This window comes from Pseudomonas fluorescens (assembly GCF_902497875.1).
GTDB classification, from domain to species: domain Bacteria; phylum Pseudomonadota; class Gammaproteobacteria; order Pseudomonadales; family Pseudomonadaceae; genus Aquipseudomonas; species Aquipseudomonas fluorescens_BR.
In genome coordinates, this window is record NZ_CABVHY010000003.1 from 1 (window position 1) to 56,223 (window position 56,223).

At 59.0% G+C, this 56,223-nt stretch carries 56 protein-coding genes and 1 pseudogene (1 of these 57 only partly in view); 26 read left to right on the forward strand and 31 right to left on the reverse strand.

All coding sequences use genetic code 11. From position 1 onward, the window contains the following. Positions 1–78 precede the first annotated feature (78 nt). Positions 79–441, reverse strand: a complete 363-nt coding sequence (locus F8N85_RS02990; protein ID WP_150802200.1) for a type II toxin-antitoxin system PemK/MazF family toxin — start codon at positions 439–441, stop codon at positions 79–81. Next, on the reverse strand, positions 441–710 hold the full coding sequence (locus F8N85_RS02995; protein ID WP_150802201.1) for an AbrB/MazE/SpoVT family DNA-binding domain-containing protein: 270 nt from the start codon (positions 708–710) through the stop codon (positions 441–443). Before F8N85_RS02995 ends, F8N85_RS02990 begins: the two co-directional genes overlap by 1 nt. A gap of 251 nt (positions 711–961) precedes the next feature. Between F8N85_RS02995 and trxC the strand changes: the two genes are divergently transcribed. Continuing rightward, positions 962–1,396 carry a thioredoxin TrxC gene (trxC, locus tag F8N85_RS03000; RefSeq protein ID WP_150802202.1) on the forward strand — a complete coding sequence of 145 codons (435 nt, stop codon included), beginning with the start codon at positions 962–964 and terminating at the stop codon, positions 1,394–1,396. Positions 1,397–1,598: 202 nt separating this feature from the next. On the opposite strand, the gene F8N85_RS03005 is transcribed toward trxC, so the two are convergent. Next, positions 1,599–2,369, reverse strand: a complete 771-nt coding sequence (locus F8N85_RS03005) for a ParA family protein (protein ID WP_150802203.1) — start codon at positions 2,367–2,369, stop codon at positions 1,599–1,601. Positions 2,370–2,696: 327 nt separating this feature from the next. On the opposite strand from F8N85_RS03005, the gene F8N85_RS03010 reads away from it, so the two are divergent. The 20 genes from F8N85_RS03010 to queC all read left to right on the forward strand — a co-directional run bounded on the left by F8N85_RS03010 (position 2,697) and on the right by queC (position 21,362). Next, a complete protein-coding gene (locus F8N85_RS03010; RefSeq protein WP_150802204.1) occupies positions 2,697–3,425 on the forward strand; it encodes a beta-ketoacyl synthase chain length factor in 729 nt (242 codons plus the stop codon). Then, positions 3,401–4,222, forward strand: coding sequence for a lysophospholipid acyltransferase family protein (locus F8N85_RS03015; RefSeq protein ID WP_150802205.1), 822 nt, complete (start codon positions 3,401–3,403; stop codon positions 4,220–4,222). Before F8N85_RS03010 ends, F8N85_RS03015 begins: the two co-directional genes overlap by 25 nt. Continuing rightward, positions 4,191–4,466 carry a phosphopantetheine-binding protein gene (locus F8N85_RS03020; RefSeq protein WP_150802206.1) on the forward strand — a complete coding sequence of 92 codons (276 nt, stop codon included), beginning with the start codon at positions 4,191–4,193 and terminating at the stop codon, positions 4,464–4,466. The genes F8N85_RS03015 and F8N85_RS03020 overlap by 32 nt, the downstream gene beginning before the upstream one ends. A gap of 9 nt (positions 4,467–4,475) precedes the next feature. Beyond that, the gene (locus tag F8N85_RS03025) at positions 4,476–4,730 is read left to right on the forward strand and encodes an acyl carrier protein (RefSeq protein ID WP_150642358.1); all 255 of its coding nucleotides are present in this window, start codon (positions 4,476–4,478) and stop codon (positions 4,728–4,730) included. Continuing rightward, positions 4,727–5,272: a hypothetical protein gene (locus tag F8N85_RS03030; protein WP_150802207.1), complete on the forward strand. Its 546-nt coding sequence runs from the start codon at positions 4,727–4,729 to the stop codon at positions 5,270–5,272. Before F8N85_RS03025 ends, F8N85_RS03030 begins: the two co-directional genes overlap by 4 nt. Then, the gene (locus F8N85_RS03035; protein ID WP_150802208.1) at positions 5,269–6,948 is read left to right on the forward strand and encodes an AMP-binding protein; all 1,680 of its coding nucleotides are present in this window, start codon (positions 5,269–5,271) and stop codon (positions 6,946–6,948) included. Before F8N85_RS03030 ends, F8N85_RS03035 begins: the two co-directional genes overlap by 4 nt. 167 nt (positions 6,949–7,115) lie before the next feature. After that, entirely contained in the window at positions 7,116–7,850 is a 735-nt protein-coding gene (locus F8N85_RS03045) for a glycosyltransferase family 2 protein (protein WP_150802209.1), read from the forward strand. Then, entirely contained in the window at positions 7,847–8,791 is a 945-nt protein-coding gene (locus F8N85_RS03050; protein WP_150802210.1) for a glycosyl transferase, read from the forward strand. The genes F8N85_RS03045 and F8N85_RS03050 overlap by 4 nt, the downstream gene beginning before the upstream one ends. Then, positions 8,772–10,316 (forward strand): HAL/PAL/TAL family ammonia-lyase, encoded by a 1,545-nt coding sequence (locus F8N85_RS03055; RefSeq protein ID WP_150802211.1) that lies wholly within the window; start codon positions 8,772–8,774, stop codon positions 10,314–10,316. Before F8N85_RS03050 ends, F8N85_RS03055 begins: the two co-directional genes overlap by 20 nt. After that, a complete protein-coding gene (locus F8N85_RS03060) occupies positions 10,309–10,734 on the forward strand; it encodes an acyl-CoA thioesterase (RefSeq protein WP_150802212.1) in 426 nt (141 codons plus the stop codon). Before F8N85_RS03055 ends, F8N85_RS03060 begins: the two co-directional genes overlap by 8 nt. 110 nt (positions 10,735–10,844) lie before the next feature. After that, on the forward strand, positions 10,845–11,480 hold the full coding sequence (locus F8N85_RS03065) for an outer membrane lipoprotein carrier protein LolA (RefSeq protein ID WP_150802473.1): 636 nt from the start codon (positions 10,845–10,847) through the stop codon (positions 11,478–11,480). Beyond that, positions 11,464–13,803, forward strand: coding sequence for an MMPL family transporter (locus tag F8N85_RS03070; protein ID WP_150802213.1), 2,340 nt, complete (start codon positions 11,464–11,466; stop codon positions 13,801–13,803). The genes F8N85_RS03065 and F8N85_RS03070 overlap by 17 nt, the downstream gene beginning before the upstream one ends. Then, positions 13,800–14,960: a sodium:proton antiporter gene (locus tag F8N85_RS03075; protein ID WP_150802214.1), complete on the forward strand. Its 1,161-nt coding sequence runs from the start codon at positions 13,800–13,802 to the stop codon at positions 14,958–14,960. Before F8N85_RS03070 ends, F8N85_RS03075 begins: the two co-directional genes overlap by 4 nt. Further along, complete coding sequence (locus F8N85_RS03080; protein ID WP_150802215.1) at positions 14,947–16,194, forward strand: NAD(P)/FAD-dependent oxidoreductase; 1,248 nt, start codon at positions 14,947–14,949, stop codon at positions 16,192–16,194. The genes F8N85_RS03075 and F8N85_RS03080 overlap by 14 nt, the downstream gene beginning before the upstream one ends. 91 nt (positions 16,195–16,285) lie before the next feature. Continuing rightward, complete coding sequence (locus F8N85_RS03085) at positions 16,286–16,771, forward strand: DUF3261 domain-containing protein (protein ID WP_150802216.1); 486 nt, start codon at positions 16,286–16,288, stop codon at positions 16,769–16,771. Continuing rightward, complete coding sequence (locus F8N85_RS03090; RefSeq protein ID WP_150802217.1) at positions 16,768–17,964, forward strand: beta-ketoacyl-[acyl-carrier-protein] synthase family protein; 1,197 nt, start codon at positions 16,768–16,770, stop codon at positions 17,962–17,964. The genes F8N85_RS03085 and F8N85_RS03090 overlap by 4 nt, the downstream gene beginning before the upstream one ends. Beyond that, positions 17,961–18,425 (forward strand): hotdog family protein, encoded by a 465-nt coding sequence (locus F8N85_RS03095; RefSeq protein ID WP_150802218.1) that lies wholly within the window; start codon positions 17,961–17,963, stop codon positions 18,423–18,425. The genes F8N85_RS03090 and F8N85_RS03095 overlap by 4 nt, the downstream gene beginning before the upstream one ends. After that, positions 18,418–19,146, forward strand: coding sequence for a 3-oxoacyl-ACP reductase FabG (gene fabG / locus F8N85_RS03100; RefSeq protein WP_150802219.1), 729 nt, complete (start codon positions 18,418–18,420; stop codon positions 19,144–19,146). Before F8N85_RS03095 ends, fabG begins: the two co-directional genes overlap by 8 nt. Beyond that, positions 19,146–20,372, forward strand: a complete 1,227-nt coding sequence (locus F8N85_RS03105) for a beta-ketoacyl-ACP synthase (protein ID WP_150802220.1) — start codon at positions 19,146–19,148, stop codon at positions 20,370–20,372. Before fabG ends, F8N85_RS03105 begins: the two co-directional genes overlap by 1 nt. A 291-nt stretch (positions 20,373–20,663) precedes the next feature. Next, entirely contained in the window at positions 20,664–21,362 is a 699-nt protein-coding gene (queC, locus tag F8N85_RS03110; protein ID WP_150802221.1) for a 7-cyano-7-deazaguanine synthase QueC, read from the forward strand. Positions 21,363–21,418: 56 nt separating this feature from the next. On the opposite strand, the gene F8N85_RS03115 is transcribed toward queC, so the two are convergent. Both F8N85_RS03115 and F8N85_RS03120 read right to left on the reverse strand, forming a co-directional pair. Further along, on the reverse strand, positions 21,419–22,297 hold the full coding sequence (locus F8N85_RS03115) for a queuosine precursor transporter (protein ID WP_150802222.1): 879 nt from the start codon (positions 22,295–22,297) through the stop codon (positions 21,419–21,421). Continuing rightward, complete coding sequence (locus tag F8N85_RS03120) at positions 22,287–22,886, reverse strand: helix-turn-helix transcriptional regulator (RefSeq protein ID WP_150802223.1); 600 nt, start codon at positions 22,884–22,886, stop codon at positions 22,287–22,289. The genes F8N85_RS03115 and F8N85_RS03120 overlap by 11 nt, the downstream gene beginning before the upstream one ends. 472 nt (positions 22,887–23,358) lie before the next feature. On the opposite strand from F8N85_RS03120, the gene F8N85_RS03125 reads away from it, so the two are divergent. The 3 genes and pseudogenes from F8N85_RS03125 to F8N85_RS03135 all read left to right on the forward strand — a co-directional run. After that, positions 23,359–23,742 (forward strand): DUF6124 family protein, encoded by a 384-nt coding sequence (locus F8N85_RS03125; RefSeq protein WP_150802224.1) that lies wholly within the window; start codon positions 23,359–23,361, stop codon positions 23,740–23,742. 36 nt (positions 23,743–23,778) lie between these two features. Beyond that, entirely contained in the window at positions 23,779–24,033 is a 255-nt protein-coding gene (locus tag F8N85_RS03130; protein ID WP_150802225.1) for a hypothetical protein, read from the forward strand. Between the two features lie 70 nt (positions 24,034–24,103). Further along, positions 24,104–24,259: pseudogene (locus tag F8N85_RS03135) on the forward strand (beta-ketoacyl-ACP synthase); the annotation flags it as partial. Between the two features lie 366 nt (positions 24,260–24,625). Here F8N85_RS03135 and F8N85_RS03140 read toward each other — a convergent pair. Continuing rightward, the gene (locus tag F8N85_RS03140) at positions 24,626–25,009 is read right to left on the reverse strand and encodes a type II toxin-antitoxin system PemK/MazF family toxin (protein WP_150802226.1); all 384 of its coding nucleotides are present in this window, start codon (positions 25,007–25,009) and stop codon (positions 24,626–24,628) included. 524 nt (positions 25,010–25,533) lie between these two features. Here F8N85_RS03140 and F8N85_RS03145 point away from each other — a divergent pair. Continuing rightward, positions 25,534–25,902, forward strand: coding sequence for a DUF6124 family protein (locus F8N85_RS03145; protein ID WP_150802227.1), 369 nt, complete (start codon positions 25,534–25,536; stop codon positions 25,900–25,902). A gap of 47 nt (positions 25,903–25,949) precedes the next feature. Here the strand turns inward: F8N85_RS03145 and F8N85_RS03150 are convergent, their stop codons facing one another. After that, positions 25,950–26,849, reverse strand: a complete 900-nt coding sequence (locus F8N85_RS03150) for a LysR family transcriptional regulator (RefSeq protein WP_150802228.1) — start codon at positions 26,847–26,849, stop codon at positions 25,950–25,952. A gap of 139 nt (positions 26,850–26,988) precedes the next feature. Between F8N85_RS03150 and F8N85_RS03155 the strand changes: the two genes are divergently transcribed. After that, positions 26,989–28,245 carry an MFS transporter gene (locus F8N85_RS03155; protein ID WP_412072475.1) on the forward strand — a complete coding sequence of 419 codons (1,257 nt, stop codon included), beginning with the start codon at positions 26,989–26,991 and terminating at the stop codon, positions 28,243–28,245. 60 nt (positions 28,246–28,305) lie between these two features. Here F8N85_RS03155 and F8N85_RS03160 read toward each other — a convergent pair whose 3' ends face one another. The 24 genes from F8N85_RS03160 to F8N85_RS03280 form a co-directional block, all read right to left on the reverse strand. Continuing rightward, positions 28,306–28,653, reverse strand: a complete 348-nt coding sequence (locus F8N85_RS03160) for a YgiW/YdeI family stress tolerance OB fold protein (protein ID WP_150802230.1) — start codon at positions 28,651–28,653, stop codon at positions 28,306–28,308. A 94-nt stretch (positions 28,654–28,747) separates the two neighbouring features. Beyond that, positions 28,748–29,221, reverse strand: coding sequence for a type II secretion system protein GspM (gspM, locus tag F8N85_RS03165; RefSeq protein WP_191636104.1), 474 nt, complete (start codon positions 29,219–29,221; stop codon positions 28,748–28,750). Next, the gene (gspL, locus tag F8N85_RS03170) at positions 29,218–30,309 is read right to left on the reverse strand and encodes a type II secretion system protein GspL (protein ID WP_150802231.1); all 1,092 of its coding nucleotides are present in this window, start codon (positions 30,307–30,309) and stop codon (positions 29,218–29,220) included. Before gspL ends, gspM begins: the two co-directional genes overlap by 4 nt. Further along, positions 30,306–31,175, reverse strand: coding sequence for a type II secretion system protein GspK (locus F8N85_RS03175; protein WP_150802232.1), 870 nt, complete (start codon positions 31,173–31,175; stop codon positions 30,306–30,308). Before F8N85_RS03175 ends, gspL begins: the two co-directional genes overlap by 4 nt. Continuing rightward, positions 31,172–31,720 (reverse strand): type II secretion system protein GspJ, encoded by a 549-nt coding sequence (locus F8N85_RS03180; protein ID WP_150802233.1) that lies wholly within the window; start codon positions 31,718–31,720, stop codon positions 31,172–31,174. The genes F8N85_RS03175 and F8N85_RS03180 overlap by 4 nt, the downstream gene beginning before the upstream one ends. Further along, entirely contained in the window at positions 31,713–32,123 is a 411-nt protein-coding gene (gene gspI, locus F8N85_RS03185) for a type II secretion system minor pseudopilin GspI (protein ID WP_150802234.1), read from the reverse strand. The genes F8N85_RS03180 and gspI overlap by 8 nt, the downstream gene beginning before the upstream one ends. Next, complete coding sequence (gene gspH / locus F8N85_RS03190; RefSeq protein WP_150802235.1) at positions 32,116–32,583, reverse strand: type II secretion system minor pseudopilin GspH; 468 nt, start codon at positions 32,581–32,583, stop codon at positions 32,116–32,118. Before gspH ends, gspI begins: the two co-directional genes overlap by 8 nt. 3 nt (positions 32,584–32,586) lie before the next feature. Then, entirely contained in the window at positions 32,587–33,042 is a 456-nt protein-coding gene (gene gspG / locus F8N85_RS03195) for a type II secretion system major pseudopilin GspG (protein WP_150802236.1), read from the reverse strand. 3 nt (positions 33,043–33,045) lie between these two features. After that, complete coding sequence (gene gspF, locus F8N85_RS03200) at positions 33,046–34,257, reverse strand: type II secretion system inner membrane protein GspF (protein WP_150802237.1); 1,212 nt, start codon at positions 34,255–34,257, stop codon at positions 33,046–33,048. Between the two features lie 3 nt (positions 34,258–34,260). Continuing rightward, a complete protein-coding gene (gene gspE / locus F8N85_RS03205; RefSeq protein WP_150802238.1) occupies positions 34,261–35,742 on the reverse strand; it encodes a type II secretion system ATPase GspE in 1,482 nt (493 codons plus the stop codon). Continuing rightward, positions 35,739–37,661: a type II secretion system secretin GspD gene (gene gspD, locus F8N85_RS03210; protein ID WP_150802239.1), complete on the reverse strand. Its 1,923-nt coding sequence runs from the start codon at positions 37,659–37,661 to the stop codon at positions 35,739–35,741. The genes gspE and gspD overlap by 4 nt, the downstream gene beginning before the upstream one ends. Then, on the reverse strand, positions 37,662–38,153 hold the full coding sequence (locus tag F8N85_RS03215) for a type II secretion system protein N (protein WP_224795619.1): 492 nt from the start codon (positions 38,151–38,153) through the stop codon (positions 37,662–37,664). Positions 38,154–38,492: 339 nt separating this feature from the next. After that, positions 38,493–39,971, reverse strand: coding sequence for an N-acetylglucosamine-binding protein GbpA (gbpA, locus tag F8N85_RS03220; RefSeq protein ID WP_412072474.1), 1,479 nt, complete (start codon positions 39,969–39,971; stop codon positions 38,493–38,495). A gap of 465 nt (positions 39,972–40,436) precedes the next feature. Beyond that, the gene (hemE, locus tag F8N85_RS03225; protein WP_150802240.1) at positions 40,437–41,504 is read right to left on the reverse strand and encodes a uroporphyrinogen decarboxylase; all 1,068 of its coding nucleotides are present in this window, start codon (positions 41,502–41,504) and stop codon (positions 40,437–40,439) included. Positions 41,505–41,757: 253 nt separating this feature from the next. Then, positions 41,758–43,176 carry an FAD-dependent oxidoreductase gene (locus F8N85_RS03230; RefSeq protein WP_150802241.1) on the reverse strand — a complete coding sequence of 473 codons (1,419 nt, stop codon included), beginning with the start codon at positions 43,174–43,176 and terminating at the stop codon, positions 41,758–41,760. A 32-nt stretch (positions 43,177–43,208) separates the two neighbouring features. Beyond that, a complete protein-coding gene (gltB, locus tag F8N85_RS03235; protein ID WP_150802242.1) occupies positions 43,209–47,657 on the reverse strand; it encodes a glutamate synthase large subunit in 4,449 nt (1,482 codons plus the stop codon). A gap of 350 nt (positions 47,658–48,007) precedes the next feature. After that, positions 48,008–49,588, reverse strand: coding sequence for an SPOR domain-containing protein (locus tag F8N85_RS03245; RefSeq protein WP_150802243.1), 1,581 nt, complete (start codon positions 49,586–49,588; stop codon positions 48,008–48,010). Positions 49,589–49,598: 10 nt separating this feature from the next. Then, a complete protein-coding gene (gene aroB, locus F8N85_RS03250) occupies positions 49,599–50,699 on the reverse strand; it encodes a 3-dehydroquinate synthase (RefSeq protein ID WP_150802244.1) in 1,101 nt (366 codons plus the stop codon). Between the two features lie 148 nt (positions 50,700–50,847). Further along, positions 50,848–51,366, reverse strand: a complete 519-nt coding sequence (gene aroK, locus F8N85_RS03255) for a shikimate kinase AroK (protein ID WP_150802245.1) — start codon at positions 51,364–51,366, stop codon at positions 50,848–50,850. A gap of 4 nt (positions 51,367–51,370) precedes the next feature. Further along, positions 51,371–53,449: a type IV pilus secretin PilQ gene (gene pilQ, locus F8N85_RS03260; protein WP_150802246.1), complete on the reverse strand. Its 2,079-nt coding sequence runs from the start codon at positions 53,447–53,449 to the stop codon at positions 51,371–51,373. 13 nt (positions 53,450–53,462) lie between these two features. Continuing rightward, positions 53,463–53,990: a pilus assembly protein PilP gene (locus F8N85_RS03265; protein ID WP_150802247.1), complete on the reverse strand. Its 528-nt coding sequence runs from the start codon at positions 53,988–53,990 to the stop codon at positions 53,463–53,465. Further along, complete coding sequence (pilO, locus tag F8N85_RS03270) at positions 53,987–54,610, reverse strand: type 4a pilus biogenesis protein PilO (RefSeq protein WP_150802248.1); 624 nt, start codon at positions 54,608–54,610, stop codon at positions 53,987–53,989. The genes F8N85_RS03265 and pilO overlap by 4 nt, the downstream gene beginning before the upstream one ends. Beyond that, positions 54,607–55,176 carry a PilN domain-containing protein gene (locus F8N85_RS03275; RefSeq protein ID WP_150802249.1) on the reverse strand — a complete coding sequence of 190 codons (570 nt, stop codon included), beginning with the start codon at positions 55,174–55,176 and terminating at the stop codon, positions 54,607–54,609. The genes pilO and F8N85_RS03275 overlap by 4 nt, the downstream gene beginning before the upstream one ends. Next, positions 55,176–56,223 carry the 3' portion of a pilus assembly protein PilM gene (locus F8N85_RS03280; RefSeq protein ID WP_150802250.1) on the reverse strand. It continues 17 nt past the right edge of the window, so 1,048 of the gene's 1,065 nt are visible here — the last part of the coding sequence; its start codon lies beyond the right edge, outside the window — the gene reads right to left on this strand; it ends in the stop codon at positions 55,176–55,178. Before F8N85_RS03280 ends, F8N85_RS03275 begins: the two co-directional genes overlap by 1 nt.

Consider the following 56,223-nt stretch of genomic DNA (forward strand, 5'->3'; position numbering starts at 1 on the left):
ATGCAAGGACATGAGAACCACCAGCTGTTCGAGTGGAGGCAAGCATCTGGAGATCAGCTGTTCGTCGTGATGATACGTTCAGTCCTGGGGGTCAATTGCACTGACAACTCGTGAAATGATGTCCATCATTGTCACGTCGTCGAGACGCTCAATGAACTTGGCGGAGCCCTCTTGGATTCGTTGCTCGATATCGAAGCTGCGCACCTGATTACACACCGCGACGCCATTGGTTTCGTGCCCGGTGACAACCACCGCCAAACCAGAATTGCGGCTAAACGTGCCTCCACTGGTCACCGGGACGGTCATGCTCACACCCAAGGCATTGATCTCTCGTGGTGTTATCACAACAAAACGGTGGCGATTCATCATCTCTCTACCTGCCACCGGATTCGGGTCAATCCAGTAAACATCGCCCCGCTGCGGGGCTTGTCGACGAACCATCAGCCCAACTCCCGACCAACTGGATCGCCTTCACGAGTATCCGCTGTGGCGGCATTCAGTTCGGCAATTGCTTCGGCCCCCTCGAGCAATTCGGCCAGGGTATAGCGCTTGCGCACCGGCTGTACGACGGGGCGAGCGATCAATTCGCCATCGACCACATTGAGCTCCAATTGCGCGCCCACCTCCAGATGCAGGAGTTTCAATAAAGTCGGCGGGATGGTCATCACCGCAGCACCGCCTTGTCGGCGGATTTTGGAAGTCACGGACATGAGAGGACTCCGATCCGAAATAAGGTTGATATCGACGCCTCGATAAGTGCAACAAAAGTAGCACACGGATGGGAGCAAAGCGAATTCCTCACTAGGTCACTTCAAAGTATTTAACGCTATTCCCAGCCTAGACTTGCGGCGTAAGCGACCAGCCTCAAATATGTGAGAGCATGCGACAGCTGCCCACGCCTTGATAATCCCCGCCCGCGACTCCAAATAAGTACCATTACCTTGCCTTCCGGAGCCTGCTCATGTCCGATCCACTGCTGATCCCCTGCCCTCACTGTAACGGCCTCAACCGTATCCCCGCCGAACGCCTGGGCGATCAGCCCAAGTGCGGGCGCTGCAAGGTCGAGGTGTTGCTGAGCAAGCCTTTCGAGCTGAAGCAGGCCGATTACGCCAGCCAGATCAAGGGCGATTTGCCGTTGCTGGTGGATGTCTGGGCGGACTGGTGCGGGCCGTGCAAATCATTTGCACCCGTATTTGAGCAGGCAGCAGCGCAATTGGCAGGCAAGTGTCGGCTGGCCAAGCTGGACAGTGAGGCCAATCAGCAATTGTCGGCGCAGTTGGGCATTCGCTCGATTCCCAGCCTGATACTGTTCAAGAACGGCCGGGAAGTCGCACGCCAGAGCGGTGCCTTCCCGCTACCGCAGTTGTTGAGCTGGTTACGTAGTCAGGGCATCTGACACCGGGCGGCCAAGGTAGATCAGCAGTCTGATGGGCCTTTGTGGCGAGGGAGATTGCTCCCGCCGGCCGGTCCGCGCTCGGGCGCAGCAGTCGTAATTCGGTTGACGCGGCGTATCTGAAATATCTGGGTTGGAGGTTTTGGGGCTGCTTCGCAACCCAGCGGGAGCAAGCTCCCTCGCCACAGGTTTTGCATTCACCCTGTCAGGCTTTTTCCAGCAGGGTGTGCAGGTCGACAAACTGCCGGGTCAGCTTGTGGCGTGGGTCGAGATGAATCAGCGGCATGTTGGCCTGGTGGGATTCACGCATGCGCACCGAGCTGCCCAGGTACACCGGCAGTACCGGCAGACCTTCGTTGATCAGCTCGTCGAGCATCTGCTGCGGCAGACTGGCCCGGGCCTGGAACTGGTTGACCACGATGCCTTCGACTTGCAGGTCTTCGTTGTGGTCCTCCTTGAGCTCTTCGATTTCCGCCAGCAGACCGTAGAGCGCCTGGCGGGAAAAACTGTCGCAGTCGAAGGGAATCAGCACGCGATCGGCGGCGATCAGCGCGGAAACCGCGTAGAAGTTCAAGGCTGGCGGGGTGTCGAGGTAGATCCGGTCGTAATCCTCGGCCAATTCATCCAGCAGTTTGCGCAGTTTGTTGATCTTGTGTTTCGCCTCGAGCTTGGGCTGCAGGTCGGCCAGCTCCGCGGTGGCGGTGACCACATGCAGGTTGTCGAACGGCGTTTCGTAAATATCCACCTGATTTTTCTTCGAGAACGGCCCGGATGACAGGGTCTGCTTGAAGAAATCGGCGATGCCCATCGGGATATCGTTACCGGTAAGCCCGGTGAGGTATTGAGTGGAATTGGCCTGAGCATCGAGATCTACCAGCAGCGTCCGATAGCCTTCATGGGCGCTGACCGCTGCCAGATTGCAGGCAATGCTGGATTTGCCAACCCCCCCTTTTTGATTGAACACCACGCGCCGCATGTCAAAACCTCCGTGCTTCAAAGAATGACCGAGTGTAGTAGTCCACAGCTGAGCTTAGCTAGCACGTAAGGAATGGGACTACACAGTCAGTTGCAATTTATCCACCGACAATGCGAATGCGCCAGCAGAGGCGGTTGCGAAAAACCGGACAATCACCAAACAGCACTTTTTCCTGAAACATCGGTCAATTCTATTGAGCAAAATGTAACCACCGTTTGCTACAAGTCAGCTGTGCCGGGATAATGCGCGCCACTCGGCCATCGCGCCAGGTACGGCTGACCGCCCGTCAAAACGACTCGCCGTATCAAGGAAGCCCGCAGGGGCGGGATGAATTCATTGATCAACTTTAATATCGCCCAATGGCGCGCCTGGGCTCCGGGGCTCGAAAGCGTGGACGATTGGCTGGCCTGGAGTCGACAACCGGTCGTGCTCGACAGCAGCGATGCCGCCCCCGATGTCTCATTTCTACCCGCCATGCAACGTCGACGCCTCAGTCGCCTGGCGCGGATGGCCTTCAGCGTGGGCTGGCCATTGGCCGAAGGCCGTGAGCAGCTACCGTTGGTCTTTATTTCCCGCCATGGCGAAACCCCGCGGACGTTCAACATCCTCTGCGAACTGGCCGTCGATCAACCCTTGTCGCCGACCCAGTTCAGCCTGTCGGTGCATAACGCAGTGATTGGACTGTGGTCGATCATGCGCGGCGAAACCAGCGAAATGACCGCCCTTGCGGCGGCGGGCGACGGGCTCGAACACGGCATGCTAGAGGCCGCCACACTGCTCGACGAAGGGGCACCAGCGGTACTGCTGGTGGTGACCGAAGAGCAGCCGCCCGAGGCCTACGCCACCTGGATCGATGACGTGCCCTTCCCCTACGCCGTTGGCCTGTTATTGACCCGGGGCGATGATTGGCAGCTGACACTGAGCAGCGCCACAGCCGAGCCGGCCAAGGCCGACTGGCCCCATGCCCTGAATCTGTTGCGTATTCTGCTCAGCCAGCAGACCACCTGCCAACATGCCTGGAAGAATCGTGTATGGACCTGGCAACGCAACCCTTGAAGGAAAAACGCCGTGACGCCTATTACTGGCGCCTGCTGGCCACCGCCGCAAGCTTTGCGCTGTTCGGCCTGGGCGGGCTATGCCTGCGCCTGGTGATTTTCCCGCTGCTCAGCTGGCTGCCGGGCGATGCCCAGCAGCATCGGCAACGGGCGCGGCGCACCATCGGACGATTGTTCTGGTTTTTTATCCGTTTCATGGCCCGTGCAGGCGTATTGACCTACGAAGTCGAAGGCGCGGAAAAGCTCGGTCGGCCGGGACAGATGATCATTGCCAATCATCCGTCGCTGATCGATGTAGTGTTCCTGATCGGCCTGGTGCGCGATGCCAACTGCGTGGTCAAACAAAGCCTTTGGAAAAATCCCTTCACTCGCGGTCCGCTGCGTTCCACCCAATACATCAGCAATGATGGCAGTATGGACATGCTGGATACCGCCGCGCAGGCTCTGCAGAGTGGGCAGACGTTGATTATCTTTCCCGAGGGCACCCGCACCCGGCCTGGCCAACCGCCGGCCTTTCATCGGGGCGCTGCGGCAATCGCGCTGCGGGGTGCGAAAATCGTCACCCCGGTGATTATCAACGTCAGCCCGACCACCCTGACCAAAGCCCAACCCTGGTATCGCATCCCGTCACGCCGCGCGCACTTCAGTTTGCGTGTCGGCGCCGATATAGACCCACAGGCCTTTGTCGAGCTTGGCCCGCCTCCCCAGGCCTCGCGCAAGCTCAACGATTACCTGCACCACTACTTTATCAAGGAGCTCGCCGAAGATGAGCGATCTACAACACGACCTGCATCATGAAATCAAACTGTTGATCATCGACGCCCTGGGCCTCGAAGACATCAGCGCACAAGACATCGGCGACGAGCAGATACTTTTCGGTGAAGGCCTGGGCCTGGACTCGGTGGACGCACTCGAACTCGGCCTGGCGATCCAGAAAAAGTACGGCATCAAGATCGATGCCGACGCCAAGGACACCCGCAATCACTTCACCAATGTGGCGAGCCTTGCGGCTTTCGTCACTGCAAAAAAACAGGCAGCTTGAGACCGGACCATGCAAACTCGTGACGACATTTTCAACACCCTGCGCGATGCCCTGGTCGAACTCTTCGAGCTGGAACCCGAACGCGTCACCCTTGAGTCCAACCTGTATCAGGATCTGGAAATCGACAGCATCGACGCGGTTGACCTGATCGACCATATCAAGCGCCAGACCGGCAAAAAAATCGCCGCCGAAGAGTTCAAGGCAGTGCGCACCGTCAGCGATGTGGTTGAGGCGGTCTACCGTCTGGTTCAACCGGCCGCATGAGTCGTTTGATTGGCCTTGGTCTGCTGCTGGCGGGCCTGCTGTACCCCTTTGCGGTGTATTACGGCATGGAGCATTTCGCCCCGTGGCAGTTCGGTCTGCTGCTGGGCGGCCTGTGGCTGGCCCGCGCGCTGACCAGTGCACGGCGCCCGGGCAGCCTGTGGATGGCAATTGCTGCGATTGCTTTTTGCCTGTTGCTGGCGCTGCTCGATAGCCCGCTGTTGTTGCGCTGGTACCCGGTGCTGATCAGCAGTTTCATGCTGGCGCTGTTTGGTTTGAGTTTGAAATACGGGCCGCCGGTGGTTGAGCGTCTGGCGCGCTTGAGCGAACCGGAGCTACCGGACGAGGCGATTCGCTATACCCGCCAGGTAACGATTGCCTGGAGTGTGTTTTTTTTCTGTAACGGTTTGCTCGCCGCCGCCCTGACTCTCTGGGCGCCGCTGAGTTGGTGGGCGTTGTATACCGGGCTGATCTCCTACGGGTTGATGGGTTTGCTGTTCGCCATTGAATGGTTATTGCGACAACGCGTACGAGGTCGCGCATGAATTGGATAAAACTTGAGCATCTGTTGCTCAAGGCTCAGCCCGGGCGCGCCGTCACAGCTGACCCGGCCCTGAATCACGTTGAGCTATGCGCCCAGGCGTCAAGCCTCGCTGCCGGCCTGCAAGCCCAGGGTGTGCAGCGCATCGCCGTGTATCTGGAAGACGCCGCTGACCTGGCAATCGCCCTGCTCGGCGCCTGGCGCGCCGGAGTCAGCGTATTATTGCCCGCCGACCTGCAAGCCCAGACCCGGCAACGCTGGTCGAACGAGGTTGACCTGTGGCTGACCGATCAGGCGGACGACGCCGCGCTCAGCGACCTGTTTCAAGCCCCCTTGCCCGCGGCCGAACTGGATCTGGACCTGAGTCGCCTGAGCCTGTGCACTTCCGGCTCCAGTGGCGAACCCAAGCGCATCGAAAAAAGCCTGCGGCAACTGGCCAACGAAGTCCAAGCCCTGGAGCAGTTGTGGGGCGCGGATCTGGGCGAAGCCTGCATCATCGGCAGTGTCGCCACCCAGCACATTTATGGCTTGCTGTTCCGCGTACTCTGGCCGCTGTGTGCGGGACGCCCGTTCGTGCGCAAACAACTGCCATTCCCGGAAGATTTGCAGCGTGCCAGCCGTGAACACCCGACCTTCGCCTGGGTCGCCAGCCCGGCGTTGCTCAAACGCATGGGCGACAACCTCGACTGGCCTGCACTGAGCGCTGTGCGACGGGTATTTTCTTCCGGCGGCGAGTTGCCGGCGCAGGCCGCGCTGAGCTTGCGTCAACGCTTGCAGCAATGGCCCACGGAAATTCTTGGCAGCTCGGAAACCGGCGGCATCGCCTGGCGTCAGGGCGACAGCCTGTGGCAACCGTTCGCTGATGTACAACTGAGCCAGGACGGTGACGGCGCGCTGCGCGTTGCTTCGCCGTACCTGCCAGCCGATCACGTCGAACAGACTGCCGACGCCGCACGAATCTTCGCCGATGGGCGCTTCGAGCTGCTGGGTCGGCTGGACCGGATCGTCAAACTGGAAGAAAAACGTATCTCACTGCCAATGCTCGAACAGGCACTGGTCAACCACGACTGGGTCGCTGAAGCACGTCTGGGCGTGGTCCAGGAAAACCGTGCGTCCCTGGGTGCCATACTGGTGTTGAGCGAACAAGGCCTGCATGCCCTGCGCAATCAAGGTCGACGCACCCTGACCGAAGAACTGCGCCAACACCTCAGCCAACATTGCGAAACCCTGGCCTTGCCGCGGCGTTGGCGCCTGCTGCAACAAATGCCGTTGAACGCCCAGGGCAAGCTGCCCCAAGCCGAGGTCGAAGCCCTGCTATTGGCCCCGCGCCCGCAAGCGCCGTACGTGCTGGAACAGGTCGAGGCCAACGGTGAGTGGAGTCTGCAACTGGCGGTCCCGCCGGACCTGGCCTGCTTCAGTGGCCACTTCCCGAAAACCCCGGTATTGCCCGGCGTGGTGCAAGTCGATTGGGCGTTGAGCCTGGGTCGACAGTTACTCGACTTGCCCGGCAGGTTCGTTGGAATGGAAGTGTTGAAGTTCCAGCAACTGGTCCGCCCCGGCGATCAGGTTCAGCTGCACCTGCGCTTCGACCCGGAACGCGGCAAACTGTACTTCACCTATCGCAACGACACCGCGACTTGCTCCAGTGGGCGGATAGTGCTGGAGGCGGTGCATGTTTAACCAGTTGCCTCTGTGGCGAGGGAGCTTGCTCCCGCTCGAGCGCGAAGCGGTCGCAATACGGCTAACTGGTTGTGTCAGACAAACCGCAATTGCAGGTTTTGGGGCTGCTTCGCAGCCCAGCGGGAGCAAGCTCCCTCACCACAATAGGGATGCGGAGGTCGCTAACTATGCATAACCCCTGCGCCATCATCCCGGTCTACAACCACGAAACCACCGTCCCGGCCGTGGTCGAGGCAGTGCGCGCCAACGGTCTGCCCTGCATCCTGGTGGACGACGCCAGCAGCCCGTCCTGCGCAGCCGTGCTTGAGCAGCTGGCCCAAGGTGACCACGTCTATCTGGTCAAGCACGGGGTCAACCAAGGCAAAGGTGCGGCGGTGATGGACGGTTTTCGCGAAGCGTCGCGCCTGGGCTTCAGTCATGCCCTGCAAGTAGACGCCGACGGTCAGCACGACCTGAGCGACATCAAGACCTTCATCGAAGCTTCACGCACTCATCCGCAAGCGCTGATCTGCGGACACCCGAAATATGACGCCAGCGTACCGAAAGGCCGCTTATATGCACGTTATCTGACTCACGTTCTGGTCTGGATCAACACGCTCTCACTGCAAATTATTGATTCCATGTGCGGCTTTCGCGTCTATCCCTTACCGCCGACCCTGACACTCATCAACTCGGTGCAGATTGGCAAACGCATGGACTTCGACTCGGACATCATCGTCCGTCTGGCCTGGCGCAATCAGCCGATGCACTGGCTGCACACCAAGGTCCATTACCCGCAGGATGGTATCTCGCACTTTCGAATGTTCCACGACAACGTGCTGATTTCGAGTATGCACACCCGGCTGTTTTTCGGCATGGTGCTGCGCGCGCCGATGATTCTGTGGCGACGGTGGCGGGAATGAGCATCAACACTGACAAAGAACACTGGGCCGAGCACAAGGAGCGCGGCAGTTTCTGGTTGATGAAACTCATGGCATTCGGCGTAAAAATGCTGGGTCGCAGAGTGTTGAGCCCGGTCCTGCACGGTATCGTCCTGTACTTTTACCTGTTCGGTCGTAGCGCGCGGCAAAGCGCCTGGCAATACCAGCAACACCTCGCCGACTGGAGCGGGCGCACGGAGCTGCGCCCCACTCAGCGGCGGGTGTTCGGCCAGTTCATGGCCTTTGCCGACTCCATGCTCGACAAGCTCGACGTCTGGAACGGCAAGCTGGGCATCGAGCAAATCGAAATCGTCGACCCGGCGCTGCTGCGCCAACGGTTGCGCGGCGAGCGCGGACAAATGCTGGTGGGCGCGCACCTGGGCAACCTCGAGGTCTGTCGTGCACTGGCCGAGCTGGGCGAAAAAGTCACGATGAACGTGCTGGTGCACACCAAGCATGCGGAACGCTTCAACCGCCTGCTCGGCGAAGCCGGGGCGACCCACCTGCGGCTGATTCAGGTCAGCGAACTGAACCCGGTGATCATGCTGCAACTCAACCAGCGGCTGGATCGCGGCGAGTGGCTGGCAATTGCCGGCGATCGTGTACCGCTGCATGGCGGACGCACTGTGCAAGTCGACTTTCTCGGGCATCCGGCCGCCTTCGCGCAAGGCCCCTGGCTGCTGGCCGGGTTGCTGAAGTGCCCGGTCAATCTGTTGTTTTGTCTGAAGCACGATGGGCGCTACCGGGTAACGCTCGAGCCTTTTGCCGATGCCGTACTCTGGAAGCGCAGCGACCGCGAGCAGATTATCGCCCAGTGGACTGCACGTTATGCCGAACGTCTGGGGCAGTACTGCCTCGAAGCGCCCCTACAATGGTTCAATTTTTACCCTTACTGGAAGACCGATGACGACGCATCCGCTTGAGCCGGTAATCTTCGGCGAACGCCCATTGAGCATTGAAGACGTGCTGGCCCTGGCCAACCGTCAGGTGCCGACGCAGCTGCAAGGTGACCCCGAGTTCCGCCAGCGCATCGCCAAGGGCGCGCAGTTTCTCGATTCCTTGCTGGACAAGGAAGGCGTGATCTACGGCGTCACTACCGGCTATGGCGATTCCTGCGTGATCGCCGTACCGTTGCACCACGTCGAGGCCCTGCCTCGTCATCTGTACACCTTTCACGGCTGCGGGCTGGGCAAAATGCTCGATGCCCAGGCCACTCGTGCAGTGCTGGCGGCGCGCCTGCAGTCGCTTTGCCAGGGCGTGTCCGGAGTTCGCGTGGAGCTGCTGGAACGCCTGCAAGCCTTCATCGACCTGGACATTCTGCCGCTGATTCCCGAAGAGGGTTCGGTGGGTGCCAGCGGCGATCTGACACCGCTGTCTTACGTCGCCGCGACCCTGTCCGGCGAGCGTGAAGTGATGTTCCGCGGTGAACGTCGGCAAGCCGCCGATGTGCACCAGGAACTCGGCTGGACCCCGCTGGTGCTACGCCCCAAAGAAGCCCTGGCGCTAATGAACGGCACAGCCGTCATGACCGGCATTGCCTGCCTGGCCTTCGCCCGCGCCGATTACCTGCTGCAACTGGCCACGCGCATCACTGCACTGAACGTGGTCGCGCTGCAAGGCAATCCGGAGCACTTCGACGAGCGCCTGTTCGCCACCAAGCCGCACCCGGGGCAAATGCAGGTCGCCGCGTGGTTGCGCAAGGACCTGGCGATCGACGCGCCGACCGCACCCCTGCATCGCCTGCAAGACCGCTACTCGCTGCGCTGCGCCCCCCACGTGCTCGGCGTGCTGGCCGACAGCCTGAACTGGCTGCGCTCGTTCATTGAAATCGAGCTCAACAGCGCCAACGACAACCCGATCATCGACGCCGAAGCCGAACGCGTCCTGCACGGCGGGCACTTCTACGGCGGGCATATCGCCTTCGCCATGGACAGTCTGAAAACCCTGGTGGCCAATGTCGCCGATCTGCTCGATCGGCAGCTCGCGCTGCTGGTGGACGTGCGCTACAACCACGGCCTGCCGAGCAACCTGTCCGGCGCCAGCGCCGAGCGGGCGATGCTCAACCACGGTTTTAAAGCGGTGCAGATCGGCGCCAGCGCCTGGACCGCCGAAGCACTGAAAAACACCATGCCGGCCAGCGTCTTCTCACGCTCCACCGAATGCCACAACCAGGACAAGGTCAGCATGGGCACCATCGCCGCCCGGGATGCGATCCGCGTACTGGAACTGACCGAACAGGTCGCCGCCGCCACCTTGCTGGCGGCCAATCAAGGCGTCTGGCTGCGTAGCCAGGCTGAAGACGCGCGGCCATTGCCACAGGCTCTGGCCGAGATGCACATCGAACTGGCCAAGGACTTCGCGCCGGTTATCGAAGACCGCGCGCTGGAAGCCGAACTGCGCCTGTGCCTGCAACGTATCGCCGAGCAACACTGGAGGCTGCATGCGTAGCAAGGGAGTGATTCACGCCGATACGGAAATCCTCGTACCGTTTTTTGACATCGACACGATGGATGTGGTGTGGCACGGCCATTACGTCAAATACCTGGAAGTCGCTCGCTGCGCCTTGCTGGACAAGATCGGCCACAACTACACGCGCATGAAAGAATCCGGTTACGCCTGGCCGGTGATCGACTTGCAATTGCGTTACGTACGCGGTGCCACCTTCGGCCAGAAGCTCAATGTGCGCGCAAGCCTGGTGGAATGGGAGAACCGCTTGAAGATCAGCTACCTGATCAGCGATCTGGAGAGCGCCGAACGCTTGACCCGCGCCTGCTCCGTGCAGGTCGCGGTGGATCTTGCCAGCCGCGAAATGCTGCTGGCTTCGCCCCAGGTGTTTATCGACGCCGTCGAGAAGGTGCTGCCATGATTTTTTTCTGGCACACCCCCCCTCGTAGCAGCTGCCGCCAGGCTGCGTCCGGCCGCGAAGCGCTCGTAAAACCAGAGCCCGCGGTCTCTCAGGAACATACGATGCGCCGAATGGCGACCGCTTCGCGGCCGAACGCAGGCTTCGCCAGCTGCTACGGAAAAGTTCTGAGCTTGATCCTGCTAGTGGGCTTTTCATCGCTCGCCAATGCCTTCGACCTGCAACAACTCAGCGATCAACTCGCCAAGCCAGAAGTCATCCATGGCAGTTTTATCCAGGAAAAACACCTGCGCGCCCTGCCCCAACCGCTGACCAGCAAAGGTACTTTCGTCCTGGCGAAAAACCACGGGCTGCTCTGGCTGCTGAAAACCCCGCTGCCACAGGACTACCGCATCAGCACCAAGGGCATTGCCCGGCGTGAGGGTGATGGCTGGCAAATGCTCCCGAACAAGAGCGCCGGCGCCGAGCAGAACCGTTTGTTCCTCGCCGTTCTGCAAGGTGACAGCAGCGGTCTGCAACGGGACTTCGATCTGCACCTGCAAGGCGACGCCCAACAATGGAAGCTGACCCTGACGCCGCGCTCCGTGTTGCTCAAGCAAGTCTTTACCCAGATCAACATCGATGGCGGTGAGCTGGTGCAACGCATCGAGCTGTTGGAAACCCAGGGCGACAGCACCTTGTTGCGCATGCAAGACACCAACAGCAGCCAACCGTTGAGCGATGCGGAGCAACATGACTTTGCCGAGTGAACGCTGGTTGCCTCGCCTGTTCCTGATCCTGCTGGTGGCCGTATTGGCGCTGGCCGGCTGGCAGTGGCGTGGTGCTGCGCCGCTGTCCGCCAACCTGATGGAACTGGTACCGGGCAGCGCGCCGGACGCGCTGGAACTACGTGCCGAACAACGCATACAAGAGCCGCTGAACAGCGAAGTACTGGTATTGGTCGGCCATGCCGATCGCCAGCAAGCCATCGCCATGGCTGAGCAACTTGGGGATCAATGGAAAGCCAGCGCCTTGTTCGAGAAGGTCCAGTGGAACCTGCAAGCGGACTTGCCGGCGCTGCGCACCCAGCTGCTGCAAGGGCGGCTGGCAATGCTCGCAGAAGCGGATCGCCAGCAACTGATCGAGCAGCCTCAGGCGTTTATCCAGCAGCGCGTGCAAGCGCTCTTCGACCCCTTCAGCGGGTTCAGCCTGGTGCCCAGCCAGGACGATTGGCTCGGCCTGACCGGACGCATCCAGAATAGCCAGCCGCAGCGCGGCTCGGTGCAGCTGGACATCGGCAGCGGCGCGTTGGTCGCCGATGCCGACGGCAAGAGCTGGGTGCTGTTGCGGGCCCGGACTCAGGGCAACGCCTTCGACCTGCACCTGCCGCTGCGAGTGGCCGAACTGCTGAAACAGAGTCGCGAACACGCGGCCCAGGCCGACGTGCAATTGCTCGCTGCCAGTGGCCTGCTGTATGCCGCCAACGGTCAGCAACAGGCCAGCCGCGAGATCACCTGGGTCGGTGGTGGTGCCACCGTCGGCATTCTGTTGCTGCTGCTGTTGGCCTTCCGCCGCTTTCGGGTGTTGCTGGCCTTTGTTCCGGTACTGGTGGGCATGCTGTTTGGCGCTGTGGCTTGCGTGGCGCTGTTCGGCCATATGCACGTAATGACGCTGGTATTGGGTTCGAGCCTGATCGGCGTAGCGGTCGACTACCCACTGCATTACCTGTCCAAGAGCTGGAGCCTGAAGCCCTGGCACAGCTGGCCGGCGCTGCGCCTGACGTTGCCCGGGCTGACCTTGAGCCTGGCCACCAGTTGCATCGGCTACCTGGCACTGGCCTGGACGCCGTTCCCGGCGCTGACCCAGATTGCTGTGTTTTCCGCCGCCGGTTTGCTGGGTGCCTACCTGGCTGCCGTGTGCCTGCTGCCGGCAATGCTCAAGGGCATCGATCTGCGCCCGGCGCAGTGGCCGCTGCACGTCGCTCAGTTCCTGCTGGATGTGCGCGAAGCACTGCTGCGCCGGGTTCGTAGCCCGGTTCTGCTGGCGTTGCTGGTGGTGTTCTGCGCGGGCGGGCTGTGGCAACTCACCACCCGAAACGACATCCGCCAATGGATCAGCGCACCGCCACAGCTGATGAACGAAGCCCAGACGATTGCGCGGATCACCGGCTATCAGCCCACCAGCCAGTTCTTCCTGGTGCGCGCTGCCGATCAGCAGCAACTGCTTGAGCGATCGACCGCCCTGAGCGAGCGTCTGGATCAATTGGTTAACCTGGATAAGCTCCAGGGCTACCTGGCACTGAATCAACTGATCAGCCCGCCCAGCGAACAACAACGGGTTCGCGAAACGCTAACCAAACTACCCCAATACTGGCAGCCGCTGCTTGACCTCGGTGTGCCGGCCAGCGCGCTGCAAGCCGAGCTGGCGCAGTTGCAGACGCTACCCCTTCAGGACATCGACGCGGCCTTGAGCGGACCGCTCGCCGAGCCGTGGCGCCCGCTCTGGCTGGGCTCCACCAGCGATGGCGTGGCCGGGATGGTCAGCCTGCAAGGTTTGAACAACCCGGCATTGCTGCGGGTTCAGGCGCTGGATTTACCTGGCGTGCAGTTGGTTGATCGGCTGGGGGATCTGAACAATATCTTCGCCGCGACCCAGGTCAGCGCCGCTGAACTGAAACTGCTGTCCTGCGTGCTGATTGTGTTGCTGCTGATCCTGCCGTTTGGCTTCGGCGGCGCGCTGCGAATCGTCGCCCTGCCGTTGCTGGCGGCGCTGTGCAGCCTGGCCAGCCTGGGTTGGCTGGGGCAGCCGCTGACGCTGTTCAGCCTGTTCGGGCTGCTGCTGGTGACGGCTATCAGCGTCGACTACGCGATCCTCATGCGCGAGCAAATCGGTGGCGCGGCGGTGAGTCTGCTGGGCACCCTGCTGGCGGCGGTCACCACCTGGCTGTCGTTTGGCCTGTTGGCGATTTCCAGTACTCCGGCGGTGAGCAATTTCGGTTTGTCGGTGAGCCTGGGGCTGGCCTACAGCTTTATCCTCGCACCATGGGCCAGGCCTCAGGCCCAACCCATGCCGGCAATGGAGTCGAGGGTATGATGATCGCTCTGTTCTGGCTGCTGGCCCTGATGCTGTTCGCGGTGGCGACCTGGGTCGGACGTCGTTTCGGTTTGATCCCGATTGTCAGCCAATTAGTGCTGGCGACCTTTGGCCTGCCGCTGTTGATGCTGTTGTGGATCGAACCGCACTGGCAGCTGAGCGGCGCCGAACTGGTGTCGCCGGGCTGGCTGAAAAACCTCTACAGCCTGGGTTTTGCGCTGTTACTGGGGCACATCCTGAGTGACGTGATCGAGCTGCGGCTGGATCGCCAGAGCCTGAAAATCGCCCTGCCCAGCTTCTGCATTCCGTTCACCTGCGGGCTGGCCACTGCCTTCTGGCTGTTGCCAAGCCAGCCGTGGCTGAGCTCGCTGGCGGTGGGGCTGCTGTTCGCGATCACCGCGATCCCGGTGCTCTACCTGTACCTGCTACACATCGGCTATCCGCCGTCGGCCACCCGCCGGCTAGTGCAGACCGCGATCCTCATTGACCTGGCCTGCTGGAGCCTGTTCGCCATCGCCCAGGGCAGCCTGCACCTGAGCAGCCTGCTGCTGCCACTGGCCGGCGCGTGCCTGCCATTACTGCTACGGGTACTGGGTCTGCGTCAGCCGGTGCTCCACAGCCTGGGCTTTTTCGGACTGTTGGTGGTCGCCGAACACTACAAGCTCAATGCACTGATTCTGGGTATCGGTTATGTGCTGTGCATGGCCGCCCTCAAGCTGCCACTGGTACTGCCGTTGAAAGCGACCTGGATGAACCTGTTGCAGACCTATATCGCGATCCCGCTGATCCTGACCTTCGGCATCGTGCAGATCGATGTGCACAGCGCCATGGACAGCCTCAGCGGGTTCCAGCTCGGCGCGCTGCTGATCCTGCCGATCCTCAGTAAACTGCTGGGCAACTGGCTCGGCCTCGGCTGGGCCGGCGCGTCCTTTGTCGGCGCCAGCCGCTGGCGGGAAAGCCTGCTGCTGAACATTCGTGGCTTGAGCGAAATCGTCTTTCTCAATCTGCTGCTGCAACAACAGCTGATCAGCCCGGCGCTGTACTTTGCGCTGATGCTGATGGGCTTGATCGCAACCTTGTTGCCGGCCGTGGCCGGTATCCACCGTACCCCCTCCCAGATCGCCGTCCCGGCAAGGAGCCCCAGTGCCCACAATTGAAATGGAACGTCGCCAGGTTGTGATCATCGGCGCGGGCCCATCCGGCGCCATCGCCGCCGCGCTGCTCAAGCGTAAAGGTCACGATGTGCTGATCATCGAACGCCAGCATTTCCCACGCTTCTCCATCGGCGAAAGCCTGCTGTCTCACTGCCTGGATTTCGTCGAAGAAGCCGGCATGCTCGACGCCGTCAACGCCGCCGGCTTCCAGTTGAAAAACGGTGCGGCCTTCGCCTGGGGCGAGCGTTACAGCGCCTTCGATTTCGGTGAAACCTTCAGCAACGGCAAGCCGACCACCTTCCAGGTACTGCGTGCCGACTTCGACAAACTGCTGGCCGATCAGGCCGAGTTGCAGGGTGTGGATATCCGCTATGGCGAAGAGATCATCAGCGTCGACTTCGAGCTGCCGAAACCGCAGTTGAGCGCCCGTCGCGAAGACGGCAGCGAGTACCGCATCGAAGCCGACTTCGTGCTCGACGCCAGTGGTTACGGCCGCGTATTGCCACGCTTGCTGGACCTTGAAGCACCGTCGAACTTCCCGGTGCGCCAAGCGGTGTTCACCCATGTTGAAGACCATATCGACAGCCCGCGTTTCGAGCGGGAGAAAATCCTCATTACCACTCACCCGATCCATCGCGATATCTGGTTCTGGACCATACCGTTCAGCAACGGTCGCTGCTCGGTGGGTGTGGTCGCCGCAAAAGAACACTTTGAAGGTCGCGCGGGCGATCTGGATGAGTGCCTGCGCGGCTTTATCGCTGAAACCCCGAGCCTTTCAGGCGTGCTGCAGAACGCTGTATGGGACACCCCGGCGCGAGCCATCGGCGGTTACTCGGCCAATGTCAAAACCCTGCACGGGCCGGGCTTCGCCTTGCTCGGCAATGCCGCGGAGTTCCTCGACCCGGTGTTTTCCTCCGGCGTGACCATCGCCATGCGCTCGGCAAGCATGGCCGCCGGCGTGCTGCATCGCCAACTGCAAGGTGAAAGCGTCGACTGGCAGAGCGAGTTCGCCGCCCCCTTGAAGCGTGGGGTGGATACCTTCCGCTGCTACGTCGAAGGCTGGTATGCCGGGACGTTCCAGGATGTGATTTACCATTCAGGCGGTGCGCCGGAGATTCGCGGCATGATCAGTGCGATCCTCGCCGGTTACGCCTGGGATGAGCGCAATCCTTTTGTCAGCGAATCCAAGCGTCGCCTGCGGATGCTCTCGGAAATCTGCGCGAGCGAGGCGCCATGATGGCAAGTCCTGGCCACTGTCCGAGCGACAGCCATTTCGAAGAAACCCGGGGCAATGTGCTCGCGCGCAATCCTTTTGAAGGTAAAATCTGATGATCCGCGCGCTGCTCTTGAGCTGTGTTCTGCTGCTGGGCGCCTGCGCCAGCCAGGCACCGCTGCCTGAGAGAAACCCGAGCCTGGCGCTGCCGCTGCAATTGCACATCGAACGACGGCAGGCTGGGCAACGTCAGGACTGGCTGCTGGTGATCCAGCGTGAAGGGCAAAGCATTCGCTGGTCGCTGATGGACCCGTTGGGGATCCCGCTGGCCCGTCAGCGTCTGGTCGAGGGTCAGTGGCGGGCCGACGGTTTGCTGCCGCCCAACCCGGAAGCTCGCGAGCTGTTTGCCGCGCTGTTGTTTGCCCTGACGCCTGAGGGCGAACTGCTCGGCAACTATCCAATGGCGCAGCAACAGGGCTCGCAGCGCTCCCTCGGCCCACGCTGGCAGATTCGTTATCAACAACCGCGGATCTTTGAGCTGAACCTGCCTCAAGGCTTGCGCTATCACATCACTCCTTTGACCGCCGAGACCGCGTCATGACGGCTTATTTGAATGCCCTCGGGCTGATCTGTGGTTTAGGCCGCGGCCAGCAGGAAATTGCGCGCAAGCTGTTTGCCGGAGACTGCTCGGGCATGCGCCTGGAGAGCGGCTGGGTGTCTGATCGCGCATTACCCGTGGCCGCCGTAAAAGGCGACCTCGCAGCGATTCCCGCCGAGCTCGCCGCGCAACGCAGTCGCAATAACCAGCTATTGCTGGAAGCTGCACTGCAGATTCGCGATGACATCGATCAGGCGATTCAGCGCTATGGCCACGGCCGTATCGGTATCGTCCTCGGCACCAGCACCTCGGGCATCGATGAGGCCAGCCAAGGGATCGCCAGTTACCTGCGCGACGGCCAGTTCCCTGCCGGTTACGACTATCAGCAACAGGAACTCGGCGCCCCGGCGAACTTTCTCGCCGACTGGTTGCAACTGAGCGGCCCGGCCTATGTCATTTCCACCGCCTGCACCTCCAGCGCCCGGGCCCTGATGAGTGCGCAAAGGCTGCTGGACCTGGGTCTGTGTGACGCGGTGCTGTGCGGCGGTGTCGACACCCTGTGCAAGCTGACCCTCAATGGTTTCTCGGCACTGGAAGCGGTTTCGGAGCAACGCTGCAACCCGTTTTCGGTCAATCGCAACGGCATCAATATCGGCGAAGCGGCGGTGCTGTTCCTGATGAGCAAAAGCGCCAACGGCAAGCAGCCGATAGCCCTGCTCGGCGGCGGCGCCAGTTCCGATGCCCACCATATTTCCGCGCCCGAGCCGAGTGGCCGCGGCGCGCTGCAAGCCATGAACAAGGCGTTGAGTCGCGCGCACTTGCAGCCAGCACAGATCGGCTACCTGAACCTGCACGGCACCGCGACGCAGCATAACGACGCCATGGAAAGCCTGGCGGTCGCGACGCTGTTCCCCGCCGGCGTGCCCTGCTCGTCGACCAAGCCCATGACCGGCCACACACTCGGTGCCGCCGGGGCGCTGGAGGCGGCGTTTTGCTGGCTGAGCCTGGCTACCGACAACCGCGAACATGCGTTGCCACCGCACCTATGGGATGGCCAGGCCGATCCTCAGTTGCCCGAGTTAAAATGGGTTACTTCAGCTGATCGCCTCGACCAAAGCGCACCGCGCTGCCTGATGAGCAACTCCTTTGCCTTCGGTGGCAACAACGTCAGCCTGATTATCGGAGACGCCCCATGATTGATTGGCCGCTCGCCGAACTGATTCCCCACGCTGGCGACATGATCCTCATCGACCAGGTGCTGTCGTTCGATGAGGAACAGATCCACACTCGCCTCACGGTCAAGCCCGGCGGCGTGTTCAGCCGAGCCGACGGCAGCCTGCCGGCCTGGATCGGCGTCGAGTTGATGGCCCAGTGCGTCGCCGCCTATGCCGGTTGTCGCGCGCGATTACTGGGCAATCCGGTGGAGTTGGGATTTCTGCTCGGTACGCGTAAATTTGAATGCAATGTGGAATATTTCCCTGCGGGCACCGAACTGACCCTGCATGCCCTGCGCTCACTGGAAGACGCCAGTGGCATGGGCATCTTCGAATGCCACATCTACGGGCCCGGCATCCATGCCACAGCGCGCCTGAACGTGTTCTGCCCGCCGCAGCCGACTCACTACCTTCACGAATCCCAGGAGTCCAGTCATGACTGAATCCGTACTGGTCACCGGCTCCAGCCGTGGCATCGGCCGCGCCATTGCATTGCGCCTGGCTCAGGCAGGTTTCGACCTGGTACTGCACTGCCGCAGTGGTCGTAGCGACGCCGAAGCCGTTCAAGCCGAAGTCCAGGCCCTGGGCCGTAGCGCGCGCATCCTGCAGTTCGACGTGTCGGAGCGGGCCAGCTGCAAGGCGATTCTCGAAGCCGACGTCGACACCCATGGCGCCTATTACGGCGTGGTCCTTAACGCCGGCCTGACCCGCGACGGCGCCTTCCCGGCACTCAGCGAGGACGACTGGGACGTGGTGATGCGCACCAACCTGGACGGTTTCTACAACGTACTGCACCCGGTGATGATGCCGATGATCCGGCGGCGCGCCTCCGGGCGAATTGTCTGCATCACTTCGGTCTCGGGGCTGATCGGCAATCGCGGGCAGGTCAACTACAGCGCCTCCAAGGCCGGTCTGATCGGCGCTGCCAAAGCGCTGGCCATCGAGCTGGGCAAACGCAAGATCACCGTCAACTGTGTCGCTCCGGGCTTGATCGACACGGCGATGCTCGACGAAAACGTACCGGTCGAAGAGCTGCTGAAAATGATCCCCGCACAACGCATGGGCACCCCGGAAGAAGTCGCCAGCGCGGTGAATTTCCTGATGTCTGCCGAAGCGTCCTATATCACCCGGCAGGTTCTGGCCGTCAATGGAGGCCTGTGTTGATGAAACGCGTTGTCGTCACCGGCATGGCCGGCATCACTTCACTGGGCAGCGACTGGGAAACCATCGCCGCCAACTTCCGCGCCAACCGCAGCGGCATCCGGCGCATGGATGAGTGGGATCGCTTCACTGAATTGAACACCCGGCTGGCCGGGCCGATCGATGACTTCAAGGTGCCCGCCCACTGGACCCGCAAGCAACTGCGCAGCATGGGCCGGGTTTCACGGCTGGCGGTCGCCGCGGCGGAACGAGCCCTGGCCGATGCCGGACTGCTGGGCGATGAATCGATCAAGGATGGGCGCATGGGTGTGTCCTGTGGCTCATCCACCGGCAGCACCGACGAAATCAAAGCCTTCGGCCAGATGCTGCTGAACTCGGTTGCCGAAGGGCTCAATGCCAACTCCTATGTGCGCATGATGCCGCACACCACAGCGGCGAATATCAGCATCTTCTTCGGCCTCACGGGGCGGCTGATCCCGACGTCCAGCGCCTGCACCAGTGGCAGCCAGGGCATCGGCTATGCCTATGAGGCAATCAAGTTCGGCCGCCTGCCGCTAATGCTCGCTGGCGGTGCCGAAGAACTGTGCCCGACCGAAGCCATGGTCTTCGACGCGCTCTACGCCACCAGCCTGAAAAACGATGCACCACAAACCAGCCCGCGTCCTTTCGACATCGGCCGCGATGGCCTGGTGATCGGTGAAGGCGGCGGCATACTGGTGCTCGAAGAGCTGGAACACGCACTCGCTCGCGGTGCGCATATTCATGCCGAAATCGTTGGTTTCGGCAGCAACGCCGATGGCCAGCACGCCACCCGTCCGGAGCAAAGCACCATGCGCCGGGCCATGGAGCTGGCGCTGGAAGATGCCGGGATCGGGCCGTCGGATATCGGCTACGTCAACGGTCACGGCACCGCCACCGAGCAGGGCGACATCGCCGAATCCCTGGCCACCAGCAGCCTGTTTGGCAGCCGCATGCCGATCAGTTCGCAGAAGAGTTTCCTCGGCCATACCCTCGGCGCCTGTGGTGCGCTGGAGTCGTGGTTCAGCATCGAAATGATGAACCGGGACGTGTATGCGCACACCTTGAATCTCGATGAAGTCGACCCCCGTTGCGGCGCACTGGACTACCTGCGTGGCGAATTCCGGCAGATGAGCAACCAGTATGTGATGAACAACAACTTTGCCTTTGGCGGGGTCAACACTTCGCTGGTCTTTCGGCGCTGGTCGTAAACGAGCAGCCAGGATGGCGCAGTGAACATCAAGACCCCAAGATCGCGTCCTGCGGCAGCCCCTACAGAGATCGGTGTAGGAGCTGCCGCAGGCTGCGATCTTTCAAAGGCTGATCACATTCTTCAACGGTTATGGAGCTGCTCGCTAGACCCTTATCCCCAGCAACAAAATGAAACGCAGGGAAAACGGAGCATGTGATTTCGGAAACGTCCCACAGCCAAAGCTTAAGCTTCCCTGTAGGGTCAATGCCCCCTCCAACGACATGTTGGGACACTCCAAGGATGAGAAAACATGAATGACAAAGCGGTCATCGTTTTTAGTGGCGGACAAGACTCAACAACCTGCTTAATCCATGCATTGCCGGTATATGATGAAATACACTGCATTACGTTTGATTATGGTCAGCGCCATCGCGCGGAAATTGAAGTAGCGCAACAGCTCTCAAAAAAGCTTGGCGTGACAGTTCATAAAGTATTAGACACGTCACTACTCAATGAGCTGGCCATCAGCAGCTTAACCCGGGATAACATTCCAGTCCCAACTACAAACAGTTCTGGGGACGGCCTGCCAAACACTTTCGTACCAGGCAGAAATATTCTGTTTTTAACCTTAGCCTCTATTTATGCATATCAAGTTGGCGCTAAAACTGTAATCACAGGTGTTTGTGAAACAGATTTCTCTGGTTATCCGGATTGTCGGGATGAGTTTGTCAAGGCTATGAATAAAGCAATTGAGTTGGGAATGGACTATAAATTGCACATTGAGACGCCGCTTATGTGGCTGAACAAAGCAGAGACCTGGGCCTTGGCCGATCACCACAAACAGCTAGACTTGATTCGCTACCATACACTTTCCTGCTACAACGGACTAAAGGGAGGTGGGTGCGCCAACTGTGATGCTTGTAATCTTCGCGCAAAAGGACTGGATGAGTTCCTGGAGAACAAAGCAGAGATCATGAACAGTCTAAAAGACAAACTAGAATTGAAATAGCTAAAATATCACGGAGGGAATGAATTATTAACAGTCAATTCATCCCCCCCTGTTTTTTATGCAACCTTGGTTCCAGCTATATACCTTTTAAATAATGACCTGGCTCCGTAGGCGGGCAAAACATTAAAAACAGCGAAACATATTTTTATAGCTATCTGAACATAAACCATATTGAGTATATCACTGTTTTGCATAGCGCCATAAAACGCAATAAAGCAAAAAAGAAAGCTGTCTATTATCACCGCAAAAAAAGTACTGAAAAACACTCGCAAAAATAGAAATCTGGAACTTGTGAGCTCTTTTATTTTACATAGCAAGTACGAATTAATGTATTCAGAAAAAAGAAAAGAAACTGAGGATGCTACTAACACAGACGACACATGAGTAATGACTTCGCCATACGGCACATCAAGCTTCCAGCCAGGCAACCCAGGGAAATAAGTGACTGCACTCAGCAACATAACAATAAAAGCATTACTTGCAAAAGCGAGTAATAGGGCTCTCCTTGCGAGTCTAAGCCCATACGCCTCGTTCAACAAATCAACTATTAAAAACGTCAGCGGATAAAGAAAAACGGCCGGTGGAACAACAACATCAAACCTTTCTAAATAAATCAGTTTTGTCGCAGCAATGTTTGTAAATATGTAAAGTGTAAGCAGCAGTAAATTTAGAACGACATAAATCATCCACGAGCGCTCATGACGATCATTTATTTCGTAGGTAGTTAACGCAGCCCCGCCAGAATAATACTTCCTGTATATATTTTTTATTTCCATCTTACTTAAATTATCTATTATTTCACTTTTCAACAGCTCGCCTAGATTTACTTTAATAATTTTCCCTGTAGATATGACCATAATTACAGCAAGGCTTTTGTTATTTTCAAACCCTAACAGTTTGTACTTACTATTTTCGACCTCATTATCACTGACCATTAAACCTCTCCTCTATCACATCTCCAACAACACAAATAACATCAGAATCAAAACAAGATTCATTGGTAACAGATAACTTCCTTGTTGTTTTGTCGTACACCAGTTTTTCTCTATTGCTATTCCACAAACCCTTCTTCACTATCAGGAGGTCTCCTGACTCATTCACCCCACTAATTCTGCTTTCCAGAAGCACACCTATTAAATTGCAGGCAGTGCCGAAGTAATATGTTAGTGGGTGAGTTGTGGCTAACTCACCAATTCTTTTATCCATGCTTTGAATCAACAAACTCTCTTTAATTATAGGAACCGCGGCTGGATTCATGTTTCCTTGCAAGGAAACACTGCTCTCTATTATTTCTTTTTCTTCAAAATCGATAGTCTCAATTTCTTTATAAGACACACCAAAAAAATCAGATATTTTACGAATGGTGGATTGTTGTACGTTGACGACCCTTCCTTCCAGAATGTTATAGATAGTCGTCCTGGTCAACCCACTGGAACTGCACAAGGACAGCTGCGTTTCTCCGCGACTTTTTATTAGGTACTTAATGTTATTTTTCAACTTTTCTGTTTTTTCTTTCTTATACATTAAATATCTACCATTTATTTATAGTTAAAACAAACCGTACACCCCAGCTTATTTACCACGGAGGCGATTCTTTGTGAGATCAGCATCCTATACACCTAGACCCTGTACAAAAAACAATATTGTAAACACACCGAGCAACCGTCAAACAATGTTTCGCCGCCTTTTTTTTGTTGGCGGCGCCTCATTCGGCGGATGCTGCCTACTCAACTTAAAGAATTTTCTTACAGTAACTAGGAAGTACCGATTACTTTATGAACGACCCAACCTTGGCAGTTAGAAAATGTATTACTTGAATAGCCACGCGACCAGCCACACGGGAATCATTTAATTACACAGATGTTCATTTACTTGATTAATAAAATGGAATTTTCTGGTAATACATCTACCGGTCCGCCAACTCACGTATAGCCTCAACCAATCCTGGTTGACCACATGAGACTGGCACCGTCTTAACCTTGCAAGGAGCTCCGGCATGAAAAAGACCACCCCAAACGCCCCAGAATCGCCAGACTATCCACCCGTCGACACCGTCGATCTATCACAGCTCTCCGAAATCACCGAACGCCATGTCAGCGCCCGCCTGCGCAATCCAGGCCGTCCCGCCCCTGTCAGCCACGTCTTCACCATCATCCCGAATGTCGACACCGAATCCCTGCTCTGTCACGCCTGTGAAACCCTTGCTTCGCTGAATGCCATGACCACCGATCTCGCCTACGAACTGGAAGGCCCGCGCCGCAATGTAGCGTTGGCCATTCAGCAACTGGCCGTGCTGGGCGAGTTACTGGTAAATCGAGCGCTAGACAACCTGGACCTCCCCGAAGGGTTGCCTGAGGCTCCGTCAACCAGCCAACGCTGAGTAGTGCGTTCTTTTACCAAATGTAGGTTTTTTGTCATGGATCGATACATGCCTGTCACCGGCATCGACTGCACCATCGCATCGTTGCTGATCGACACTGAAGCACCACTGGACGTTTTGCACGAAACCGCCGCCTACCGCATCCGCACCGCTACTCAATTGCTGGAGAGCTTCGCGCTCAGCGAGGGCGTTCACAGTGAGCTAGCGCGGGTGTTAGTGACTTCTTTGCGCGATGGTTGCGATTTGATGGATGTCATTGGTCGACGATTGCAGATGCAGGTTTCGGCGTAGAACAGAAAAACGAGCGACTTCACTGAGGTCGCCGTTTTCATGATGCCGTGATGTACCGCGACCTGTACGCGCCCACACCTTCAACCTCGACGACGTCGACCCGCACTGCGGCAAGCTCGATTACCTGTGCGGCGAATTCCGGCAGATGAGCAACCAGTATGTGATGAACAACACCTTTGCCTTTGGTGGCGTCAACACTTCGCTGGTCTTTCGGCGTTGGCAGTAGCTGACAATTGTGGCGCCTGAGCTGACGCGATCGCGAGCAAGCTCGCTCCCACAGGGTTTTGCAGTGCTCTTGTGGGAGCGGCGGTGCGGCGATCCGACTTGCCCGCGAATGGTTTGAGTCATACAGGGTGATTGGCACCTGAAGAAAAATCTTCGCTGCCCAGAAACGACAAAGGGTGCCTTTCGGCACCCTCATTCACAAACAGGCTGGCTTGTCATCGCTCTACGCCTGCCTGGCTCTGCGATGGCCGGTTACCCAGGATCCTCAGAGTCTCACAAGCCCCTTTCGGGAACGCCGCCAGTATTGCCCGAAACCAAGTAACCGACAACCGGTGGCAAATCGCCCGATAGCTCATGCAATTGGTCTTTACAGCCCAAGGGCGCTACGGACAGCCGCTTTGATAGCGGCAAACTCCTCTGCAGAAAGTTGTGAGATTTCGTAAACACGCTTTCCTTGCCGATCTCTTCGCTTGATCCGGTCCAGCCTGGGAAGACTGACGGTCGCAACCATGTCGCACTTCGCCCAACAAACAGGGCTCCCACCTTGAAGATGGTTTTCAAGTCCCAGATGGTGATCGAGAAAAGACTCTGGAGCTGTGGTACTCAAAGGCACAACCGTCACCAATAGCCTGTTGGTTCTGTGTTTACGTATGACGACAACAGGCCTGACCTTGACCATTTCAGGAACTTCATAGCCCCTGAAATCGCAGATGAGCACGCTGCCTTCCCTTGGTTGGTATTGAAGTGGCATCCATGGCACTCGCCAAAAGAAATCGATTCTGCGCAAGTGTCGAACAAATCACTAAGCCCGACCCGTTACCTGAGATGTCCACTCATCTCGTTAAAGATCAAAAGATCAAAAGATCGCAGCCTGCGGCAGCTCCTACGCCGACCGTGTTCATCTGCGGTATCGCTGGCGCACGCAATCCCCGCAGGCTGCGATCTTTTAAGGCCAGCAAGGCAATTCTCTTTAACTTGCAGGACATTTCCTAGAGAATCTTTGCGCCTTGTGCCTACCAGATCCCGTGGCTAATCTTCGCTCCGTCACTGCAAATCAGTGATCGGGTTTAGCAGTCCGGGTTCAATAGGCGCATAGCGTCCCATACCTCATGGCATGCGTTTTTTAACGCCCCATTTTTATGGTGACTGTGCGCAGGGCACCTTCGGGTGCGCCGGTTTTCCTATTGTCCGGTCTGCTAACCTGCGTACAGCCACCACCCTCTCGTTTAGCAGCGAAAAGTGTTGGCTTCCATGCAGCAATAGGAGCAACACCCCATGGATAAAATCACCCCCGACCCACCCATTCCACCCGTCACCCCTTTAATGGACAACGCCTTCACCCGCGACCTGCTCAAGGACCGCTCCGCGCTGTATCGCGCCCTTGATCACTACCTGCCCGATGCCAACCCAACCTCGCCTGACGCCATGCGCTTCTACAACGTCAGCAAGGATGTGAGCTTCGAAGACTCGCTGCTCTACACCGCCGACTTGCTGCGCTGTGCATCGGTCACCGCTTACGAGTGCGGGGAGCACTTCAAAGGCACCGAGCGCGCCATGGTCTACGCCGTGTGGCACCTGCTGGAGATCGCCAAGGCCATGGTCGACCAGTCCATCGAACACCTGTGGCCGCGCACCCAGCCATAACCAAACGACGCCAGCACCGCCATCAACCTGCTGGTGTTGTAGTCGCTTCAACCGATGGGCTCGGCCTTGCGGGTCAACAACTCGACAAACGCCTTGGCCATCGGTGAGCTTTGATCCTTCCTCTGCACCAGCCATACCGCAGAGATCGCTAGCGGGTCAAGCAGCGGTCGATAGACCACGCCTTCGATGCGCATCTGCCGGTAAGAGGCCGGCAGCACCGACACGCCCAGCCCGGCTGCCACCAACCCGATAATGGTCATCGCCTCGCCGGCTTCTTGTGCAAAGTGCGGGCTGAAGCCGGCATCCCGCGCGAGGCTGAGCAGTTGGGTATACAAGCCGCTGCCATAGCTGCGCGGAAAAAACACAAAAGGCTCAGGGGCCAGCGCCGACAGGTACAGACCCTCTTCGCTGCCGGCCACCAGTGGATGCTTGGAGCTGAGCACCGCTATCAAGGGCTCGCGCATCAATTCGACCACAGTCAACGAATCCGGCAGTGGCAAGGGGCGCATGAGGCCGACCTGGATCGACTGATCCACCAGTGCTTCGGCGACCTGGGTGCTGCTCATTTCCCGCAGGTTCAGGTGCACCGCCGGGAAGCTCTGGCGAAAGGCGAAAATCGCTTGTGGGATATTCGAGTTGAACGGCGCTGACGAGGTGAAGCCAATCTTCAGTTCGCCTAGTTCGCCGAGTTGCGCGCGCCTGGCCACGTCGGCGGCTTTGTCGACCTGCGCCAGCACCAGCCGCGCCTCCTCCAGAAACAGTCGGCCGGCTTCACTCAGCTCGACCCGACGATTGGTCCGCTCGAACAACCGCGCACCCACCTCCTGCTCCAGCGCCTGAATCTGCTGACTCAAGGGTGGCTGGGAGATGCCCAGCACCTGGGCGGCGCGGCCGAAATGCAGTTCTTCGGCGACGGCGATGAAGTAGCGCAGGTGACGCAATTCCATGAAAGCTCCATTAGGTCGTTAAACCTATCAAACAGGTCGAACAATATATTGGATAGAATCATTAGCCAGCTATATGCTTTTTTCATTGCCTGACCGGCTGCGTCCATCCGAGGTCCCCGTGAAAACTGCTGTCGCTCCCCTGACCCACGATTTGCCGCCTGCCGCACAGGATGATGGGGTCGCCGAACTGAATGACATCTACATCGAAAAGGGTACGCCGTCGTTCATGCGAACGGTGCTGGCGCTGTTCTGCGGCGGCTTCGCGACCTTCGCCCTGCTCTACTGCGTGCAACCGATGATGCCGCTATTGTCCCGGGAGTTTTCCATCAACGCGGCGCAGAGCAGCTTGATTCTCTCGGTCGCCACCGGCATGTTGGCCATCGGCCTGTTGATCACCGGACCCATTTCGGACCGTATCGGTCGCAAACCGATGATGGTCGCGGCGCTGTTCGCCGCGGCCCTGTGCACCCTCGCCAGCGCGATGATGCCAACCTGGCAGGGGGTGCTGGTGATGCGCGCGCTGACCGGACTGTCCCTGAGCGGGCTGGCAGCGGTGGCCATGACTTACCTGAGCGAAGAAATCCACCCGCAACACCTCGGCCTGGCAATGGGACTGTACATCGGAGGCAACGCGATTGGCGGTATGTCGGGCCGCTTGATTACCGGTGTGTTGATCGATTTCGTCAGCTGGCATGCGGCGATGCTGGTGATCGGCGGTCTGTCGCTGATCGCCGCGGCGGTGTTCTGGAGAATCCTTCCGGAGTCGCGCAACTTTCGTGCTCGCTCGCTGCACCCGCGCAGCCTGATCGACGGCTTCACCCTGCACTTTCGCGACGCCGGTCTGCCGTGGCTGTTTCTGGAAGGTTTTCTGGTGATGGGGGCCTTCGTCACGCTGTTCAACTACATCGGTTATCGCCTGCTGGCGGCGCCATACCACATGGACCAGGCGTTCGTTGGCCTGCTCTCGGTGGTTTACCTGTCGGGCATTTACAGCTCGGCGAAAGTCGGTGCGCTGGCCGACACATTCGGCCGGCGCAAAATGCTTTGGGGCACTATCGTTTTGATGTTGGCGGGGATTGTCCTGACCATGTTCACCCCCTTGGCACTGGTGCTGATCGGCATGTTGCTGTTCACGTTCGGCTTCTTTGGCGCGCACTCGGTGGCCAGTAGTTGGATCGGTCGCCGGGCGACCAAGGCCAAAGGCCAGGCCTCGTCGCTGTACGTGTTCTGCTACTACGCCGGTTCCAGCATCGCCGGGACCATCGGCGGCGTGTTCTGGCACTACGCGGGCTGGAATGGCATCGGCGCGTTCATTGGCGGGTTGCTGGTGATTGCGTTGCTGGTGGCGTTGAAGCTGGCGAAGTTGCCTACGTTGCCTGGAAGTGTGAAGACCTGAAAAGCAAAGATCCTTAAGACCGCCAAGCGGCCCTGCTGCCAGCTAACTGCGCGCGAGGGCTCAATTGATGACTTCCACCAGGTCGACATCGATTTCGCGGCTCATCAGGCCCTTGTCGACCTCGCCGGTCAGCTTGACCTGGGTATTCTCATTGAAGCCCACCGGCGGCAGATCCTCATCGTCGATCTCGACCGTGATGGTGCCGGTGGCATCCTTGAATTCGTACTTCTCGCCCTTCAACTTCTGGGTCACATGGCCCTGCAGCACCACCGGGGTATCGTCGGGGGCTGCTTGCGCGGCAGCGACGGTAGCCACCGCTGCCGCGCCGGGACCGGTATAACCGGCGGTCGCCAAGGCAGCGGTACTGAACAGTGGGGCCAGCAGCAGAACGAAGTAACGGGTTTTCATGGCAGTGATCCATTTTCGGTTTTGATGGGCTCAGCATAAGCCGCCAGGCTGAATTGAAACTTAAAACAAAACGCCCGGAATAAGCCGGGTGTTGTTATATCGAGGATGCCTGCAACACCATCCGCGCCTCCAATAGCTTGCCGCGCTTCTCCAGGGTCAGCGATTGCAGCGCCGCACCCCCTTGCTCGGTCTTGTCCAGCCAGGCCAACAAGACCAGCGCGTCGCCGCTGACCGTCAGACGCAGCCTGTCGCGCTCTACGTCGAACTGTTGCAGTTCAAGACCCGCAGCGACGGCACTCTCACTGACTTGAGTAGACAGCGGCTGAGTCGTGGTGGCTCGCCCATTGGACGGCTGAACGCGCTGGATTTCCATAGCCAGAGCACGCTGTTGTTGGTACTGCCGCTCGGCCACCAGCAACCGTTGCTGGGCCGGCTGCCAGAGCACACTGAAAGCCAGCACTGCCAGCAGAAACACCCCAAGCCCACTCAACCACTGTCGGTCACGCCGCGACAGGCGACTCCAGGTTTCAATCACCGCCGACGGTAACGCTATGGATTTGCCTATCATGATTGCTCCTCGAGAATCAGCAGCGCCTGTACCCGGTTTTGCTCCTTGCTGGCGCTGCCCAGTTTGATCGGCATACCGCTCTTTTGCCCGCGCTCGCGCAGTTGTTCCAGCTCCGCGAAGCTGCTGGCGGTCAGTTGTATTTTCCAGCCTTCACCAGCCCGAAATTCGATGCGCTGCACCTCGACACTGCTGCCACCGATGACCTGTTCGGTCAGGCTCACCAGACGGGCGATCTGTGTGCTCTGATTGATGCTGCCTTGGCTTTGCAAGGACTTGAGTTGTGCAGCCAGATCAACAATGCGGGTCTGATCCGGATACAAGGTTTTGAAGCGTTGCACACTCTGGGTATTCAGGCGCTGGGCCTCGCGTTCGAAATGATGGCTGCGGGCCTCGGTGAAGCCTAATGACAAGGCAAATAGCGCCGCGCCTGCCAGCATAGCTGTCGACCATGGCCAGCGGCCTCGAACCTGGCGGAACTCACCCTGCAGCAGATTGATCGCCTGAGCTGTGTTCCCAGGCAACAGGTTGTTGTGGCCCTCTTCCAGCCAACAAATATTCTCGGGAAGCAGCGCTTCGAGTGTCACCACGGCCTCTACCGGTACCGCCAGACGAGCGCCCAGCGCCCCACCGAGAACCCATCTACCGAACCACCACGCGGCATACGCCTTATCGCCGGGCAACAGATCCGCGTCGACATGGATAGCTGAGAGCTCAATACCCAGTTCGGCGAGCAGGTCTAGCAGTGCCTTGAAGCGTGCCTTGTGGATAACCAGAACCGCATAGCGTCCCTCCTCATCGCGCTGTCCGGCACACAGGTGCAGCACTTCAAGTTCTTCCCCCAGTTGATCTTCGATGGCAAAGGCGATTGCCTGAACACTAGGCCGGCGCCTTGAAGGCCACTTTCCGGTACGAAACCAGCTACACATTTCCATCGGCAGCAGCAGGTGAATTGCCTGCCCACCTAACGCCTGCGCGGCTTCGGCCAGGGTGATGTGTTGCCGCTCGCCAGACGCTCGCACTATACAACCAGGCCAGTCCAGCGATTGATCGGCCAGACCTTCGGCGGTCAGGTAAAGCCAGGTTTTCATCGGGAAATATCACTTTCAAGCGGGGCCAGGAGGCGTCGTTGCACGATGTTCAACTGGCGACTTTTGAGATCACGTTCAACATCGGTGACCAGCCGCAAGTGGCTTTGTCCAAGAGCGACTTGCACCGTGATGCGAAACCAGCGGCTGCTGACACCCAGGCCATGACTGCTCAGACCCAGCCCGGAGAGCAACGGGTCTTGGGTAAACGCTTGAGCAGAGCGATAGCCTTGTGCCGGTCGCTGGCTGACAAAGGCTTTGGCGATGGACGGCGTCATACCTTCAAGCGTCATCAGCACCAGAGCCGGCGCGGTGTTGATATTCAGACTGGCGTCCGTGGGCAGCAGCGCGATCCAGGGTTGCAGACGCCGGAGTACCTCGCCATCGATACCCGGCAGTAGACGCAGTTGGCTAAGGTCGCTCAAACCGCCCGCAGGGCTCGATGTTTGCATTGCCTCTAGATCCAGAGGGGGGATTTCCAGCTGTGCCAGCAACCGTGACCAACGCTCCAGAGTGACCTGATCGACCTGCCCGCTCTTGAACAAGGTATTGAGGTTGAAGCGTCCGGCCAGGTCTTCGATGCTGACCTGAATCTCGCCGTTTTCCGCCTCGAACGGCGGCTTGGACCGAGCCCATTCCTGCGCCAGGTTGACGGTTTTCTGTTCGTCCAGCTCGGGGTTGCGCAATAGCTGCAAGGCCCAGGCTTCTGCGGCAAACCCCAACTGCCGCGCGTGCATCTGGTGGAGTTGTTGAGCACTGATCTGCAGGACTAGACGATGGCTGCGCAGCATCCCGGCGGTGACCAGCAGTGCCAGGCTCATGATCAACAGCACACTGATCAGCGCCACGCCTCGTTGGCGAATAATCATGAGGCACCGCCCGGCAAAAGCAGCACGCGGCGAATCTGCTCGAAGCGCCCCGTCGACAGCGTGATCTCCAGTGCTTTGGGCCCAGGTGCAGTTTTGGCCAGGCTGACCGGCCAATCATTGCGCCATCCCGTCTTGCTATCGAACAACCGCCAACTCAAGGCACTGACGTTGGTAAGTAGTTTTTGTCGTTGGTGCAACGGCTGCTCGGCACTGCTGCTTTCGCGCCAGAGTGTGCCCTTGTCGAGCCGATAGCTGACGTTCTGCAATTCGCTGCGCGGCTGGTCCAGCGGGTTACGCCAGTTACTGCGTTGCAACTGCAATAGCGTCTGCTTGAGCACGATGGGTTGCGTGTTCACCTGCATGACGTCGCGTTCGATCACGGCGAGCGCGCGCTGCAGACTTCTCAGTTCCCGTTCATGGACAGCGGTGCTGCGTTCGGCGCGAACCACGCCATCGAATAGCCTCCAGCAGGCGAGCCCCAGCAACGCGAAGATCGCCATGGCGATCACCAACTCAAGCAAGGTAAAGCCTTCCTGCCTATTCATTGCGAGCCTGTAGCCAACCGGTGGTGCGATGCACGACCCGATCACTGTCTGAGCGAGTGACGCTGAGTTCGACCTTGAGCAGGCGCGGGTCTGCCGACGACCCGATGGCTTGGTTCAGGATCCAGTCACGTCGGTCGAAGTGTCGTGTCAGCTGCTGGCGACCTTGGGAGGGCGCTGCCTGCAGTTGTAATTCACTCAGTTGATTGTCGGCCAACCAGGCGCCGCAGAGCTGCTCCTCAAGACGGGCATTCTGCTTCAGGGCATATTGGCCGGCGGCCATCACGGCAGCCGCCAGTGTCGCGAAAATAACCAGAGCGATCATGATTTCCAGCAGGGTGAAGCCTCGGTGAACCGTCCTGGGTTTACGCTGCCTTCTACAGGTCTTTCGTTTCTTGCTATTCATCGATCGTCGGCTCGCCTAGTCCGTCACTGGAGATGCTTGACCAACGCTGCTCACCCGTTTCGATGTGCAGCGTGAAGGCACTGGTTTCATCGTTGCTGAGCAGCAACACATGGGGTTGTCCGGGGCGATCCCCGAGCTTCAGCGCTTGCCCCTCCTGTTCCAGTCGCAGTTGCAATCCGGCAGGCAAGCGATAGATCGGTCCGGCTGCGCGCCACTGCAGGCCATCGAGCGTGAACACCTGATATCCATCGGTCTCAAGCCGCACGCCATACTCACGCCCTTCAAGCACTGCCTGCTCGCGGATCTTGTGCAAGAGTTGAATCAAGCCGCTGGCTTCTTGCCGTGCCTCGCGCGCCGGATTGTTACCCGTTGCGAAGCTCACCATACCGAGCAGAACGCCTATCAACAGGATGACCACCATCAGTTCCAACAAAGTGAAACCTTGTGCACGCTTACGCACAAATCAGCCCTGCCAGTTGCCGATATCGGCCGCATGGCCCTCTCCCCCTGGCACACCATCAGACCCAAAAGAGAACAGGTCGTAGCCACCATCCATGGAGTTCACACCGGGATTGAGGTATTGATACGGCGTACCCCATGGATCAATCGGCAGGCTCTTCAAATACCCCTGGTAGTTCCAGTTTCTGGGCACCGGAGTGCCCGGCGGACGCTTGATCAGTGCCTCCAGCCCTTGCTGGGTCGAGGGGTAGTGAAAGTTGTCGAGACGGTACATTTCCAGGCTGGTGGAAATGGCCTGGATATCGGTTTTGGCTGCGGTGACCTTGGCCTGATCGGGGCGACTCATAAACTGCGGGACGACAATGGCGCCGAGCACCCCGATGATGACCACCACGACCATGATTTCGATCAGGGTAAAGCCGCGCTGGGGCCTGGCTGTTTTGTTCTGGACAGGGTGCATGGTTCAATTCACCAGTTGGTTAAGGCTAAGAATCGGCAACAAGATGGCCATGACGATCAGCAGCACAACGCCGCCCATCAGCACCAGCATCATCGGTTCGAACAAACTCACGACCAGTGCAATGCGCGCCGCGAGGGATTTCTCCTGCTGCTCGGCGGCCCGCGCGAGCATGCTGTCGAGCTCGCCCGCGCGTTCACCGCTGGCGATCATGTGCAGCATCATTGGGGGCATATCGCCGCTCAGCTCGAGCCCCCGGGTCAGGGTCCCGCCCTCACGCACCGAGCGCGCGACATCGTGCATGCGCGCGCGAATGGTCAGATTGCCGATCACCGCAGCGGCGATTTCCAGGGCGTCGACCAGTGGCACCGCGCTCTTGCCGAGGATCGCCAGAGTGCTGGCAAACCGCGCCGCCTCCATGGCCCGAAACACTCCGCCCAACAGGGGCGCTTTCAACACCCATGCATGCCAGCGCAATCGCAACGGTGGTTGCTGCAGCGCCCAACGCACCGTCAGGGCAATACCCGATAACAGCGCCAACAACACCAGACCGTGGCTGCGCAGCCCGTTGCTCAGGGCGATCATTGCCTGGGTCAACAGCGGTAACGGCTGACCGCTGTCGACGAAAATTTTCACCACGTCGGGAACCACATAACCGAGCAGGAAACCGACGATCGCCAACGACGCAAATAGCAGGATCATCGGATACACCAACGCCAGCTGGATCCGTTGGCGAGACAATTGACGAGCCTCGGTGTAAGCAGCCAACTGCTCGAGTACATGACCCAGATGACCGGAGCGCTCGCCCGCCGCGATGGTGGCGCAAAACAATTCTGGAAAGGCCCGAGGAAATCCACCCAGCGCCGCTGCCAGCGCATAGCCCTCCATCACTCGAGCCCTGACCGCCGATAGCAGACTGCTGACCTTGCGCTTCTCGCTTTGCGCCGCAACCGCCCGCAAGGCCTCTTCGAGCGGCAGCCCGGCCTGAATCAAGGTGGACAATTGCAACGTCAGCAGCGCCAGTTCGCTGGCACTCAGCCTTGTCATGTTTGCAAAAGCCGCTCCCTCAAGCCTCTGGTTTTTGGTCGCCCGCAACTCGGTCGGCAACAACCCGCGCTCACGTAATAGCTGGCGGGCATGGCGCGGGCTGTCAGCTTCCTGCAATCCTCGACAACGACGACCATTGTTGTCCTGGGCCTGGTATTCGAATGCCGGCATGTCCTAGTCCTCCTGGGTGACCCGCAGCAATTCGTCGAGGCTGGTCAAGCCAGCCAGCACCAACCGCTGACCATCCTGAAACAGACTGCGCGATACCAACCGTGCCTCTCGGGCGAGTTCTTGCTCACTGGCACCCTGGTGAATCAGCGCGGACAAGGCTGGGGTGACGGTGACCAACTCGTAAATCCCGATCCGTCCGCGATAGCCTTGCTGGCATTGGTCACAACCCTGGGCCTTGAACAAGCGCGCAGTTGCTGCGCTGTCCAGCCCAAGTCGCTGGCAAGCAGCAGCGTCGACGGCATAGGGAATCCTGCATTCCAGGCAAAGGGTACGCAGCAGACGTTGGGCCAGCACCCCGACCAGGGATGAGGCCAAAAGATAAGCATCAACGCCCATGTCCACCAGCCGGGTAACCGCGCCGACCGCGCTATTGGTATGCAGGGTCGACAACACCAAATGCCCGGTCAACGAAGCCTGTACCGCGATTTCCGCGGTTTCCCGGTCACGAATTTCACCCACCATCACCACGTCGGGGTCCTGACGCAGAATGGCCCGCAGGCCTCGGGCGAAGGTCATCTCGACCTTCGGGTTGACCGGTGTCTGGCCGATGCCCGGCAAGTGATATTCGATGGGATCTTCGACCGTGAGGATGTTCCGGGTCTGATCGTTGAGGCTGGTCAGCGCCGCATACAGGCTGGTGGTTTTGCCTGACCCGGTCGGCCCCGTCACCAGCAGGATCCCGTGGGGCTTGCCGAGAATCTGCTGAAAGCGCGCCAGGGTGTCGGCAGGCATGCCCAGGCGTTGCAAATCGAGGCGCCCGGCCTGCTTGTCGAGCAGTCGCAGAACCACCCGTTCACCGTGAGCCGAAGGTAAGGTCGAGACCCGTACATCGACCTCATGCCCGGCCAGCCGCAGTGCGATCCGCCCGTCCTGGGGAACCCGTTTCTCGGCGATATCCAGGCGCGCCATGACCTTGATCCGCGACACCAGCAAGTTGGCCAATTCGCGCCTGGGTCTGAGCACTTCGCGCAGCTGGCCATCGACCCGCATGCGCACCGACAGATACTGTTCGAAGGTTTCCAGGTGAACATCTGAAGCCTTCTCCCGCACGGCCTCACTGAGCAGTGCGTTGATCAGCCGGATAATCGGCGCATCGCCTTCCTGCTCGAGCAGGTCTGCGGTCTGCGGAACCTGGTCAGCCAGACTGAGCAAATCGAGCTCATCATCCAGCCCTTGGGCGACTTGTTCGGCCGCACTCTGGCCTTCGCTGTAGCAATTTGCCAGCCGCGTCGCGAACCGTGCCGGATCAAGCACCTGAACGGGCAAGTCACGTCCGCTCAGACGCCGGGCTTCCGCCAGGGCGCTTAACGGCGTATCGGCACGAACCGACAGGCTCAATGCCTCGCCCGTCCCTTCCAATAGCACCCCGAAACGCCGGGCGAAGCCAAATGGCAGTTGCTCGCAAAACGTCCCCTGCCAAGTCATGGCGCACCCGATTGCGGCTTGCGCAGGTCGATGGATTGCGTGTCAGTGGGTCCATCGAACAGTTGGTGTGGGTCGCGGGGCAGTAGCAGCGAATTGTTCTGGCGGGCCGTTGGCTGACTGAGATCCCGTAAGGCGTTGTACCGATCCTGGCTGACCTCGGCGAGATCCTGTTTGCTGCGCACAATCGTCGGACGCAGAAAGACCATCAGGTTGCTTTTGGTCTGGGTGTCCTTGGTCCAGCGGAACAGTGCGCCGAGATAAGGAATACTGCGTAGTAACGGGACGCCACTTTCCTGGGTGCGAACGCTGTCCTTGATCAGGCCGCCGATGACGATAATTTCGCCATCGCTGGCAAGAATCGTGCTTTTCAACGCACGTTTGTTGGTAATCAAATCCGAGGAGTCCACCCCCGACACCGAGGGTGCGATGTCCGAAACCTCCTGCTCGACCTCAAGGCGCAGGGTGTCGCCATCATTGATGTGCGGCCTGATTTTCAGGCTGATCCCGACATCCTTGCGTTCTACCGTGGTGAAAGGGTTATCCGCACCGTTGCTATTGGTGGCATAGGAACCGGTCTTGAACGGCACGTTCTGACCCACGATGATTTCCGCCTCCTGGTTGTCCAGGGTCAGCAGGCTCGGGGTGGACAGCAAATTACTGCGGCTATTGCTGGCCAAGGCGGAAATCAAGGCACCGAAGCGGTCGCTGCCCAGGCTGAGCAGCGCGCCTTCGGGAGCGGGATTTTTTTCATCAAACTTCAATCCTCCGGGAATCGGAATTCCCGTTCCGGGAAAGTTGATCAGACCTTTGGCATCTCCAGTGCTGACGCCCCATTGAACCCCCAGCGCCTCGACGATATCGCCGGAAATCTCCACGATAGCGGCGTGGATCAAGACTTGGGCACGAGGCTGATCCAGCTGTCGGATGATGTTCTCGAGCGTCCGGACCTGGGCCGGCTCTGCAATCAACACTAATGCATTCTGACTTTCATCAGCCTTGACCATGACCTGAGTAACGGGAGTGGCATCTTTCGAATTGCCAAGGACAGTGTCCTGCTTCAACCCTTGCCCCATGGCGTCGAGCACCTCGGCCAACTGCTTGGCATCGCTGTGTCGCAGGCGGATCACCCGGGCATTATCCAGCTTGGCTGCCGCCGGGACATCCAGCGAGAGGGCCAGGCTGGTCAGCCGCTGGCGCACGGCCTGAGTACCGATGATCAGCAGACGGTTCGCACGTGTGTCGGCAATCACCAGACTACCTGCGTCCGACCCCGGTTTGCCCAGGGACGGTTCCATCACCTTGGCGATATCGGCAGCCAGGCCATGGCGCAACGCCACAATGGAATGGGTGTTTTTTGCCCCGGAGTCCAGTTTGCCAACCACCTGCCCGATGCGCCGGACATTGCTGGCCGTGTCGGTAACCACCAGGGCATTGGCTGAAACCGATGGACCTACATAACCGTTGGCCGAAACCAACGGGCGCACCAGGCCTGCAAGGTCGGCGGCGCTGCTTGAGTTGAGTTCTATCACCTCGGTGACGAACTGCGCCGCAGGAGAGCTTTGAACATCCCCATTGCCGGCTCGCGTCTTGGCTTCCGTCACCGGCGTCACCAGTATCCGGTCACCTTGATCGATCACGGTGAAACTATGAGCATCGAGCACCGAATAGAACAGTCGACGAACCCCTTCGCGATCCAGAGCTTGTTTCGACATCACGGTGATACGGCCCTGGACTCGAGGGTCGAGGATCACTGTCGTACCGAGAATCGACGACATTTCTGCCACGACATCCCGCAGTTCGGCGTTATTCATTGCCAACTGCCATTGCTGCTCTTCGGCCAGCGCCGAACCTTGAATCAGCAACGTCGCCAACGCCATGATGCGCAACGTTGAGTGCACGCCAAATCTGAAACCGTTCATTCAATCACTCTGACGCAGATCGGCAGTCGGCCGAAGATGAATGGGAGAAAGTGCAGGGGCCGGGTTCTGGTCTCCCGCTTCGAGCGCCCGCAAGGCCCGCTCGCCAGTCAGCTGCAGAGGCAACAACTCCTCACGGCCCTTGCGCCAGAGCACTACCTGGGTAACTTCCACACGGCGCAGGACGCTGCCACCGGGCAAGTTTTCGCCCACCTGGTAAATGCGCTCACCATCAGCGCCCGCCAACAACGCCCTTGACTCACCGGTACTGGAAACAAAACTCGCACGCAGTGTCAGCGGCTCGGCACTGCGCACCAATGCGCTCTGCGCGGCCAGACCCAGGACTGTCGCAATCGCACCGGGATTCAGTTGAGGTGGAGCATCCACAATAGGTATGTGTGGAGCCGCACGTTCTTGTTGTACCGCGAGGGCGTCGCGCAGGGCCCACTCCCGCCAGCTCAACGACACTCCGTAACCCAACGGTAGAACCAGCAAACCGATTCTGAGCAGGATTGGCCAATGTGCCGATATGGCTGTTGCTGAAAACTTCAAACTCTAGTCACATCAATGATGTTCTTCTGGCTGGCTGAGGTGTGCAAAGACATACGATCAAGAATGCTCTGCCCTGAGATTTCATGTTGGATGACGGCTGTTATATGCAAGACGATCAAGAGCGCGAGCAAACATACAAATCCACAAATGAACAGCTGTAGACAGGACGATAAAATCAATAAAAAAATAGAGCTTTAAAAAATGAAAAATACAAAGTCGACGCCATCCACGGACTCCGGACAATCATCTGTCAATGACTGCCCGGCGCGTTGCTAGATCCGCTTATTTTTTATCCCAGGCCATATGCCAGTGACTACCGACACCCGGTTCAAACTGATTGGCAGATGGGCTGTATTGTATGCAGTAACCGGAGCTAGGAAATGGCTTGCACTCATAGACCAAACCATCTTTAGGCTGCAGCACTTTAGTCCCTGCCGTGTAACTGCCAAAATTTTCCGGGAATACAAAGTCATGATCCCCTCCGCCGCCTTCACCGGTCATCTCGGTTTCCTCGAAGGCTTGCCGAGTGGTGCGACCATCTTCGGTGGTCCCCACCAGTTTCACACCGTGTTTACCCGGTTCGGTGCGCACATCGACGTTCAGCCAGACATTACTCTGCGCAGCCACGAGTTGCCGGGTGAACCCCACTTCCTTGTTGTTGGCATCGAAGATGGTTGCTTCGATGTTCATCGTTCGGTTGTTCACCACGGGGAAGGAGACTTTTGCGATGCCTTTTTCCAGTTTGTATTCAACACCCAGGCCACCGAAATTCATCCGCGCGCCAGTGTCCTCTTGCATTTCCAACGCCAGCTCGAAACGGGTCACACCGCTCTCTTTTTTGGCAAACAAATTGTTCGTGCCTTTTACTGGCCCGATAGCGCCTTGCTCATCACGGACGCCTGCTCGCACCAGCGTCTGGGTTTTATTGACTTGCTCCGCCAATTTGAATGCCCAGTTCTGCGGCTTGCCTTCTTCTGCGCTGTCGATGGAAATTTCGACACTGTATTGCGTGCTCTCGGTACTGCCGGTAAAGGCGCGCGCCTTGACCTTGTCGCCAACCAACAAGGTTTGCGTCGGGGCAATGGTACCGACATTGCTCCAGCCGTCCGGTGGAACGCCTTCGGCAGTGATATTGACATCCACCACGTCGTGAAAGGCTGCTGCGGTGTCATCAACGGTCCACATAGCTAAAACCACATGCTGACCGGTCTTGCCTTCAGGAATGATGCACTCATGCTTTTTGGAGGCGGGGCCGTGGCCACCTGCGGGACCATCGATGGGCACCTGACCATTGCCCTGTACTTCACAGAAGGGTGAACTCTCGAAGGAAGAACGGCTGAGCGCCTGATTAGGATTCCAACCGGTTTTGGTAATGAAATACTCCCATTTGGTGCTCTTATGGGCTGCAGTGTAAAACCAATCGAACTGTACGCTGCGGTCTTTGATTTCGGTCAAGTACCAGCGGTTTGCAGACTGAATATCCAAAGCCGCGAAGTCCCCCCGGGTACCACCACTGGCAATCTGACCGTCTGCGGGACCATACAGCGGGAACCCCTTGGGCGCTTCACCCACGCTTTGCGGCTCGTATTCCGCAGCACCGCAATCCTTGTTGAGCTTTTGTTTACAAGCAAATGCACGCGACGGTGGATCGTTCAAGTAACCGTGAGCGGCGGCATTCTGCGATGCCAACACTGCTGCCAACAGGGTTAACGAGGAAGCACACCCCGTTAATGCACCCATTTTAGAAATAATTTTTTTCACTTCTTTACTCCCAGGCTGATTATTGTCTCGACAGCGATTCAAGCCGCTCTTCCATCCGTATTACCCCGCAAAAAAACGGATACGAGATCAAAACTTAATAAAACTCCATATAACAAAGACACCCGAAAGCCAGACAGCAGACAACCCTAAAGCTGTCGAACTTACTTACAAGTACGCGAAGCATTGTTTTGAAGTTGGATATGCTGCGATATTGTACAGAGGTAATTTTTCTTCTATGTAGGACTTATCCTGCGCTAACGAAGACATTGTCTGCAGGCGAAAAATCGGACAGAAAAGGCAATGCATTCTTACAAAAATACATCTTAAGCCTGAGGAGTTTTTTGGTGATTGCACTACTGGTAGCGTTGCAGTTGACGTAGGAGCTGCCGCAGGCTGCGATCTTTTGATCTTTGCAATACTAAAACGCCCGGCTTATGCCGGGCGTTTTTTATCATTGCAGCGCTGTTACTCGTGATACTGCGCCGACAACTCATGCACCGCGCGCATGAAGGCGCCAGCGTGTTCCGGGTCGACTTCCGGGGTGATGCCGTGGCCGAGGTTGAACACGTGGCCGCTGCCTTTGCCGTAGCTGGCAAGGATGCGACCGACTTCGGTGCGGATAGCTTCCGGTTTAGCGTAAAGCACGGTCGGGTCCATGTTGCCTTGCAGCGCAACTTTGCTACCGACGCGCCGGCGGGCTTCGCCGATGTCACAGGTCCAGTCCAGGCCCAGTGCATCAGCGCCAGCGTCGGCGATGCTTTCCAGCCACAGGCCGCCGTTTTTGGTGAAGAGGATCACCGGTACTTTGCGGCCTTCGTGTTCGCGGATCAGGCCGCTGACGATTTTGCGCATGTAGGCCAGGGAAAACTCCTGGTACGCCGCCGCCGAGAGGTTGCCGCCCCAGGTGTCGAAGATCTGCACGGCCTGGGCGCCAGCCATGATCTGGCCGTTGAGGTAGGAGGTGACGGACTGTGCCAGCTTGTCGAGCAGCAGGTGCATGGCTTGCGGGTTGTCGTAGAGCATGGCCTTGGTCTTGCGGAAGTCTTTCGACGAGCCGCCTTCGACCATGTAGGTGGCCAGGGTCCACGGGCTGCCGGAGAAGCCGATCAGTGGCACGCGGCCGTTCAGCTCGCGGCGGATGGTGCTGACGGCGTCCATGACGTAGCCGAGATCTTTGTGCGGATCAGGGATCGGCAGGGCTTCGATGTCGGCCAGGGTGCTGATGACTTTCTTGAAGCGCGGGCCTTCGCCGGTTTCGAAGTACAGGCCCAGGCCCATGGCATCGGGGATGGTCAGGATGTCGGAGAAGAGGATCGCCGCATCCAGCTCTGGATAGCGGTCCAGCGGCTGCAGGGTGACTTCGCAGGCGAACTCCGGGTTCATGCACAGGCTCATGAAGTCACCGGCCTTGGCGCGGCTGGCGCGGTACTCAGGCAGGTAGCGACCGGCCTGACGCATCATCCACACCGGGGTGACGTCTACGGGTTGCTTGAGCAGGGCACGAAGGAAACGGTCGTTCTTCAGGGCAGTCATGTCGGCATCCGGAAAAAAAGTGCGGGCATTTTCTCAGAGCTGGACGCAAAAGGCACGGTAAGAGCCGCGCCTTTTGTCTATCGGGTCAATTTGTCGCGGGGGAATGCGGTCTTTCCGGCACTGCAAACCAATGTGGGAGCGAGCTTGCTCGCGATGAGGGCTTCACATTCAACATCTCTGTTGACTGATCTACCGCTATCGCGAGCAGGCTCGCTCCCACATTTTGACCGCATTCCAGATTCAGGATTGCAGTTTAGACGCCCAGGTAATCCAGGATCCCTTCAGCGGCATTACGACCTTCGAAGATTGCCGTCACCACCAAATCAGAACCGCGCACCATATCGCCACCGGCGAAGATTTTCGGGTTGCTGGTCTGGTGCTTGTACTGACCTTGCTCCGGGGCCACGACGCGGCCCTGGCTGTCGGTCTGGATGCTGAACTGCTCGAACCACGACGCCGGGCTTGGACGGAAACCGAAAGCTATGACCACGGCATCGGCCGGGATGATCTCTTCGGAACCCGGAATCGGCTCAGGGCTGCGGCGGCCACGGGCGTCCGGTTCGCCGAGACGGGTCTCGACCACCTTCACGCCTTCGACCCGATCTTCACCGACAATCGCGATCGGCTGGCGGTTGTAGAGGAATTTCACGCCTTCTTCCTTGGCGTTCTTCACCTCTTTGCGCGAGCCCGGCATATTCGCTTCGTCACGCCGATAGGCACAGGTCACTGACTTGGAGCCCTGGCGGATCGAGGTGCGGTTGCAGTCCATCGCCGTGTCGCCGCCGCCAAGGACCACGACCTTCTTGCCTTTCATGTCGATGAAATCTTCCGGCGACTTTTCAAAGCCCAGGTTGCGGTTGACGTTGGCGATCAGGAAGTCCAGTGCGTCGTAAACGCCCGGCAGGTCCTCACCGGCAAAGCCGCCCTTCATGTAGGTGTAAGTGCCCATGCCCATGAATACGGCATCGTATTCTTCGAGCAGTTGCTCGATGCTCACGTCCTTGCCGATTTCAGTGTTGAGGCGGAACTCGATGCCCATGCCGGTGAAGACTTCGCGACGATTGCTCAGCACGGTCTTTTCCAGCTTGAACTCGGGAATGCCGAAGGTCAGTAGACCACCGATTTCCGGGTTCTTGTCGAACACCACCGGGGTCACGCCGCCGCGCACCAGCACGTCGGCACAACCCAAACCCGCCGGGCCCGCGCCGATCACCGCGACACGTTTGCCGGTCGGTACGACCTTGGACATGTCCGGGCGCCAGCCCATGGCGAAAGCGGTGTCGGTAATGTACTTCTCCACCGAACCGATGGTCACCGCGCCGAAGCCGTCGTTGAGGGTGCAGGCACCCTCGCACAGACGATCCTGCGGGCACACCCGGCCGCAGACTTCCGGCAGGGTGTTGGTCTGGTGCGACAGCTCGGCGGCCTGGAGGATGTTGCCCTCGGCCACCAGTTTCAGCCAGTTTGGAATGAAGTTGTGCACCGGGCACTTCCATTCGCAATACGGGTTACCGCAACCCAGGCAGCGGTGGGCCTGATCGGCCGACTGCTGGGGTTTGAAGGGTTCGTAGATTTCCACGAACTCTTTCTTGCGTTGACGCAACAGTTTCTTCTTCGGATCCTTGCGCCCGACCTCGATGAACTGGAAGTCATTATTCAGACGTTCAGCCATGTTAAAACCTCATCAAACTCTTCAGGCGCATATCACTGCGGGTTGGCACGGGTGCTGGAAAGCAACGATTTCAAGCTGGCAGCCTTAGGCTTGACCAACCAGAACCGACGCAGGTAGTCATCGAGGTTTTCGGCGAGGTTACGACCCCACTCGCTATTGGTTTCCTCGACGTATTCGTCCAGCACGCGTTGCAGGTGGCTGCGGTAGGCTTCCATCGCTTCGCCGCTGATCCGCTGGATTTCCACCAGTTCGTGGTTGACCCGGTCAACGAAGCTGTTGTCCTGGTCCAGCACGTAGGCGAAACCGCCGGTCATGCCCGAGCCGAAGTTGTAGCCAGTCTTGCCCAGTACACAGACGAAACCGCCGGTCATGTACTCGCAGCAGTGATCGCCAGTGCCTTCGACCACGGTGTGTGCACCGGAGTTACGCACCGCGAAACGCTCGCCCGCGGTACCGGCGGCGAACAGTTTGCCACCCGTGGCGCCGTACAGGCAGGTGTTGCCGATAATGGCGCTGTCCTGAGTCTTGTAGGCGCTGCCGATCGGCGGAACGATGACCAGCTTGCCGCCGGTCATGCCTTTGCCGACGTAGTCGTTGGCGTCGCCTTCCAGGTACATGTTCAGACCACCAGCGTTCCACACCCCGAAGCTCTGACCGGCAGTGCCTTTGAAGCGGAAGGTGATTGGCGCCTTGGCCATGCCCTGGTTGCCGTGAGCACGGGCGATTTCACCGGAAATCCGCGCGCCGATGGAACGATCGCAGTTGCAGATATCCAGCGAGAAATCAGCGCCGCTCATATCGTTGATCGCCGAAGTGGCCATCTGGACCATTTTCTCGGCCAGCAAGCCTTTATCGAACGGCGGGTTGCGCTCCACCTGGCAGAACTGTGGTTTGTCCGCCGGGATGTGATCGCTGCCCAGCAACGGGGTCAGGTCCAGATAGTTCTGCTTGGCGGTCTGACCTTCGAGGATTTCCAGCAAATCGGTACGCCCAATCAGCTCTTCGAGGGTACGCACGCCCAGCTTTGCCAGCCATTCGCGGGTTTCTTCGGCGACGTAGGTGAAGAAGTTCACCACCATGTCGACGGTACCGATGTAGTGGTCCTTGCGCAGCTTGTCGTTCTGAGTCGCTACGCCGGTGGCGCAGTTGTTCAGGTGGCAGATACGCAGGTATTTGCAGCCCAGGGCGATCATTGGCGCGGTGCCGAAGCCGAAGCTCTCGGCGCCGAGGATCGCCGCCTTGATCACGTCGAGGCCGGTTTTCAGGCCGCCATCGGTCTGCACCCGGACCTTGCCGCGCAGGTCGTTGCCGCGCAGGGTCTGGTGGGTTTCGGCCAGGCCGAGTTCCCACGGCGCGCCGGCGTACTTGATCGAAGTCAGCGGCGAAGCACCGGTACCGCCGTCGTAGCCGGAGATGGTGATCAAGTCCGCATAGGCCTTGGCCACACCGGCGGCGATGGTGCCAACGCCCGCTTCCGCTACCAGCTTCACCGAGACCAGCGCCTTCGGATTGACCTGCTTGAGGTCAAAGATCAGCTGCGACAAGTCTTCGATGGAATAGATGTCGTGGTGCGGCGGCGGCGAAATCAGGGTCACGCCAGGTACGGCATAACGCAGCTTGGCGATCAGGCCGTTGACCTTGCCGCCAGGCAGCTGACCGCCTTCGCCGGGCTTGGCACCCTGAGCGACCTTGATCTGCAGCACTTCGGCGTTGACCAGGTATTCCGGGGTTACCCCGAAACGGCCGGTCGCCACTTGCTTGATTTTCGAGCTCTTGATGGTGCCGTAACGCGCTGGATCTTCGCCGCCTTCACCGGAGTTGGAACGCGCACCCAGGCGGTTCATGGCTTCGGCCAAGGCTTCGTGGGCTTCCGGCGACAAGGCACCGAGGGAGATCCCGGCCGAGTCGAAACGTTTGAGAACCGATTCCAACGGTTCGATTTCGCTGATATCCAGCGGCTGCTCAAGGGTTTTGACCTTGAACATGTCGCGGATCATCGAGATCGGACGGTTGTCCACCAGCGCCGTGTATTCCTTGAACTTGCTGTAGTCGCCTTGTTGCACAGCGGCCTGCAAGGTACTGACCACGTCCGGGTTGTAAGCGTGGTATTCGCCACCGTGGACGAACTTCAGCAAACCGCCCTGCTGGATCGGCTTGCGCGGGCTCCAGGCTTCGGCGGCCAGGGCTTTCTGCTCGGCTTCGAGGTCGACGAAACGCGCACCCTTGATGCGGCTCGGCACGCCACGGAAGCTCAGCTCGCAAATCTCTTCGGACAGGCCGATGGCTTCAAACAGCTGCGCACCACGGTACGAAGCAATGGTCGAGATGCCCATCTTCGAAAGGATCTTGAGCAGGCCTTTGGTGATGCCTTTGCGGTAGTTCTTGAACACCTCGTAGAGGTCGCCCAGTACTTCACCGGTACGGATCAGGTCGCCCAGCACTTCGTAGGCCAGGAACGGATACACCGCCGAAGCACCGAAGCCGATCAGCACCGCGAAATGGTGCGGATCGCGCGCAGTGGCGGTCTCGACCAGGATGTTGCTGTCGCAGCGCAGGCCTTTTTCGGTCAGGCGGTGGTGTACCGCACCGGTTGCCAAGGACGCGTGCACCGGCAGTTTGCCTGGAGCGATGTGACGATCGGTCAGCACGATCTGGGTGCGACCGGCACGCACGGCTTCCTCGGCCTGGTCGGCGATATTGCGCACCGCAGCTTCCAGGCCGATGCTCTCGTCGTAATTCAGATCGATAATCTGACGCTCGAAGCCCGGGAGCTCGAGGTTCATCAGCGAACGCCATTTGGCCGGAGAGATGACCGGCGAGCTGAGGATCACGCGCGAAGCGTGTTCCGGCGACTCCTGGAAGATGTTGCGCTCGGCACCGAGGCAGATTTCCAGCGACATGACGATCGCTTCACGCAGCGGATCGATCGGCGGGTTGGTGACCTGCGCGAACTGCTGACGGAAATAGTCGTACGGCGTGCGGACACGCTGGGACAGCACGGCCATCGGCGTGTCATCGCCCATGGAACCGACCGCTTCGTAGCCTTGCTCACCCAATGGGCGCAACACCTGGTCACGCTCTTCGAAGGTGACCTGGTACATCTTCATGTACTGCTTGAGCTGGTCGACGTCGTAGAAAGCCGAACCGTGGTCGTTGTCTTCCATGGTCGCCTGGATGCGCAGGGCATTCTTGCGCAGCCATTGCTTGTACGGATGACGCGACTTCAGGCGGTTGTCGATGGAGTCGGTATCGAGGATCTGACCGGTCTCGGTGTCCACCGCGAAGATTTGCCCGGGACCTACACGACCCTTGGCGATCACGTCTTCAGGCTGGTAGTTCCAGACACCGATTTCCGAGGCCAGGGTGATGAAGCCGTTTTTGGTGGTCACCCAACGCGCCGGGCGCAGGCCGTTACGATCGAGCAGGCACACCGCGTAGCGACCATCGGTCATTACTACGCCTGCCGGGCCATCCCACGGCTCCATGTGCATGGAGTTGTATTCATAGAACGCGCGCAGATCGGCGTCCATGGTTTCGACGTTCTGCCACGCTGGCGGAATGATCATGCGCACGCCACGGAACAGGTCGATGCCGCCGGTGACCATCAGCTCGAGCATGTTGTCCATGCTCGAGGAGTCGGAACCGACACGGTTGACCAGTGGGCCGAGCTCTTCCAGATCGGGCATCAAATCGTTGGCGAACTTGGTGCGACGGGCCACGGCCCAGTTGCGGTTGCCGGTAATGGTGTTGATCTCGCCGTTGTGCGCGAGGAAGCGGAACGGCTGAGCCAGCGGCCATTTCGGCAGGGGGTTGGTGGAGAAGCGCTGGTGGAACACGCAGATCGCGGTTTGCAGGCGCTGGTCACTAAGGTCTGGATAGAAGGCGGTCAAATCCGCCGGCATCATCAGGCCTTTATAAATGATGGTCTTGTGGGAAAAGCTACAGATGTAATGATCGGTGTCTGCAGCGTTGGCCACGGACGAACGACGACGTGAGCTGAACAGCTTGATGGCCATGTCCTGATCGCTCAGGCCTTCACCACCGACGAACACTTGTTCGATCAGCGGCAAGCGCTCCAGCGCCAGACGGCCGAGTACGCTGGTATCGATTGGCACTTTGCGCCAGCCGACGAGCTGCAGGCCAGCGGCCAAAATCTCGCGGTTCATGTTCTCGCGAGCGGCTTCGGCGCGGACCGGGTCCTGATTGAAGAACACCATGCCCACCGCGTATTGCTTGGGCAGATCAATGCCGAAGGTTTCCTGGGCGATAGCGCGCAGGAACACATCCGGCTTTTGCATCAGCAGACCGCAACCGTCACCGGTCTTGCCGTCGGCGTTGATCCCACCGCGGTGGGTCATGCAGGTCAGGGCCTCGATGGCCGTTTGCAACAGGGTATGGCTGGGCTCGCCCTGCATATGGGCAATCAGGCCGAAACCGCAGTTATCCTTGAATTCATCTGGTTGGTACAGACCTGCTTTCATAGACACTTTCTCACCAGGCTGCCTCTTATCGAGGCAAATTTCTTTTCAATTCAACCACTTACCGTCCACGCCGAACGTACGCCAGCTTTGCGGGGGCAAAAGGGAGGTCATTGTACACACCGACACAGAGGCTCACAAATTTGGCGACGAAATGTCGCAAATCTATGTCGCATTTATGAAAGGTTTAAAGCGATCTGCTGTGCTAGTCAAAACTTTTTTTAATTTTGACCGTTACGACTCAAAAGCTACGATGACGCAGACACCACAAGGCACGCGGCTCGGAGAGCGGCATGCTCCTGCGGAAATTTTGAGGTGCCGGGAGAGGCGGCCTGGGTAAGGCCGCCGAATCTTCAGCGAGTTGTTGCCAGTTCCTGTTGGACGCTGGCGACAGTGCGAGGCCAAGGTTTACCAGCCTGAACCTTCGCTGGCAAGGCCTTGATGGCGGCGACAGCTGCGTCGCGGTTGGCAAAGTTACCGTAAGTGATCACATACAGTGGCTTGCCTTGCAGGACTTTCTTGAAATAGCGGTATTCGCCGCCCTGCTCTTTGACAAAGTTTTGCGCAGAGGCCTCGGAGCTGGTGCCGAGTATCTGCACAACATAGTTACCCGGTGCTTGCCCGGCGTACCAGGTACCGCCAGTGGCGGCCTTGGCGACGGGTTTCTCGACCGGCTTGGTGACCGGCGCCGGCTTGACCACTGGAGCCGCGGCAGGCTTGGTCACAGGTGCCGGCTTGGCAACGGCGACCTGAGTTGGAGCAGGTGTCGGGCGCGCCGCTGGAGTGGCTGCCGGGCCTGCCGAAACGCCTGCTGGCGGTGCAGTAGTAGTCACAGTCGGCGGAGTAGAGCTGGAGCCCTCGAGCGGCACACCGTCGTCGCCTTCGGTGATGCCGCCAGCGGCTTCGGCCAGGGGACCGCGCATGACCGGTTGCGACTGCCCGACCAACGGCAGCGGCATTGGCTGCGAAGACCCGGCGAATTCGACAGACGGACTGCCGCTGCCGTTCGGTTGCGGCGTCTCTTGCCCCAAGGGCAATTGCGCCTGTTCAGTGGCTGGAGCACCGGTAGTCGGTGCCTTGCTACGGCCCGGCATCATCCAGGCTGCTGCTACCGCCACCACGACGACGGCGGATATCGCCAATACGTGTTTCTTCGGCATATTGAACCCCATACTTGGACGCTTGACCGCTGAGCGGCTGGCAATCATGGCTTCGATCATTGCATCGCGAGCGACCTGATTGATCGTGCCCGGCCAGCCATCGGAGTTTTCATGAATATCAGAGATCTGATCTGCGCTGAAAAGTTCGATTCCGCGGCCGGCACCTTCGAGTCGCTGAGCCAGGTATTCGCGGGTTTCTTCTTCGGTGTAGGGCTGCAACTCGATGACGTGGAAGCGCTCTTCCTCGGTGCTCAACTGCTCAAGACCGGCAATCAGCGACGACTCACCGAACAGGAACACGTGCGGGCGACCTTCCGGAGCTCCCGCGGCCAGCGCCAGCAGCGCCTCGAGCGCGGACTCGTCGAGTTGCTCGGCATCATCGACCAGCAAATAGACTTCCTGCCCGGTGAGTGCCAGTTGCACCACCTGCGCCAGAATCGCGCCGATCTCGGCCTGGGCTACGTTCAGCGCCTGAGCCACCTGACGCAATACACCTGCCGAATCGCCGGCGCCACGGGCGGAAACCACCACGCTTTGCACGGACTGCTTGTTGGTGCTGGCTACCAGCGCCTGACGCAACAGGGTCTTGCCGCTGCCTTGCGGCCCGGTCACCACCAGCAGCAGCTGGCTGTAACGGGCCAGGTGGTGCAATTGCCCCAACACCGGTTTGCGCTGGGCAGGGAAGAATTTGAAGCCAGGCACCCGTGGAGCGAAAGGGTCATGACTCAACTGGTAATGGCCGAGGAAAGCCTCGTCGGCATGCAAACTAGTCATCGGGATCTTATCAACCTTTAAGCTGAGCCAGAGCGCGGTAATCCGCTCCTAGCGTGGCCTGTAAAACCTCTTTCGGATAATCGTCGGTCACTACGGCTTCGCCAATGCGGCGCAACAGCACCAGACGCAAACGACCGTCGATTACTTTCTTGTCGATTGCCATGTGTTCGAGAAAATCGGCTTCGCTCATCTCCTCAGGCGGGATGACCGGCAACCCGGCCCGCTGGAACAGGCGAATCCCGCGATCGCGCTCTTGCGCAGTGATCCAGCCCAGCCGCGTGGACATTTCCAGGGCCATCACGGTTCCGGCGGCGACCGCCTCACCGTGCAACCAGACACCATAGCCCATATGGGTTTCGATGGCGTGACCAAAGGTATGCCCCAGATTGAGCGTAGCGCGCACGCCGGACTCACGCTCGTCGGCTCCAACCACAGCAGCCTTGGCCGCGCAGGAGCGTTCGATGGCGACGGTCAGCGCCGCCTGATCCAGTGCCCGCAGCCGATCGACGTTTTCTTCGAGCCAGGTGAGGAAGGGTTCGTCGCAGATCAGGCCGTATTTGATGACCTCCGCCAGGCCTGCGGACAGCTCGCGGGGCGGCAGGGTATTGAGCGTCGAGGTGTCGATCAGCACCACATTGGGCTGATAGAAGGCGCCGACCATGTTCTTGCCCAACGGGTGATTGATCCCGGTTTTGCCACCCACCGACGAGTCGACTTGCGACAGCAGCGTGGTTGGCACCTGGATGAAATCGACGCCGCGCTGGTAGCAGGCAGCGGCAAAACCGGCCATGTCACCGATAACGCCGCCGCCGAGGGCGATGACGGTAGTGCGGCGGTCATGCCGTGCAGTGAGCAAACCGTCGAAAATAGTCTGCAGGGTTTCCCAGTTCTTGAAGGCCTCGCCGTCGGGCAGCACCACGGAAATAACTGAAAACTGCGCGAGACTGCGGGTCAGACGTTCGAGATAAAGCGGCGCAACCGTCTCGTTGGAGACGATTGCCACCTGCCGCCCGGCAATATGCGGCGCCAGGAGTTCGGGTTGCCCCAACAAACCCTCGCCAATATGAATCGGGTAGCTACGCTCGCCTAAATCGACCTTAAGTGTCTGCATGTGTCCCCACAGTGAAAAATGAAGCTGGCCTCCGGCCTGCATCAACGGCTGGCAACGCCAGGTTTTCTGACGTCACCCCGGTAGTCCCGGGCCATGAGTTGAAGCGCTCAAGGCTGGACGCCGAGGATAGCGCATTTCGCCTCGCGCATTAACGAGGAGGAAGCTGCTGCAAGCGGTTCAGAATATCCAGAACGACCATCCGTGGCGGCCGCTCATCGGTTTCTACCACCAGATCGGCGATTTCCCGATAAAGCGGATCGCGAATCGCCAACAAATCCCTGAGGGTTTTTGCCGGATCAGCGGTACGCAACAGCGGCCGATTGCGATCGCGGGCGGTGCGGCCGACCTGCTGCTCCACCGAAGCATGCAGATACACCACACGGCCACCGGCGTGCAGCGCCTTGCGATTGGCATCGCGCATGACCGCGCCACCACCGGTTGCCAACACCACGCCATCTGCCGCGCAGAGCTCGGCAATCATCGCCTGCTCACGGTCACGAAAGCCCGGCTCGCCTTCCTTATCGAAGATCCACGGGATATTGGCGCCCGTGCGCAATTCAATTTCCTTATCGGAATCTTTGAATGGCAGGCGCAGCTCTTTGGCCAGCAAACGACCGATGGTGCTTTTTCCAGCACCCATTGGCCCAACAAGAATCAAATTTCGCACAGAATCAATGACTCACAGCAATCGCCTGGTTATTCATGATACGCGGAGTCAGGAATACCAGCAGCTCGGATTTTTTCTCCGAAACAACATCCCTTCGGAAAAGGCGGCCAAGATACGGCACATCTCCAAGAAATGGCACCTTATCTACCACCTTGCTTTGAGTATTTGAGAAAACCCCACCGATAACGATGGTTTCTCCATCGTTGACCAACACCTTGGCGTTGACTTCGTTTTTCTTGATGGGCGGGACGTCATTGAGCTTGTTCAGATAATCCGGCTCATCCTTGGTGACCTTGACCTCCATGATGATGCGATTGTCCGGGGTGATTTGCGGCGTCACCTCCAGCGACAGCGAGGCTTCCTTGAAAGACACCGAAGTTGCGCCGCTGGAACTGGCTTCCTGGTAGGGAATTTCAGTGCCTTTGAGGATCTTCGCGGTTTCCTTGTCGGAGGTGACCACCTTGGGCTGAGAGACAATTTCCCCGTTCCCGGTCTTCTCCATGGCTGTCAGTTCCAGGTCCAGCAACACGTTATCGGTGATGAAGGCGATGCCCAGACCGGAGGTGTTGCCGACCGTGCCCATATCGACGAACGGCGAGTTGGTATTGGTGCCACCCGGGGTGCCTATAGTGCCCGACGTATTGCCGCTGTTGCTGACGCCGGAGGTATTCCAGTTACCCTTGTTCTGGATCGAGCCACCCCAGCGCACGCCGAGACTTTTGTCGTAATCGACATTGGCTTCGACGATCCGCGCTTCGATCATCACCTGGCGCACCGGGATATCCAGCTGGGCGACAATGCGCCGCAATTCATCGAGGCGGTCCTGGGTCTGGTAGGCAATGATGTTGTTGGTTCGCTCATCCACGGTAATCGAGCCCCGCTCGTCCGTTTCCGACTGTTTGCTGGTCACCGACTTGAACAGCTCGGCAATGTCCTTCGCTTTGGCATAGTTGACCTGCAACAGCTCACGTCGCAGCGGCGCCAGATCGGCGATCTGCTTTTGCGATTCCAGTTCCTGACGTTCGCGGGCGGCGATTTCATCCGCCGGGGCGACCAGCAGGACGTTGCCGATCATGCGTTTGTCGAGGCCTTTGGTTTTCAGCACCAGGTCCAGGGCCTGGTCCCACGGCACATTCTGCAAACGCAAGGTGATACCACCTTGGACCGTGTCACTGGCAACCAGATTGAGGTTGGTGAAGTCGGCGATCAGCTGCAGCACCGAGCGCACCTCGATGTCCTGAAAATTCAGCGAGAGCTTTTCGCCGCTGTAGGCGACGCGATCGGCGTTACGCTTTTGCAAGTCGTCGGTGGTCATTGGCCGGACGCTGATGGTCAGCTTGTTATCGGTCTGATAAGTCGAGTAGTCGAAGGCACCACTGGGCTCGATGATGATGCTGGTCTTGTCGGCGGAGGCACTGGCACTGACGAACTGCACGGGCGTGGCGAAATCCTTGACGTCCAGTCGGACTCGCAGCGGTTCGGGGAGCTGGGTTTTGGCGAAGTTCAGCACGATCTTGCCATTGTTTTCCTGGATATCCGGGCTAATGCCTGGATCCGACAATTCGATGACCACGTTGCCTTCGCCCAACTCTCCGCGCTGGAAATCCACGCCACGGATGGCTTTACCCACTGGCGCGGATGCCCTGGCCGGTGTCGGCGCGGCCGCTCGCGGCGCACTGGTCGCGGGCTTCTGTGCAACCGCCCCGCCCTGACCGACTACAACGAACAGTTTGTTGCCCTCGACGCGCGTGGTATAGGGCGCCAGCGTCGTCAGGCTGACGATCAGCCGCGTGCGCCCCTTGGCCTCGACCACCGTCACGCTGCGCGCATTGCCGCCGCCCAGATCTCGATTCTTGTTCGCGAGGCCGGTGGTTACCCCCGGCAAGTCGAGGGCAATTCGCGCGGGTTGATCGGTGGTATAGCCAGCGGGCGCGGGAGGCGGACCGTCGAATGTCAGCTTCAACTCGACACGGTCCCCCGGCAGCGCCGCAACATCCAGCGCTTTGAGATTGGCCGCTAATACCATCGGCGATAACAACGCTATCCATAGCGCAATACCGAGGGATGAAATAGTCCTGTTCATTATTCGAGTTCCACTATTGGCGCGCTTTCAAAGGAATGGTCCGCGGTCGCTCCAGCCAGGCACCCTCGCCATCGGAAACGATTTCAACCACATCGACTTGCGAGTCACTGACGGCCACGACTCGGCCATCGTTACGCCCCAGGTAATCCCCGACTTTCAACCTGTGCACACCGCTGGCGCCTCGCAGCAAAGCGAAGGAGCCCGTTATATTGGAGAGGGTGCCGACCATCTCGAACTGCTCGATATTGAAACCTTCGAGATACTGCTTCTGCCGATTCAGGTCCGGCTTTACGTTGCGCGATCCTTGCTTGCGCCCTGCCAGATCGACCCTGACCGGCGGTAGAAACGGGCTACGCAGGGACGCGGCGTTATAGGTAAATGCCTGGTAGGAGCTGAACGTCGGCGTAGGCTCGATGTTGCCGGGAGGTCGCAGGCGCACCTCATTCATGTAGGCATCCAGATCGCTGAAATCGTTATTGTTGCCGCAGCCGGATAACCCCATCAGTACCACAACCATCGATATCCAGTGGGCCGCCTTCATTTCTGCAGCCCCTTGTCGTTGTAGCGGTAGGTCTTGGCCAGGATGCTCATGCGCAGTTTCGAGCCAATGTCCGGCGTGACCGGCTTGATCTCGAAATCATGCAGAGTGACGATTCGTGGCAAACCGGCCACGCCGCTGACAAAGGTCGCCAGGTCATGATAGGCGCCGGAGACGGTGATCTGGATCGGCAATTCGATGTAGAACTGCTGAGCCTCCTCTGGCAGCAGCTTTATCTCCTCGAACTCCAGGCCACTGCCCAATCCCGTGCGAGTGATGTCTTCCAGCAGACCAGGAACCTCGGTATCACCGGGAAGCTGACGCAGGAGAACGCCGAAGGAGTTTTCCATGCCCTTCATTTGCTCGGTGTAGCGTTCCAGATTCGCCGCCAGATGGGCCTTGTTGGCGAATTGGCGCTTCAAGACAACTTCATCGGTACGCTGCTGGTCGAGCTGATCCTGAAGATCCTTGACGAAGACGTTGTACCCCAGGGCCAACACCAGGACCATGAGCAAGCTGCCGACCATGGCTTTGACAGCCGCAGGCCAAGCCCCCATGTTGCTCATGTCCAGATCGTTCAGGTCGATTTTGCGCAGCCCCTGTAACCACTCGGATGGCGTCATTTCGCACCCTCCAGGACTGCTTTCGGTCGAGCCTGGCGAACCGTCAGTTGAAAGACGTTAGCCTGGTCCACCGCTCCGGCCGTATTGGTCTTGACCTCGGTCAGACTCGGCGCGTCGAACCAGTCGGAACCCTCCAGGTTGCGCATCAAATCCGAGACACGGTTGTTCGAATCGGCCGCACCGCGAATCGAGAGCGTGTTGCCGGTCATTGCAACTTCAGTGAAATACACCCCGTCCGGGAGAGTGCGGGCCAACTGATCAAAGATTCGGCCACTGACCGGGCGATTGCCCTGCAAGTCCTGAATGATCCTCATCCGCTCCACGAGCTGCTGACGACGGGTCTTCAACTCACTGATCTGCTTGATCCGCTCGTCGAGCAGCGCAATTTGCTGGCTGACATGGTGATTGCGGGCCATTTGCCGATCGATCTCGCCAGCGATGTATTGGTCGACCATGAACACTGCACCTATCGCCGCCAAAAAAACGCCCGCCAGGGCCAGCAAAAATCGCTTGCGACGCATTTCGCGCAATTCTTCGCGCCAGGGCAGCAGGTTGATCCGCGCCATCAGTCGAAACTCCTGAGAGCCAGACCACAGGCAATCATCAAGGCCGGCGCATCACTGGCCAACGCTCCGGCGTTGACTTTGCTGCCGAGCGTCATATCGGCGAACGGATTGGCCACCCGAGTCGGCGTACCGAGGCGCTGCTCGATCAGTCGATCCAACCCGGCGAGGGAGGCATTGCCGCCCGCCAGGAGGATGTAGTCGACGCTGTTGTACTGTCCCGAGGCGAAGAAGAACTGCAAGGAGCGCGACACCTGCTGCACCAGCGCATCCTTGAACGGTTGCAGAACCTCAACGAGGTAGTCATCCGGCAAACCGCCGTGTTTTTTGGCCAACCCCGCCTCTTCCTTCGACAAGCCATAGCGACGCTGGATTTCTTCGGTCAGTTGGCGCCCACCGAACAACTGCTCGCGGGTGTATATGATCCGCCCGTTGTGCAGCACGCTCAGGGTGGTCATGGTCGCGCCGATGTCGACCACCGCCACCGTCGAAGCATCATGAGAGCCGCCCAGTTGCGCCTGCAGCAGGCCGAACGAACGCTCCAGGGCATAAGCCTCGATATCGACCACCCGGGCCGTCAGGCCGGCAATAGCCAGGGCCGCTTCACGGACCTCGACGTTTTCCTTGCGGCACGCCGCCAACAGCACTTCGACACGCTCAGGATTACGCGCCGAGTAGCCCTGGACTTCGAAATCGATGGCGACTTCGTCGAGCGGATAGGGAATGTATTGATCGGCTTCGATCTTCAGCTGGTTTTCCATTTCCTCGTCGGAAAGCCCTGCATCCATCTCGATGGTTTTGGTAATGACCGCTGATCCGGCTACCGCCACGGCGACGTTCCTGACCCCGGTTCCGGCCTTGAGCAATAATCTGGACAAGGCTTGCCCTACCCCTTCCAGCTCGGCAATATTTTTCTCGACTACGGCGTTGACCGGCAGCGGCTCTACCGCGTAGGCCTCCACTCTAAAGCGGTTGCCAGTGCGACTGAGCTCAAGAAGCTTGACCGAGGTGGAACTGATGTCGATGCCCAACAGCGTGTTGGCTTTCTTG

What these genes read in the sequence shown, in the direction of transcription:
- F8N85_RS02990 (WP_150802200.1), bottom strand. Translation starts at nt 441, where the DNA reads ATGGTTCGTCGACAAGCCCCGCAGCGGGGCGATGTTTACTGGATTGAC.
- F8N85_RS02995 (WP_150802201.1), bottom strand. Translation starts at nt 710, where the DNA reads ATGTCCGTGACTTCCAAAATCCGCCGACAAGGCGGTGCTGCGGTGATG.
- trxC (WP_150802202.1), top strand. Translation starts at nt 962, where the DNA reads ATGTCCGATCCACTGCTGATCCCCTGCCCTCACTGTAACGGCCTCAAC.
- F8N85_RS03005 (WP_150802203.1), bottom strand. Translation starts at nt 2,369, where the DNA reads ATGCGGCGCGTGGTGTTCAATCAAAAAGGGGGGGTTGGCAAATCCAGC.
- F8N85_RS03010 (WP_150802204.1), top strand. Translation starts at nt 2,697, where the DNA reads ATGAATTCATTGATCAACTTTAATATCGCCCAATGGCGCGCCTGGGCT.
- F8N85_RS03015 (WP_150802205.1), top strand. Translation starts at nt 3,401, where the DNA reads ATGGACCTGGCAACGCAACCCTTGAAGGAAAAACGCCGTGACGCCTAT.
- F8N85_RS03020 (WP_150802206.1), top strand. Translation starts at nt 4,191, where the DNA reads ATGAGCGATCTACAACACGACCTGCATCATGAAATCAAACTGTTGATC.
- F8N85_RS03025 (WP_150642358.1), top strand. Translation starts at nt 4,476, where the DNA reads ATGCAAACTCGTGACGACATTTTCAACACCCTGCGCGATGCCCTGGTC.
- F8N85_RS03030 (WP_150802207.1), top strand. Translation starts at nt 4,727, where the DNA reads ATGAGTCGTTTGATTGGCCTTGGTCTGCTGCTGGCGGGCCTGCTGTAC.
- F8N85_RS03035 (WP_150802208.1), top strand. Translation starts at nt 5,269, where the DNA reads ATGAATTGGATAAAACTTGAGCATCTGTTGCTCAAGGCTCAGCCCGGG.
- F8N85_RS03045 (WP_150802209.1), top strand. Translation starts at nt 7,116, where the DNA reads ATGCATAACCCCTGCGCCATCATCCCGGTCTACAACCACGAAACCACC.
- F8N85_RS03050 (WP_150802210.1), top strand. Translation starts at nt 7,847, where the DNA reads ATGAGCATCAACACTGACAAAGAACACTGGGCCGAGCACAAGGAGCGC.
- F8N85_RS03055 (WP_150802211.1), top strand. Translation starts at nt 8,772, where the DNA reads ATGACGACGCATCCGCTTGAGCCGGTAATCTTCGGCGAACGCCCATTG.
- F8N85_RS03060 (WP_150802212.1), top strand. Translation starts at nt 10,309, where the DNA reads ATGCGTAGCAAGGGAGTGATTCACGCCGATACGGAAATCCTCGTACCG.
- F8N85_RS03065 (WP_150802473.1), top strand. Translation starts at nt 10,845, where the DNA reads ATGGCGACCGCTTCGCGGCCGAACGCAGGCTTCGCCAGCTGCTACGGA.
- F8N85_RS03070 (WP_150802213.1), top strand. Translation starts at nt 11,464, where the DNA reads ATGACTTTGCCGAGTGAACGCTGGTTGCCTCGCCTGTTCCTGATCCTG.
- F8N85_RS03075 (WP_150802214.1), top strand. Translation starts at nt 13,800, where the DNA reads ATGATGATCGCTCTGTTCTGGCTGCTGGCCCTGATGCTGTTCGCGGTG.
- F8N85_RS03085 (WP_150802216.1), top strand. Translation starts at nt 16,286, where the DNA reads ATGATCCGCGCGCTGCTCTTGAGCTGTGTTCTGCTGCTGGGCGCCTGC.
- F8N85_RS03090 (WP_150802217.1), top strand. Translation starts at nt 16,768, where the DNA reads ATGACGGCTTATTTGAATGCCCTCGGGCTGATCTGTGGTTTAGGCCGC.
- F8N85_RS03095 (WP_150802218.1), top strand. Translation starts at nt 17,961, where the DNA reads ATGATTGATTGGCCGCTCGCCGAACTGATTCCCCACGCTGGCGACATG.
- fabG (WP_150802219.1), top strand. Translation starts at nt 18,418, where the DNA reads ATGACTGAATCCGTACTGGTCACCGGCTCCAGCCGTGGCATCGGCCGC.
- F8N85_RS03105 (WP_150802220.1), top strand. Translation starts at nt 19,146, where the DNA reads ATGAAACGCGTTGTCGTCACCGGCATGGCCGGCATCACTTCACTGGGC.
- queC (WP_150802221.1), top strand. Translation starts at nt 20,664, where the DNA reads ATGAATGACAAAGCGGTCATCGTTTTTAGTGGCGGACAAGACTCAACA.
- F8N85_RS03115 (WP_150802222.1), bottom strand. Translation starts at nt 22,297, where the DNA reads ATGGTCAGTGATAATGAGGTCGAAAATAGTAAGTACAAACTGTTAGGG.
- F8N85_RS03120 (WP_150802223.1), bottom strand. Translation starts at nt 22,886, where the DNA reads ATGTATAAGAAAGAAAAAACAGAAAAGTTGAAAAATAACATTAAGTAC.
- F8N85_RS03125 (WP_150802224.1), top strand. Translation starts at nt 23,359, where the DNA reads ATGAAAAAGACCACCCCAAACGCCCCAGAATCGCCAGACTATCCACCC.
- F8N85_RS03130 (WP_150802225.1), top strand. Translation starts at nt 23,779, where the DNA reads ATGGATCGATACATGCCTGTCACCGGCATCGACTGCACCATCGCATCG.
- F8N85_RS03140 (WP_150802226.1), bottom strand. Translation starts at nt 25,009, where the DNA reads ATGCCACTTCAATACCAACCAAGGGAAGGCAGCGTGCTCATCTGCGAT.
- F8N85_RS03145 (WP_150802227.1), top strand. Translation starts at nt 25,534, where the DNA reads ATGGATAAAATCACCCCCGACCCACCCATTCCACCCGTCACCCCTTTA.
- F8N85_RS03150 (WP_150802228.1), bottom strand. Translation starts at nt 26,849, where the DNA reads ATGGAATTGCGTCACCTGCGCTACTTCATCGCCGTCGCCGAAGAACTG.
- F8N85_RS03160 (WP_150802230.1), bottom strand. Translation starts at nt 28,653, where the DNA reads ATGAAAACCCGTTACTTCGTTCTGCTGCTGGCCCCACTGTTCAGTACC.
- gspM (WP_191636104.1), bottom strand. Translation starts at nt 29,221, where the DNA reads ATGATAGGCAAATCCATAGCGTTACCGTCGGCGGTGATTGAAACCTGG.
- gspL (WP_150802231.1), bottom strand. Translation starts at nt 30,309, where the DNA reads ATGAAAACCTGGCTTTACCTGACCGCCGAAGGTCTGGCCGATCAATCG.
- F8N85_RS03175 (WP_150802232.1), bottom strand. Translation starts at nt 31,175, where the DNA reads ATGATTATTCGCCAACGAGGCGTGGCGCTGATCAGTGTGCTGTTGATC.
- F8N85_RS03180 (WP_150802233.1), bottom strand. Translation starts at nt 31,720, where the DNA reads ATGAATAGGCAGGAAGGCTTTACCTTGCTTGAGTTGGTGATCGCCATG.
- gspI (WP_150802234.1), bottom strand. Translation starts at nt 32,123, where the DNA reads ATGAATAGCAAGAAACGAAAGACCTGTAGAAGGCAGCGTAAACCCAGG.
- gspG (WP_150802236.1), bottom strand. Translation starts at nt 33,042, where the DNA reads ATGCACCCTGTCCAGAACAAAACAGCCAGGCCCCAGCGCGGCTTTACC.
- gspF (WP_150802237.1), bottom strand. Translation starts at nt 34,257, where the DNA reads ATGCCGGCATTCGAATACCAGGCCCAGGACAACAATGGTCGTCGTTGT.
- gspE (WP_150802238.1), bottom strand. Translation starts at nt 35,742, where the DNA reads ATGACTTGGCAGGGGACGTTTTGCGAGCAACTGCCATTTGGCTTCGCC.
- gspD (WP_150802239.1), bottom strand. Translation starts at nt 37,661, where the DNA reads ATGAACGGTTTCAGATTTGGCGTGCACTCAACGTTGCGCATCATGGCG.
- hemE (WP_150802240.1), bottom strand. Translation starts at nt 41,504, where the DNA reads ATGACTGCCCTGAAGAACGACCGTTTCCTTCGTGCCCTGCTCAAGCAA.
- F8N85_RS03230 (WP_150802241.1), bottom strand. Translation starts at nt 43,176, where the DNA reads ATGGCTGAACGTCTGAATAATGACTTCCAGTTCATCGAGGTCGGGCGC.
- gltB (WP_150802242.1), bottom strand. Translation starts at nt 47,657, where the DNA reads ATGAAAGCAGGTCTGTACCAACCAGATGAATTCAAGGATAACTGCGGT.
- F8N85_RS03245 (WP_150802243.1), bottom strand. Translation starts at nt 49,588, where the DNA reads ATGACTAGTTTGCATGCCGACGAGGCTTTCCTCGGCCATTACCAGTTG.
- aroB (WP_150802244.1), bottom strand. Translation starts at nt 50,699, where the DNA reads ATGCAGACACTTAAGGTCGATTTAGGCGAGCGTAGCTACCCGATTCAT.
- pilQ (WP_150802246.1), bottom strand. Translation starts at nt 53,449, where the DNA reads ATGAACAGGACTATTTCATCCCTCGGTATTGCGCTATGGATAGCGTTG.
- F8N85_RS03265 (WP_150802247.1), bottom strand. Translation starts at nt 53,990, where the DNA reads ATGAAGGCGGCCCACTGGATATCGATGGTTGTGGTACTGATGGGGTTA.
- pilO (WP_150802248.1), bottom strand. Translation starts at nt 54,610, where the DNA reads ATGACGCCATCCGAGTGGTTACAGGGGCTGCGCAAAATCGACCTGAAC.
- F8N85_RS03275 (WP_150802249.1), bottom strand. Translation starts at nt 55,176, where the DNA reads ATGGCGCGGATCAACCTGCTGCCCTGGCGCGAAGAATTGCGCGAAATG.